The following is a 57,671-nucleotide window of genomic DNA, read 5'->3' as shown; positions in this document are numbered from 1 at the left end:
GGCGGCACCGTGGTGCTGTGCACCGGCCTGTCCGGCGCGGGGAAGTCCACGATCGCAGCGCGGCTGGTCGAGCTGCTCATCGAGGCCGGCCGCACGGTCACGCTGCTCGACGGCGACGAGGTGCGGCACTCGCTGTCCGCCGGCCTCGGCTTCTCGAAGGCCGACCGCGACACCAACGTCCGCCGGATCGGCTGGGTCGCCGCCCGCATCGCCAAGCACGGCGGGATCGCCGTCTGCGCGCCGATCGCCCCCTACGCCGAGGTGCGCGCCGACGTCCGGCGCGAGGTGGAGGCGCAGGCCGGTCCGGGCAGCTTCATCCTGGTGCACGTGGCGACGTCGCTGGCCGACTGCGAGGCCCGCGACCGCAAGGGCCTCTACGCCCGGGCGCGGGCCGGGGAGATCCCGGCCTTCACCGGGATCAGCGACCCCTACGAGACGCCGGCCGACGCCGAGGTCGCCGTGCAGACCGCGGGGCGGAGCATCGACGAGTGCGCCCGGCAGGTGCTCGAGGCGGTGCTCAGCCGGTCGTCGTGAGGTGGGCCTGGACGGCGGCGCGCCAGTCACGCGGTGAGTAGCCGGTCGCCTCCAGCTTCGCCAGGTCCAGCACGCTGTTGAGCGGCCGCGGCGCGAGGTCGGGCTTGTCGGCGGTGTACTCGGCGGTGCTCACCCGCCGCACGTCCTGGGGGTCGCGGCCGCGCGCGGCGAACACGACCTCCGCCACGTCGGCCCAGGACGCCGGCTCCCCGCCGCACGTGACGTTGTAGGTGCCCGTCAGTCCGGCGTCGACGAGATGGTCGACGGCGGCGGCGAGGTCGTCGGCGAGGGTGGGCCGGCCGACCTGGTCGGCGACCACCGAGGGGCCGACGCCGCGGTCGGCGAGGCCGGCCATGGTCCGCACGAAGTTGCGCCCCTCCCCCACCACCCAGGTGGTGCGCAGCAGCAGGTGGCGGTCGAGCGCGGTGACCAGCGCGTCGCCGTCGGCCTTGCTCTGCCCGTAGACGCTCAGCGGGTGCACCGGGGCGTCCTCCGGGATCGGCCCGGGATGGGTGCCGTCGAAGACGTACTCGGTGGAGAAGTGCACGAGGAGGAACCCGTGCGCGCGGGCGGCGTCTGCCAGGGCGCCGACGCCGTCGACGTTGACCGCCCGCACGGCGGCGTGGTTGGCCGGGTCCTGCGCGGCGTCGACGGCGGTCCAGGCGGCGGCGTTGACCACCAGGTCGACGCCGGCCCAGTCGTGCGCGGCGACGGCGGCCGGGTCGCCGCCGTCGAGGTCGGCCCGGGTCAGCGCCAGTGCGTCGGGGAACCGGCGGGTCAGCGCGCGGCCGACCTGCCCGCCGGCGCCGAGGACGACCGCCGTCACTGGCCGCGGGCGGCGTAGGCCGCCTCCACGCGCTCCTTCTGCGGGGCCCACCAGTCCTCGTTGTCGCGGTACCACTCGATGGTCGCGGCCAGGCCGTCGCGGAACTCGGTGTAGCGGGGCCGCCAGCCCAGCTCCTCGCGCACCTTGGTCGCGTCGATGGCGTAGCGCAGGTCGTGCCCGGCCCGGTCGGTGACCGAGTCGAAGGCGTCGGCCGGCCGGCCCATCAGCTCGAGGATCGTGGCGAGGACGGTGCGGTTGTCCACCTCGCCGTCGGCACCGATGAGGTAGGTCTGCCCCGCGCGGCCGCGCTCGAGGACCTCGTGCACCGCGGCGTTGTGGTCGTCGACGTGGATCCAGTCGCGCACGTTCTGGCCGGCGCCGTAGAGCCGCGGCCGCCGCCCGGCGAGCACGTTGGTGATCTGGCGCGGGATGAACTTCTCGACGTGCTGGTAGGGCCCGTAGTTGTTCGAGCAGTTGGAGATGGTCGCCTGCACGCCGTAGGAGCGCACCCACGCGCGCACCAGCAGGTCGGAGGCCGCCTTGGTCGAGGAGTACGGGCTCGACGGGTTGTACGGCGTCTCGGGCGTGAACTTGCGCGGGTCGTCGAGCTCGAGATCGCCGTAGACCTCGTCGGTGGAGACGTGGTGGAAGCGCACGCCGTGCCGGCGCACCGCCTCGAGCAGCGTGTAGGTGCCCACGACGTTGGTCTGCAGGAACGGCTCCGGGTCGGCCAGCGAGTTGTCGTTGTGGCTCTCGGCCGCGAAGTGGACGACGGCGTCGCTGGCGCCGACCAGCTCGTCGACCAGCGCGGCTTCGGTGATCGACCCGTGCACGAAGGTGATCGCGTCCTCCACGCCGGCCAGCGAGGCCTCGTTGCCCGCGTAGGTGAGGGCGTCGAGGACGGTCACCTCGTACTGCGGGAAGCGCTCGACGGTCTGGTGGACGAAGTTGGCGCCGATGAAACCGGCTCCACCGGTCACCAGCAGACGACGGATCTGGCTCACGGCCGCCAGGGTGTCAGAGGGGCGGCCCGATCCCGGTGTGCCGCTCACCCCGCGGGATGAGGTCGCCCGGCGTCAGTTGGCGCCGTCGCGGCGCAGGACCGCGCGCACCGTGCGCCACAGGATCGCGAGGTCCAGGCCGAACGACCAGTTCTCCACGTAACGGATGTCGAGCTCGACCGACTCGTCCCACGACAGGTCCGAGCGGCCGCTGACCTGCCACAGGCCGGTGATGCCCGGCTTGACCAGCAGCCGGCGGTGCTTGTCGGCGCCGTACTGCTCCACCTCGCGGATGACGTGCGGGCGGGGACCGACCAGCGACATGTCCCCCTTGAGCACGTTGACCAGCTGCGGCAGCTCGTCGAGGGAGAACGAGCGCAGCCAGGCCCCGACCCGGGTGACGCGTGGGTCGCAGCGCAGCTTGAACTGGACGTCGTTGCCCTCGTTCAGGGTCATCAGCGCCTCGATGCGCGAGTCGGCGTCGGCCACCATGCTGCGGAACTTTAGGAGGTCGAACTCCCGCCCGCGCTTGCCGATGCGGCGGTGGCGGTACAGGGCCGGCCCGCGGCTGGTGGCCTGGACGGCGAGGGCGATGCCAAGCAGCAGCGGGGGAGCCCAGGAGCAGCAGCACGCCGACGACGGCGCGGTCGACGAGGGACTTCGCCACGCGGCACCAGCCCCGAAGTCCGGCTCCTGGACCTGGATGAGCGGCACGGTCGACGTGGGCCGGACCAGGGACCCACTGCTCGCAGGTCGGCCCTTGACCGCTGCGAGTTGAGCCCTCCGGGGCGCGGACCGGTCCCGGAGCCCCGTCTTCCACCCTCCTGGGGAGACTGTGACCGCCGGTCGCCCCCTTCTCCACCCAGGACGTCACACAGTGTGGAACCTGCTCACCCCGCCGGGTGGGACGGAGGCGCGTTCCGGCAGGCCAGCGCCTAGCCTCGGGACAACGACCAGACAACGGGGGTCACTGTGAGCGACGACGAGGGACGTAGCGGGTCCACGCTCGTCGAAGACGAAGCCGTCAACACCGGGCGACCTCCCCGGCGACGGCGGGGACTGCGCCGCTTCCTCGTGGCGCTGGGCGTCCTGGTCCTGCTGGTGGTGGCGGTGGTCGGCGGCGGGCTGTGGTTCCTGACCGACCGCTACGGCGGCAACGTCGACCGGGTCGCCGGCGTCTTCACCGACCTCGACGAGGACGCCCGCCCAGCGCCGGCCACGCCCACCGAGGAGACGTCCGCCGAGCCGGTCACCTTCCTGCTGGTCGGCAGCGACAGCCGCGGCACCGTCAACGAGGGCATCGCCGCCGGAGGCCGCTCCGACGCGATCATGATCGCCCGCTTCTCCGGCGACCGACAGCACGCCCAGCTGGTGTCCATTCCCCGGGACTCGTGGGTCGACATCCCCGGGTACGGGACGAACAAGATCAACGCGGCGTACGCGTTCGCCGGGCCGACGCTGCTCATCCAGACCGTCGAGCAACTCACCCGCGTCCGCATCGACCACTACGTGGCCATCGACTTCGAGGGCATCGTGCAGGTCACCGACGACCTGGGCGGGGTCGACGTCGTCGTCGCCGAGACCACCAGCAACGGGCCGTACACGTTCCCGGCCGGGGTCAACCACCTCGACGGCGACCAGGCGCGCTGGTACCTCGGGCAGCGCTACGGCCTGGAGGGCGGCGACTTCGACCGGGTGCGCCGTCAGCAGCAGTTCATCGAGGCGGTCTTCGGCCAGCTGTTCAGCTCCGGGACGCTGTCCGACCCCGGCCGGCTCGACGCCGCGCTGCTCGCCGTCACCAGCGCGGTCGCCGTCGACGACACACTCGGAAACGGCGACCTGCTGTCGCTGGCCTACTCTCTGCGCGACCTGCGCCCGGAGGCCGTCGACTCCTTCACCGCCCCGGTGCTCGGCACCGGCACGGAGGGCGCGGCCAACGTCGTCTACCTCAACCGGGTCACCGGCGACCGCATGTGGGCCTACCTCCAGAACGACTCGCTGTCGCAGAACACCGCCGAGTTCGACACCGAGGCACTGCCCGACGTGCCCCGCTGACCCCGGGTCCCCGCCCGTCACGGACACCTCACGCGTTCGTGATCACCGGGCCCACGGGCGCACAGGATGCGGGCGTGGCTTTCCTCCTCGGGTCGACCTGGCTGGCACTGCACGTGTGGGTCGCCGAGCACGGGCACGTGCTGATGGCCGCGGCGGTGTGCGGCGCCGCGCCCGCGTGGTCGCTGGCGCGCCGCTCCGCCTCCGTCTGAGCCCTGCGGGCTGCCAGACTGGCGGCGTGACACGCCGCCGCGCATGGATGCGGCACCTGCACGTGCACCGGTTCCGGTGGCTGGCCGACGACCCGTTCAGCGGCTCGGGCCTCTACACCTGCCGCTGCGGCGTGGTGCGCCTCGGGCTCTGACGCTCAGCGACGACGGAGCAGCAGGAGCCCGGACAACGAGAGCATCCCGGCCGCCCAGCCGGTGAGCACGAAGATGTCGCCCTGGTGGAGCCCGTGGTCCTCGGCGACGCGCAGCAGCACCGGGCCCTCGTTGTAGTACTCACCGGTCACCAGCAGGAGCCCGAACACGGTCAGCATCACAGCGACGACGAGCGCGAACAGCCAGCGGAGGACGACGTCGGCGGTCACCCGCCCTGGCGCCGGAGCACCTGTCCGACGGTCTTCAGGACGATCTTCACGTCGAGCCACGGCGACCAGTTCTCGATGTAGTAGTTGTCGAAGCGGGTACGGTCCTCGATCGAGGTGTCGCCCCGCAGGCCGTGCGCCTCGCCCACCCGGTCAATCCTGCGGGCACGCGGTGCCGGGCGGTGTACCGGGGGTGTGCGTGGAGAACTGGTCGACGAAGTGCGGCCGCTCGGGACGGGGGGCCGACCAGGCTCATGTCGCCACGCACGATGTTCCAGAGCTGCGGCAGCTCGCCCAGGAGGTGGCCATCGTGCCCGGTGGAAGGTAGCCAAACAATCACACCGCGTCACTCGATGCGAGGAGAGGGCCTGGTCCGAGGCGACGTGACCTTCCCGGCCACACCTACCGTCAGCGCATGCGGCTCCTCTTCGTCTGCACCGGCAACATCTGCCGGTCCCCGATGGCCGAGAGACTGGCCGCCGCGTGGGCGCGACAGTCACTCGAGGGCAGTCCGGAGATGAATGGCCTGGAGGTCGTGAGCGCGGGCACCTCGGCTCGGCATGGACAGGCCATGGACGCGGCGAGTGCTCGGGCCCTGCACCGGGTCGGCGGTGACCCTGCGGGGTTCACCAGTCAGCAACTGACCAGCGGCCTGGCCGCGGACGCCGACCTGGTGCTGACCATGACCCGGGAACACCGCCGCGCGGTGCTGCGCACGACTCCCCGGGGGTTGCGGCGCACGTTCACGCTCCCCGAGGCGGCAGCCCTGCTCGGCCGGGTGGACCAGCGCGACCTGGTGACGATGCCGCTGGCGGCACGAACCCGCGAGCTCGCCGCTCGCCTCGACGCCGCCCGGGCATACCGCGCGGGCTCCGCCACCGACGACGTCCCCGACCCGATCGGTCGGCGTGCCGCGGTGCACGACCAGGTGGCACGCACCATCGCGACGGCCCTGCGCCCGCTGGCCGATGTCCTGTTCGCCAGCGTCCGGACCCATCCCGTCGTCCACATCCCGGCCTGAGGACCTCACACCGCCCCCGGTCATCGCGAGGCGGGCTGCTCCCCCGCCAGCGCGACGACGCGGGCCAGCAGGGGCAACAGCGCCTCCGCGACGGCTTCCCCGGCCTGCAGGTGCTCGGTGAGCGGCCCCCCGATGGGGTCGTAGACGTCGTCCTCCGGGCCGCCGTGTCGTCGCGACCGCAGTCGGTGCATTTCGAGAACGAGGGCGCGGGCGCGCTGGGCAAGCCCATCACCCCGGAAGTCGACGTCCTCGGGGATCTGCCCGACCAGGTCGGCAGCCTCCCGCAAGGTGAAGGTCCGGGACAACGCTCGCGGCGCCAGGGTGAGCACGTCCCGCCGGTGGGCCCGGGTCATCGTGAGCACCAGGTCCGCGTCACCGATGAGCTCCTGGCGCAGGAGTCGCGCCCGGAACCCCGTCGGGTCTCCGCCCAGGCTTAACAGGACCCGCGCGCTGTCGGGGTGCATGCTCGAACCGACAACGGCATGCGTGCCGGCGCTGCGTAGCCGGATCTCACTGGTACGCCCGCCGAACGCTTCGTCCAGGTACGCCCGGCCGAGACGCTCGGCAAGGGCCGAGCGGCAAATGTTGCCCGTGCACACCAGCAGGACGGTGAGCTCTGTCGCGGGCGACCGGCGGAGGGGCACCCTGCCATCCTGGTCGGTCAATAGGCCCCGGAGCCACGGAGGACGGCGCCCACCGTCTTCCAGAGGATCATGAAGTCGAACGTCAGCGACCAGTTCTCAACGTATCGGACGTCGATGCGCACGGAGTCGTCCCAGGACAGGTCCGAACGTCCACTGACCTGCCACAGTCCGGTCAGACCCGGCTTGACGAGGAACCGCCGGTGCATGTCCGAGCCGTAGCGCTCGACCTCGCTCTGCAGCGGCGGGCGGGGACCGACGAGCGACATCTCGCCCTTGAGCACGTTGAACAGCTGCGGCACCTCGTCAAGCGAGTACCGGCGCAGCACCCGACCGATGCGGGTGACCCGCGGGTCGTCCTTCTTCTTGAAGAGGACGCCGTTGCCGTCGCTGACGGCCCCGAGCGCGTCGACCATGCGGTCCGCGTCGACCACCATGCTGCGGAACTTGAGCATCCGGAAGGTCCGGCCGTCGCGTCCTATCCGCTCCTGCCGGAAGAACACGGGGCCGGGGCTGGTGAGCTTGACAGCAGCGGCGATGACGAGGAGTACCGGCGCCAGCAGGAGGACGCCGACGATTGCGGCCGTGACGTCGAAGACGTCCTTGGCGAGACGTCGGACACCACGCAGCTCGGGTCGCTCCACGTGCAGCAGCGGCAGGCCGCTGACCGGTCGGATGCGGACTCGCGGCCCCACGACGTCCGTCACCGCGGGGGCGAGCAGCAGCTCCGCGTCGGTGTCCTCGAGCGCCCAGCCCAGCCGGCGCAGCTCCGGGCCGTCCATCTCCGGGCAGGGCAGCACGGCGACGGTGTCGACCCCGTAGGACTTCACCACCTTGGGCACCTGAGTCAGGTCACCGAGCACCGGCAGACCGTTGAAGGCGTCCGCGCGCCAGGTCCGGCCGTCGGCCGGCAGACAGCACCCGATGACCCGGTAGCCGTGGCAGGCCTCGCGCTCGATCTGCTCGTCGAGCGCGGCGACGCCGCTGCGGTGCCCGACTAGGAGCGTCGTCTGTTGGAACCGTCCGGCCGCGCGCTGTCGGTGCAGCCAGTGCCGGTGGAGGAAGCGCTGCGCCAACGTCAGGACCGCGCTCGACGGGAGGGCGACGACGACCAGGCCTCGCGCGACCTGGAGGTCCAGCGCCCAGGAGACCGTGCCCACGGCCGCCAGCAACATGACAGCGGCGAAGGAGACCCGGCGGAACTCCTCGGCTCCGATCCAGAAGAAGCGCTCCTCGTAGGCGCGAGCGACCAGCATCGCGCCCACCCAGACGAGCGGCAGGAGGGCGGCCAACCACACGGATGCGGCGGTCGGGTCCTGCGCTCCGGGCCCGAAACGGACCAGGTAGCCGACCAGCCCGGCGACAGCGGCGCAGACGGCGTCACCGGCCACGGTCCAGCGGAGGTACCCCGCCTGCCACGCGCGTCGGGCCTGCGTCCCCTCGCCGCGCAGCCGCCCGGCGAAGCGCGTCCAGCCACCTCCGGGTGGCACCAGATGACGGATCACTCCGTCACGTACGTCGAGCATCGCCATCAGCTGGACCCCCGTGCAGCCTTCGCGCATGACGTGCCGTCGGCATTCCGGCCGGACTGGGTGTCCGATGCGCGCGAGGCGGAAGTTACCGGTTGCACCCAACCAAGACCATGGTCTAGCAGGAACGATCACACACTGAAGTCGATTTCCTCACCCTCCGCAATCAGCGGATCACGCAGGTGGGGTGTCTCCTCCGTAGCCGTATGCGTACCGGGCCCGAGCGGTCCCCGCCTTGGGCGGGACGATGTTGAGAACGACCCCGAGGGTCCGTGCGCCGACGCGCTGCAGAGTCACCGCGGCCTGGCGGAACTGCTCCTTGCGGGTGCTGCCGTAACGGACCGACAGGACCACGCCGTCGACCAGGACCGACAAGCCGACGGCGTCGGCGACGGGCAGGAGCGGAGGCGCGTCGACGAGGACGTAGTCGTAGGCGGCGCGCAGTTTGTCGAGCAAGCTGGCCATCCCCGCGGAGGCCAGCAGCTCCCCCGGGTTGGGCGGCGTCGGCCCGGCACCGATGACCGAGAGCGACCCGTCGCCGTACGACTGCACCACCTCGTCGAGATCGGCGGTGCCGGCGAGCACGTTGGTCAGCCCGACGCCGCCGACCATGCCGAGGTACCGGGTCACCTTCGGGCGGCGGAGGTCGGCCTCGAGCACGATCACGCTCCGCCCTACCTCGGTGAGGGCGAGGGCGAGGTTGACCACCGCGGTCGTCTTGCCCTCCGAGGGCACGGCACTCGTCACCATGATGACCCGCGGCGGCTCGTCCACGGAGAGGAACTGCAGGTTCGTGCGCAGGAGCCGGAAGTCCTCCGCGGCGCGCCCCGGCCCCGTCCGCTCGGCGATGTGAGCCCGCTCGAGAGCGTGGTCGCGCAGCACGGTACCGATGACCGGGACGCCGGCCAGCGCGGCTGCCTCCCCGGGGTCCTTGACCGACCGGTCCAGCTGTCGGCGCGCGACAGCAGCCAGGGCTCCCAGGAGGGCGCCGACGAGCACTCCCAGCGCCAGGTTCTGGTCGCGGTTGGGCGAGCTGGGCGACTGCGGGATCTCCGGGACGTCGGTCACCGTGATCCGGACCAGCGGGTCGCCTCCGGTCGACGGGGTCTCGAGCTCCCGGACCAGCGCCGGGAACTCGGCGCCGACCGCCTCGGCGATCGCCTGCGCCCGCTCGGGGGACTCGTCGGTGACGCCGACGTCGATGAGCACCGTCCCCGGCAGGGCGGTGGCGGTGATCTCGGAGGCCACCGCGCCGGGCGAGAGGTCCAGGCCGAGCCGGCCGACCACGCGACCGGCGAGCTCCTCGCCGGCGGCGAGCCGCGCGTAGGACGCCGCGCGCTGCTGGGAGAACTGGCCTCCCTGGAAGGCGTCGGCTGACGACGTCGCAGCGGTCGTGGACACGAACAACTGCGTCGAGGAGGTGTACAGGGGCGTCTGCAGCTGCGTGATGGCGAAGGCCGATCCGGTGGCGAGGAGGACCCCCAGCAGGGGCATCCACCAGTGCGCACGGATCGCGCTCAGCACGTGTCGCAGGTTCATGCCGTCCCGTCCGTCCGGCGGCTCGCCGTCCAGCCGGCCGCTGATCTCGGGGGGACAATAGGTGATTCCTGCCCCGTTGACGCCCCGATCGGACGGCGCTCCCCCCGGCGGGGGGCGCGTCGCCGGACGCTCCTCCGGATGCGGCTACCCCGTGCGGAGCGCTCCCGCCGAGATATCTGTGCTTCGTGGTCACGCCGGGGTGAGGATGGCGCCATGGAGCAACGGCACGGGGGACGGGACGACGGACGGGACGGCGCCGGCCACACGAAGGTGACGGTCGCGCACGACTACTTCACCCAGCGCGGCGGTGCCGAGCGCGTCGCCGTCCTGCTGGCCGAGACCCTCGGCGGAGGCGCCGTCACCACCTCGGCCTTCCTGCCGTCGGAGACGTTCCCAGAGGTCGGCCGGCTGTCCGTTCGTCAGCTGTTGCCGTGGCTTCCCCGCCCGCTCGCGGCCAGGCGCGCGGCGCTGGGGCCCCTCGCGGGGCTCGCGTTCCTGCTCCACACCGTCCACGACGGCGTCGTGGTGGCCAGCACCAGCGGCTGGGCGCACTGGATGCGCGGCCGCGCTCCCCGGGTCCTGTACTGCCACACCCCGGCCCGCTGGCTGTACGAGCCCGACGACTACTTCCGCGACGCGCCCAGGTGGCTCCGCCGGATCCTGCGTCTCCTGCTCAGTCCACTGGGAATCGTCGATCGCCAGCGCATGCGGTCGGCCGCGGTCGTCGTGGCCAACGGTCCGGTGACGGCCCGTCGCATCAGGCGCGCCTACGGGATGGACGCACCCGTTGTCATCCCACCCCCGGGGCTGGGCCCCGACGGCCCCCAGGAGCCGGTGGAGGGTGTGGGTACGGACTTCTGTCTGACCGTCGCGCGCCCGCGCGGGTACAAGAACCTGGACCTCGTGACGTCGGTTTTCAGCAGCCGCCGCCAGGAGCAGCTGGTCGTCGTCGGTGGCACCGCACGTCCGGTCACGGATCAGCACGTCCTCGAGGTCGGTCGCGTGTCCGATGCGCAGCTCCGCTGGCTGTATCAGCACGCTCGGGCCGTGGTGTGTGTCGCGCAGGAAGACCTGGGGCTCGTCCCCATCGAGGCCTTCCAGTTCGGGACGCCGGCAGTGGCCCTCCGGGCCGGCGGGTACCTGGCCACCTGCACACCCGGCCGGAACGCCGTCTTCGTGGAGAGCGAGGACGCGGCGGCGCTCGACCGCGCGCTCGACCAGCTGCGGGACCAGCCCCTCGACCTCGAGGACGTGAGGGAGAGCGGGGAGACCTTCAGCGTCGAGCACTTCTCCCGGGCGATGGGCGGGCTGGTCGCCGCAGCGGCTGCATCCGCCGACGCGGGACGACGGGCCGACGCCGACGGGCTGGTGACCCGTGCCTGAGCTCCTTGTCAACGGCGCCTTCGTGGGCCAGCGGGTCACGGGCCAGCAGCGCTACGCGACGGAGGTGTCGGCGGAACTCGTCCGGCGGCACTCCGGCCGGCTGCTGCGCCCGCCGCCGGCCGTCCGCTCGCGGGCGGCGCTGTCCCATCTCTGGGCCCACACCGCCCTGCCCGCCCGGAGCCTCCGCGGCGACCTCGTGTCCATGACCTCCCGCAGCCCGGTGGTCGCCCGACGGCACACCGTCGTCGTGCACGACCTGTTCGTCCTGCAGCACCCCGAGTGGTACTCCGCCCGCTACGTCCGGACGCACGCACCCGTCCTGACCGCCCAGTTGCGCACCGCCGGCGGGTTGGTCGCCGTCAGCGAACCCGTGGCGCGGGAGCTCCGCCGGCTGTACCCCCGCGCGCGGGTGACCGTCGCGCCCAACGCCCCCAGCGAGGTGTTCCGGCGCGCGTCGGGCGCTGCCCTGCCCGACGCGGTGCGGGCCGTGCTCGACGCCCCCGGTGTGGAGGGCTTCCTCTTCGCGGTGGGGAGCCTCGACCCGCGCAAGAACTTCGGCCGCCTCGTCGAGGCGTACCAGGCCCTGCCGGCTGCCGTGCGGGCGACGTTCCCGCTGGTAATCGCCGGCGGCGGGTCGGCCGTCTTCGCCGAGGCTGCGGTCGGGCCCACGCCGCAAGTCCACTGGATCGGCTACGTGGACGACCCCGGGCTGGCATCGCTGTACGCCACGGCGACCGCGGTCGTGGTCCCCAGTCTCGACGAGGGCTTCGGCCTCCCGGTCGTCGAGGCACTGACCGCAGGTGGGCGCCTGGCCGTCTCGGACATCCCCGCATTCCGCTGGGTGGCCGGTGACTCCGTGCGCTACTTCCGGCCCGATGAGGTCCAGGACATCACCCGGGCGCTGCAGGCGGCTCTATACGAGCCGGTGCGTCCGGCCGGATGCCCCGTCCCGCCCACGCGTTTCAGCTGGGAGGCGAGCGCGGACGTCATCGCGGCGTTCGCCCGGGAGGCGTGATGGCAAGACACCGCGCCGAGCCGCCCGCGAGGACGACCGCGGCGTCGGTCCCGCGCTCCGGCGCGACGACACGACAGCGCGCCGAGCCGCCCGCGACGATCACCACGGTGCCCGTCTCGCCCTCCGCGGAGGCCGGCGCCGTGGTCCCCGACGGGGCGGCGGCCCCGTCCGCCACGGCGAGGGCCGGCCTCTTCGGCGCGGTCTCCCTGCTCGGGGCGTCCGTGGCCCTCATCGTCCTGCTCCCCCTGCTCATCACGCTCCCACCGCTGCAGGCGACGCTGTGTGCCCTGCAGGCCGCCATCTCGGCGGCGGGCATCGCCCGCAGCGCGCACCCGGGCCTGCGGCCCATCGCCCTGGTGACCTTCGTCTTCACCTTCTCCTGGCTGGGGGTCGCCCCCACCTACCAGCTCGCCACCGGGCGGGCCGCCTGGCGGGACGACGCCGTCCTGGTCGGCCCATACACGACGACCGCCCTGCTGCTGCTCGTCCTCGCCACGGCCACCCTGTACGTGGGCTTCTTCCGTCCCGGTGCAGCCATCCGGGCCGCCACCGGACCTGCCCCCGCGGCGCCGCTCGATCCGCCTCGATGGATTTGTGTCGGCTACTTGCTCACCTGCCTGGCCCTCGCGCCGGGCGCGATCTCCGCGGGCGGCGGCCTGGCGGGGATGTTCAGCACCCGGGCCGAGCGGACGGCGACCCTCCTCGCGCAGGGCCTCTCACTCCAAGAGGTAGGAGGCCTCAAAATCGCCCTGGTCAGCACTCTGCCCGGGGCGCTGGCCACGGCGGGCTGCTACCTGGTTCTCATCCGGGTGCTCAACCAACGCCGGGGATCCGGGTGGGGCGAGGTCCACGCGGTCGACATCACCCTCCTGGTCCTCGGGTTGACGCTGGTCGTCGTCCTCGCCAACCCCTTCGTCAACACCCGCGCGCTGAGCGCCGCTGCACTCGGCTGTCTCATCCTGCTCGTCCTGCGCCCGCGCTCGGGCTGGGCGGGGGTTCGGATGGCCGCAGTCCTGCTCGTGGCGACCCTCGTGGTCTACCCGGCCGCGAACGCCTTCCGCGGTACGACCCAGACCGAGACCCAGGGACTAGAGTTCCTGGCCGGGGCGGACTTCGACGGGTTCCAGCAGGCCATCAACACCGTCGAGTTCGTCGACGCCCGGGGGCACTCCGGAGGCACCTACACGATCTCCGGTGCCCTCTACTTCGTCCCACGGTCCGTCTGGGCCGAGAAGGAGCGACCGGCGTCGATCGACGTGGCCACCTACCGCGGCTACGCCTTTACGAACCTGTCCCTCCCCTTCCACGCCGAGATGTACCTCGACTTCGGCCCGGTGGGGATGACGTTGGTGCTGTTCGTCCTGGCCAGCGCCGGACGGCGCAGCGATCTCGACTGGGCGGCGGGGCTGAGCTCCCGGGCTGCCCTGATGGCCCCCTACGCCTGTCTGGCGTGCCTGAGCATCATCCGCGGGCCGATCGGTTCGAACGGCCCCGTCTACCTCACCAACCTGGCCCTGATCGGGCTCGGGCTCTTCCTGGCCCCCGCAGCGCGGCCTCAGCCCCGAGAAGCGGCCGACGTCCCTTCCTGAACACGGGGCGAGCAACAGCCACCAACCGGTTCTCGACCGGTGCGAGCATGACGGCCGGCACGACAACGTACCGACGGAGGTGGACCCCGCATGCTGTTACAAGCACCTGGGCGACGTCGCGGCCGGCCGCGCCCCGTGTGGGTCGCGCGAGCCCGACACCAGGTCCTTCGTGGGACCCGTCCCGTGTTCTGGGTGCTCCTCCGGGTTCTGCCCGCCCACCGTCACGCGGTCGTGCACAGCTGGCCGACGCTCGAGGGCAACGTCGTCGAACTGTTGCCCGACCTGACGCGGCGCTATCCGCACAGGGTGTTCTGGATCGCCGGCGGGGACCCCGCGGTCGCCCAGCAGCACGTCACCCGGCACGCGCTGGCGGGGGTCGAGGTCGTACCCAAGAAGAGCTTGCGGGCGATCTGGCTGGCGGTCACGGCGGAGGTGACCTTCTTCACCCACGGGTTCTTCACCGCAGTCACCCCTCCGAGGAGCAGGCTGGTCGTCAACCTGTGGCACGGCGACGGCCCGAAGGGGACGACCCACGCGGGCGACATCCGCTCTACGGTCGTCGTGACCGGGGCGCGCATGTGGCACCGGTACAAGGCCGCGACGTTCGGTGTGCGCGAGCGAGATGTCGCCTGGACAGGCAACCCTCGCACCAACGCGCTGCTCCGGGGGATGAGTGACGAGCAGTGGCGGCGACTGGGGCTCGACCCGGCCGGCACGCTCGTGCTCTGGCTGCCCACCTACCGTGTCGGGCGCAACGCCGAGGGGCTGGTGTGGGAAGACGGCGCACCGCTCAGCGACCGCGCTGACCTGCGTGAGCTGTACGAAGTCGCGTCCCGGCCCGGGGTGTCCCTGGTCGTCAAGCCCCACCCCATGGATCGGGACGACTACTCGCGCCTCGGCATCCGCGTCCTCACCGGCGCCGACCTCCGGGACGCCGGCGTGGCGCTCTACGAACTGCTCGGCAGCAGCACGGCCATGATCAGCGACACCTCGAGCGCCTGGGTGGACTACCTGGTCCTCGACCGGCCGGTGGCCTTCTATCTCCCGGACGCCGACCTGCTGGCCGCGACCCGCGGCTTCAACGTGCCCGACCTGCTGGCGATCCTCCCTGGCCCCGTGCTCCGTGACGTCCGGGACATCCGGCGCTTCATCGAAGCAGTGACCCGCGACCCGGTGGACCCGGCGCTGAGGTACCCGGCCGAGCGGGAGCGGATCGGCGCGGCTCCCGTGGGGGACGCACCCAACCGGTTGCTCGACTGGCTCGACACGTACCAGCGGGACCGGGGAGGCCGCCCGCTCTTCTCCGCGGGCGAGAGGAGGTCCGCGTCGGTGGCCGAGGCATCGCTCGTCTGAGCGCCCGCACACCCGCCGGTTCGGCACAATCACCGACGATGAGCGCGGAGTCGAAGGCTCGCTCTCCCGGCGAGGACACCCCGGTCCAGGCCGGGTGGCGCCGGCGGGACCTGCTGACCCTCGGCGGCGGGGTAGGGGTCGCCGGTGTCCTGACCGCGGCCGTCACCGCCACGGGCCGGTCCACGGACTCCGGCGCGGCGGCCTGCGGGCAGGTGCTCCATGGTCCCGTCCACGTGGGGGACCACGGCGCCCGCGGGGACGGCGTCACCGACGACACCGCCGCGCTCCAGTCGGTCGTCGACGAGCACGCCGGCCGGGTCATCGTGTTCGGCAGCGGCACCTACCTCGTCTCGCAGCTGCTTCTCCCGACCGGCACCTACCTCGATCTAGGTTCCGCCGTCCTCCGGAGGACCGGCAACACCGAGGGGGCGGCGGGCGGGACGACTCTGCGCAACGCCGACCTCGATGGCGGCAACGCCGACATCACGGTCCTGGGCGGCACCATCGAGGGCGGCGCCGACGCCACCGGACGTCTGCTCGGCTTCGTGAACACCCAGCGGGTGGACGTCCGGGGAACGACACTGCGCAAGGGTGGATCCGCCTTCGTCGACTGGATGTTCGTCCTCCAGGCCTGCGAGGACGTGCACGTCAGCGACGTACGGATCACCGGGGGGACGGAGGTCGGCGAGGACGGCCTCCACATCAAGGCGTGCAGCCGGGTAACCGTGGCCAACTGCACCATCGAGAGCGGCGACGACGCACTCGCCATAGTCCAGCAGTACCGGCAGCAGAAGCCGGTCCGGGACATCGCCGTCACGAACTGTGTCCTCAGCTCACGGAGCGCCCACATGATCCGGATCTCCGTCTTCCCCGAGGAGGCCGAGCCGATCGAGGGGGTGGTGCTGTCGAACATCCTGGGCCGTACTCCGCCGGGCGGCTCGGTGGGAACCCCCGTGCTCGTCAACGACGACACCGGTCAGGGCCTGATCCGTCGGCTGAGCATCGACAACGTGGTCATCGACGCGCGGGACAGCGCCGGCGACGCCTGGCGTCTGGCGAACGTGCGCGGGATCGGGCTCCGGGGTGTCCGAGTGGTGGGGGCGGACACCAGGAGCTTCCGCTTCGAGGCCTGCACGGACGTCAGCCTGAGCGATTGCCATGCAGAGGCGCCCCGGCCAGGGAGCGGCAACGCCGCCTGGACCTTCGCCGCGTGCCGGGACGTTTCCCTCGTCAACTGCTCGGCGACACAGGCGCCGGTCCACGGCTTCGAGGTGAACGGTGCGTCGTCCGCCTTCCGGTTCATCAGCTGCCACAGCACCGACTCCGGCGCATACGGATTCCACCTGGAGGAGGTGGTAGGAGTCCTGCTCTCCGCCTGCGTCGCCACCGGGGGCGTCCAGGGGGTCAACTGCGACGTCGCCTCTCCGCCCAGCGGTGTCCGCGTGCTCGGTTGCCGGTTCACCGGTCAGACTGACCGGGCCGTCAAGACCCCGCCGGCATCGACCACCGTCCTCGCCATCACCGAGGAGTCCGTACCCCCGAGCGGGGACCGGCTGGCCGGGCCCATCGGGTTCTTCGGAGCGCAACCCGTACCGCGGCCGTCCGTCGTGGGCTCACGAGGCGGCAACGAGGCGCTCGCCGCCCTCATCAGAGCGCTCGCTGACCTCGGACTCGTCGAGGACGACACGGTCGGCTGAGATCACCCCTCAGGGGCGTTTCGACCGGCCGTGGAGCAGCTGCCGGGAAGCGGTCCTATAGGGTCGCCGCGGGTGGTCAGACCTGTCCGTCCGCAACGTCCAGGAGGTGTTGAGCGGGGTGAAGGCCGCCATCTCGTGCGCGTTCAACGAGAACGCCATCTGGGCGCTGTCGCGGTACGCGTCGTCCCACGGGATGCTCACCCAGCGCCTGGTGCCCCATTGGCATCTCGTCCCGGACGCAGCCACGCATCTCGTGCGGATCCTGCCTGGCTCCGCACGACTGGCGCGCTTCGCCGCACGCAAGCAGGGGAGGGTCGCGTCGTCCCGGCTCCCCGAGGACGAGACCATGAGCGTGCTGACCGAGGCCATCCGCATCGCGGGCGCCCGCACGAAGACGCCCGTCACGCCGATCCTCGGCCACCTGACGTGGAAGGTGGAGTTTGATCGACGTGCGAGCCGAGCGCTCGACACGCGTTCTGTCGACGTCCTCATCGGGATGCCCGGCTCCTCGAAGCGGACGTTCGGCAGACATCGCACACCCCTCAAGGTCTTCCACGCGACCGACACTCATCCCCGAGCGCGCAACGATGCTCTCTTCGAGGTGTACGGCTCTCGCGCGCGCAGCGAGGCGTACCCCGTGGCCTTGACAGAGCGGATCGAGGAGGAGCTGGACCTCGCCGACGTCGTCCTCGTCCCGTCACAGGTGGTCGCGGACGGCATGATCGGCCACGGGGTCGACCCTGCCAAGATCGAGCTCATCCCCTATGGCGTGGACCTGGACCGTTTCACGGTCGGCCTGCCGACGGCGCCCCGACGCACCGACGGGCGGCCGCGCCTCCTCTTCGTCGGGCAGATCTGCCTCCGGAAGGGCGTGCCGATCCTCATGGAGGCAGTAGACGACCTGGAGGTCGAGGTCACCTTGGCGGGGCAGGTGTTCGATCGGTCCGTCGTCAGGGGCCTGCCTGCCAACGTCACGCTCGCCGGTGTGCTGTCGCCCGTCGAACTCGCGGACGCGTACAACGCCCACGACGCCTTGGTGCTGCCGACGATCGACGACGCTTTCGCCCTCGTGCTGAGCGAGGCCGCCGCGTGCGGCCTGCAGGTCGTCACGACGACCGCTGCCGGAGCGGCGGAGATACTCCCGCGCAAGTCCCGCGTCGTGCCCTCCGGGGACGTGAGGGCCCTCCGGCAGGCGCTGTCCGATGTCACGGTACTCGACGATGCGGAGCGCACCGCCCGAGCTACTCGGTACCGGGCGGCATCGACGGCCCGCGCGGGATCCTGGGACACGTACGCCCAGACGGTCTTCACCGCCCTGGAACGGCGCCTCGGGGTGCGGACCGCCCGAGCTGAGACGGCCTAGGGTCCCGTCGGGACGGACCGCCCGGGTGATCCGGGGGTGCATCCGTCACAGGCCCGGAAGGGGCAGGAAGCGACCGCCGGGGCGGGCACGTCCCCTCCGTGACGCCACGGTGTACACCGGATGGTCAGACCTGGAGCGCGGTGTCGTTGACACGGCCCTGGGGCCGGCGGTGCAGCCCCATGACCAGTTGCGCCGCCACCACCGCCCACGGCACGGCTGCGGCCACCGCGAGCGCACCGACACTTCCGCCGACCACGGCCGCGACGGCCACGGAGGGAAGCCCGATGCATGAGGCGACGAGCAGCAGTCGGTAGGTCACGACGGCCAGACCTTGAGGTATCAGGAGGACGACCGACAGACAGCGGGAGAGGAAGGCGCCCCCGACGATTACCCCAGCGAGGACGGCGATCAGTGCATTGACCTCGACAGTCCCCGCGAAGAGGTACCCGAGCAGGAACGGAGTGGCGAGGGACAGGACCAGAAGGGCTCCGAAAGCGAAGGCGGATGCCAGCACGACGGCCCCCACGAGCCGTCCGCGCTTCACGACGCCTCCTTCACCGATCCACGCCATCAGACCCTGCGTGATCGTCCCCATGAGGTTCACCATGGACTGCCCCAGCCGGTCCACCGCGGCGTACAGTGGATACGCGGCAGGGACCAGCAGGGCGATGAGCGGTCCGCTCAAGTAGGAGTACCCCGCGTCCGCCCCTCGCGCGGTCACGGTGAGGAGGCGCCTCCGCCCGCCGGCCGGCCCGCGAGGCGACCCAGCCAAGTCCACGGCTCCCGCGCTGTTCCGCGCGTCCCGCCGGACGAAGGTGGACGCGATGAGAAGCGTGCACAGCATCCCGACGATCAGCGCGACCGGATATGTCCACAGGGGCAGGAGAGCAACGAGGCCGATCGCGACCAGGTTGACGACGAGACGCGGCACTCCCTCCGCGACCAGCGACCGGCTGGGCCGGCTCACGCCGATGAAGTACCAGGTGGGCGCCAGGGCGTTGAGCGCGAACGCCAAAGCGCTCAGGATGCAGACCAGCGGCATGGTGGGGCCGGCGAACAGACACATGACGACCAGGACCGGCACAGCGGCCGCCACCGCCACGGTGCGTTCCCGAAGGCTCGTGGCGTACATCTGGACCCGGTCGGCCGCGCCGGCGCGTGACGCCAGGTCAGGTCCCTCCATCGGCCACGCCAGGGCGCAGACCACTGACGCGGCTGCGCCGATCGATTGCCCCAGCAGCACGCTCGACCAACCGTCTTGACCGAACCGAGCGCTCAGGATCGGCAGGACGAGGAGGCTGGACACCAGCGACACGGCCGGGAGGACGCTGAAGGCCGCGATCCTCCCCAGAGGCCGGCGCAAGCGCCTCAAGGGGTCGGCCACCAGGGAGCGCACTACTCTGCCGCCGTCACGGGGGTGGTCCATGACCGCCAGGCGCGAGTCCGGTAACCGCACGCCTGTTCGCCGTCTCCGGGGGCTCCTCGCCACTGAACCTTCCCTTGTCACAGGGCCGTGGTCGGGGCGGTGTCCTCGCGGCGGGCGTCCACCACGAAGCCCGTCCACGTCGAGGTGGCGACGTGGACCGCGATCTCGGCGACGGTGCGCGACGCGAGCAGCGAGCTCTCCGGCTCTGCGCCGAAGGCGGTCAGCCGCATGGGGGTGGCCGTCCGCTCGGGGTTCACGCAGTTGACGCGGACCCCGTCGGCCGCCCACTCATCCGCCAGCGCCTGTGTCAGGTTGACCACGGCGGCCTTGGCCGACGAGTAGAGGCTGTAGCCGCTGCGCCCCCGGGTGTGGGAACTGGAGGTGAAGAACAGCAGGGAGCCGTGCGTCTTGGCCAGGTGCGGGTGAAAGGTCTGGGCGATGTACACGGGGGCGAGGTAGTTGATCTCCGTCGCCGACTGCACGACGTCATCGGTGGCCTCCACGAGGTGCCCTCGGGGCAGCACGCCCGCCGCGTTGACGACGTAGTCCACGCGGCCGGTCTCGGCCAGCGCGCGGTCGCAGGCTGCGGTCACGTCCTCTCGCCGCTCGACGTACGTACGGGTGCTCGACCGGCTGAAGGCCAGGACCGTCGCGCCGTGCTCGCGCGCGATCTCGACGACGTCCCGCCCGATGCCGTAGGAGCCGCCGAAGACGACGACCGTGCGCCCAGTGAGCGCTGCGTCGAGGTCTGCGAGCGGCCGGCGCGCCGGCACCTCCTGCCCCTGAAGCTGAAACAGCCGGTCAACGAGGTACACGTCGATGGGCTCGGTCACCTTCATGTTCCGGTCCTCACCGCGCACGACGACGATCGGCACGTGAGGCAGATAGCGGAGGACCACGGTGCAGTCATCCGTGGCCACGAAACCCGGGTCCTCGGCGGCGAGCTCGTAGGCGCGGCGGATGACCGACAGGCGGAAGCCCTGCGGGGTCTGGCCCCGCCGGAGCAGCGGCCGCGGCAGCACGTCCTCGATCCGGCTGCCCGTTTCCTCGTCCACCCGGATCACCGTGTCCGCCGACGGGATGGCGGTGTCGACGGCCTCCGCGTCGACGAGGGCGGCGACGCAGTCCTCGATGACGCGGTGGCTCACGAGCGGGCGGACGGCGTCGTGCATGAGGACGTTGCACTCCTCGTCCCCGATCACCTTGATCGCCCGGCGGGTCGTCGCGTTCCGGGTGTCCCCGCCCTCGAGCAACTGGGTGACCTTGGCGTACTCGCCGCCCCGGAGCAGGTCGCGCACGGGGTCGAGGTGACCGGGCGCCATCATCACGATGATCTCGTCGACCGCGGCGGAGCTGTTCAGCGCAGCGATGGTGTGCTCGATGATCGGCTTGCCGGCAACCTTGAGCAGTTGCTTGGGCGTCGAGAGCCCTACCCGGGCCCCGGTGCCCCCCGCCAGCACCACGGCCACCGTCCTCAGTCGCGCCACCGCGCCACCCTAGGCACCACGGAGCTCGACGTGGACCCCACGAGTGCCCGGACGCCCCGAGGAAGGGGGATGACCGGCACGATGCGAGGGCCTACGACGCCGGTCAGTACTGCTTTCCCCTCAGCGGGCCCTTGAGCAGGCTCTCCAGCTGATTGGTCGCCAGCCGCTTCGCTCGATTCGGCAGACTGTCGTAGACCCTATCGGCGTGCGTGCCGGACCGGCCGTACCAGGCAGGCTGGGCACCGAACCTGAGGAGCTCCGCGCCCTGCCCCATGGCGGTCAACACGCGCCGCATGAGCACCTTCTCGAGGAAGAACTCCGCACGGTCGTCGACGTGCACACCCGCACCGGTGAGATGCCCTCGCCAGAACCCCGCGGTCGCGCCGAAGAAACGGGTGTCCATCTGCCTCAGGTCCATCGCGGCCCGGGCGACGATGGAGTCCGGCGGGAGCCCGTCGGGCACGCACCGGGCGAAGTTCCTCACGAACAGCCGGCCGGTGACCTTATACCAGACCGCGTCGTCGTCGTCCGCGGAGCTGCCGCTGAAGAGGTCCAGCATCGCGGCCTCCGCTGCGCCCTTACCTCGCTCGACGTCGTCCGAGCTCGGGGCGGGCGCAGGGAGGAACCGGACGTGGCGCGGGACCTCCCCCACGGCGTCGTGAGCCAGCCGCTCCAGGTCCTCACCGCTGTTCTCGACGAGGACCAGAGTGGCCCCGTAGGCCGCGGCCGTCGGCACCCACCGGCGGAGGGACTCGACGTACTGGCGGCGGCGGACCTCCGGGTCCTGGATGTGCAGGTCCCACGTGACCTGCGGTGTCACCGTCGCGGTGAGCAGGATCCTCACCCCCCGAGCCCCATGCGGCGAACACTAGCTCGCCAGCGGCCCTGGCCGGGACCGCTCTCCGCCTGCACGACCTCAGCCGTAGACGTCCTCGAGGACGCGCCGGTAGGCGGTCGAGGAGTACCGGTCGTGCGCCCAGGCGTGCGCCCGGGCGGCGACGTCGGCGGCGGCATGCGGGTTCTGCAGGACCGCGACGACGGCGTCGGCGAGTGCGGTCGCCTCGTCCGTGACGGACAGGAACACATCTGGCCCGTCGATCCCCTCCGAGCCGACCGTGGTCGCGACGACCGGCACCCCCCACAACATGGCGACAACGGTCTTCAGCTTCACCCCGGCGCCCAGGCGGACAGGGACGACAGCCACCGTGGAGCGGCGGTAGAACGGCGCCAGGGACGCCACCCGACCGGTCAGCTCCACACCGGGCTGTGCCTCGGCTGCCTGCCGGATGCGCTGCGTCGGGTCGGCCCCAGCCACCGTCAAGCGCGCCGCCGGGACCCGCATGCGCACCGCCGGCCAGATCTCGTCCAACAGCCAGAGCGCTGCATCCTCGTTCTCCGCCCGCCACAGGGCTCCCACGAAGAGCACCTCCGGTCCCGACGGCGCCCTGTGCTCGAGGCTCCTCGGCACCTCGGCGTCGTCGAGCGGCGGTGCGGCAACGACCAGGCGCGGGCTGCGGCCGCGGGCCGCGAGCAGCGCCCGGTCCTTGTCGCTGAGCACCACGGCGGTGTCGAGGACACGGAGGACGCGCCGCTCGAGCGGCGCGCAGCACAGCAACCGCACGAGGGCGAGCGCTCGGTGCCGCAGGGGCGCGCCGCAGGCCATGAGCCGACGGCGATGGCCCTGCGTCACGACGTCGTGGAAAACCCCGGTCATCGGCGTCCCCGGCAGCAGCCGGCGGAGCCAGGGCGCGAGGACGATGGCGTCGAACCACTGCAGCTCGATCGCGTCGGCGCGGCGCAGGGTGGCGACCAGGTCCTCATCGGCCACCAGGGCACGGCGGAACGGGCCAGTGGCGAGGAAGGGCAGCGCGCGGGCGAACAGCGCGCGCCGGCGTCCGGCGCGCCCGCTCGGCGGGGCGCCCGCGACCACCCGCCGGGCGGTACCCGCGGCTGGCTGGTCCAGCGCCGCGGCGTTGGCCGGGGTCCACGGGCCCACGACGGTCAGCCGGTGCCGTGTCGAGAGCAGCTCCACGTGCCGCCCGTAGTATTGTCCGCCGGCGTGCGGGATGCCCACGTAGGGCACGTGCGTCGCGATGCTGACGATCTCCACGTCGTCCCTCCTCCCTGTGGTCAGGAGGCCGTCGCGGACAGCTGCGGCCAGTTCCTGCCGACCCCTTGCCACCAGGCGTCCAGGACCAGTTCCCCGAGGCTCGTCCATGGCGTCACGGGGAGTCCGGCCGCGGTCAACAACTCGTCGCGGACCATGCGCATCGACGCCTGGTGCCCCCAGGCGAGCAGCGCCAGCGGACCGACCTCGTCCCGTGGGATCGCGAGGCGACGGGCGTAACGCGCCACCTGCTCCAAAAGCCATGCGCTGTCCGGTGCGCGCCCCGTCGCGAGGTCGACGACGTGGGCCGCTTCCCGGTGGAGGTCCCCGCCGACCCGGTTACGCGCCAGCGAGGAGCAGAGCAGAGGCAGCAGGTCCAGGAGCGGCAGACCGTGCTCGCGCGCCGTCTCCCAGTCCAGCACCGCGGGCCGCCCCCCGCCGTCCACGAGCACGTTGTGCCCGCTGGCGAGGTCGCCGTGGGTGAGGACCGACGGGACGCCGGTCAGCCCGCGCAGCAGCGGACGCAAGCCCGTGGCAGGGCCACGGAGGGCCACCACCTCGTCGCCGTGGCCGATTCCTGCCCAGTCCACGGTTGCAGCGGTGCGGACGGCTACCTCGCCAAGCCAGTCCGCGAGTTGCCCGAGCACCTCGCGGGCCGGCACCCCCGACCCGGACAGCACCTGTCCCAGGGGCCTGCCACGGACGACCGTCTCGGCCGACCACCGGACCGGTCCCGCCTGCCCGGCACCGAGGGGTCGGGGGGTGACCGGACCTGGCGGCAGGAGTCCCAGGACACGCTGTTCACGAACAGCCCGGTCCTCGATGCACGGCGCACGGTCGACCTTCACGACGGCCACCGGCTCGCCGCTCTCCCCGTCCGGCACGAGGAGGACGGCTCGCCGCCGGTCGTCACGGACGTCGACGGCGAGACAGCTCGTGTCCGTCGGCAGACCCGAGGAGGCGAGCGCACCCGGGACCGAGGCCCCCTGCTGCACCGCGAGACTGACACCCCGGGGCCGTAGGGACCGGGCGAGGAACTCCCGGACTCCGGGGGCTCCCGGACTCCCGACGGCCCATGTCCTCCTGGCCAGGGCGAGACCCTGCCGGTCCGGCGCGCCGACCACGACCTGCCAGGTCAACCATCGGACCCGGTATGTCGTCACCGTGTATCCCGCCCTACGCAGCCGATGCAATCGGTCAGTTCCGGGTACCAGGACCACGGGCGGTCGACGTCCGAGTGCGAGCACCTCCGACGGCCGGCCGACGACGAAATCGGCGTCCTCACTCGGCACGAGCAGCAGGCGCCAGTGCCGGACAGCCCGGACCCACCTCGGTCGATCACCCAGCACCGCCACGGACCATGACGCCGGGGCGAGGAGAAATGCATCCGCTGGGGGCAGCCCGGCAGCGCGGCGTGCCGTTACGGCGTAGACCCGACGCCCGGCCCGAGCCAGCCGGGGCAGCGGGTGGCGACCGTGCGGCCGCTGGGGCCGACCGCTGACCACGGCCGTAGTCTCGCACTCCCGCAGCGCACCTCCAAGGAGGCATGCCGGCCAACTCGGTGGTTGAGCTCTCTCCTCGGTCTCTGCGAACCTGCTCGAGTGACCTCGTCCCATCCCCAGTCGAACGGGACCATCAGCGTCGTCATCTGCACACTGGATCGGCCCGGGTCCCTGGGACGGTGCTTGGACGCGGTCCTGGCGGGTAGCCGTCTCCCAGAGCAGATCGTTGTCATCGACCAGGGGGATGCCGAGACGACGGCCGCGGTGCTCCGGAGCCGCTCCTCGGCAGGGGTCCCCCTGGTCCACGTCCGACAGGGCCGCCGGGGCTTGTCGGCCGGCCAGAACGCCGGCGTGCGCCAGGCCCACGGCGACGTCGTCTGCGTGACCGACGACGATTGCGTGCCCGACCTACGCTGGGTCGAGGTGGCCGAGCGTGAGCACGCCCGAGGTCCTCGACCACTCCTGCTGGGAGGGCGGGTGCTTCCCCTCCCAGCCGAGGGCGAGCGCACCGTGCCCCTGTCGACACGCACGTCCACCGAACCGGCCACCCTGTCCCGCAGGGATCCCCCCTGGCGGGTCGGCTCCGGGCCCAACTTCAGCGTCAGCAGGGAGGCTTACCTAGCCGTCGGGGGCAACGACGAGCGACTCGGTACCGGTGCACCCGGACTCGCCGGCAATGACATCGACCTGTTCCACCGGATCAAGCGCTCCGGGGTGGAGACGCGCTACGAGCCCGACATGGTGGTCCTGCACGAACGAGCCACACCGGCGCAGTACCGGAGCCGGCGCTGGACCTACGGTTTCGGCATGGGCGCCAGCGTGGTCGCCTGGATACGGGACGGCGACGGGACAGCGGTGCGCATCCTCGCGTCCTGGGGACTCATGCGGCTACGCCGACTGGCCCGCGCGCGGCAGCGCGACACCGTGGTCAACGAGCTGCACCTGCTTCTGGGCACCCTGCGAGGGATGTGGCACGGACTGCGTATGGGACCCCGCCGCCCGGCCGGAGAAGGGCCCGAGGACGCCCGGACGGGGCGGACCACGACGAACGGCTGATCACCTGCGCGGCTTGGTCGCGACGTAGAGGCCCCGGCCGACCAGCCCCTGCTCGTCGAAGGTCGCCTCTTCGAGTCCCGCGTCACCCAGCGCCTTCAGGTGCTGCTCCTTGGTGAACAGTCCCAGACGGTGCTGCTCGACCAGGTGCTCGACCCGGTCCGGCGTGCCCACCAGGTACTGGATGTCGAGGACGGAGACGTCGCCGTCCCGCTTGCTCGTGTACATCCAGCAGATCTTCTGCTGGGCGGAGTCGTAGTGGTTGGCCGTGATGGTGTCCGTCCAGTACCGGCCGGGCTCGAACCACGGCTCCACCACGAGCAGTCCACCGGGCTCGAGATGCCGAGCCATGGTGGTGACAGTGCGGCTCATGTCCTCGACGGTCTGCACGTAGGCGATGGCGCTGAACAGGCACGTGACGACGTCGAAGCGCCGCGGCAGGTCGAAGTCCACCATGCTGGCCTCGTGGAAGGGCACACCGGGGCATCGCTGCCGGGCGATGTTCAGCAGTCCGCCGTCGAGGTCGAGCCCCTCGACCTCGTACCACTGACGAAGGCGCTGCAGGTGCTGTCCCGTCCCGCAGCCGACGTCCAGCAGCGAGGACGCCCCAGGCGCCCGTTCACGGATCTCACCGTGAAGTTTCCGGGCAGCGCCCTCGTAGTCGACGAAGTGGTAGAGGGCGTCGTAGAACGAGGCCGATCTGGTGAACACGCGGACTCCGATCTCAACTCGACGGTCGACGGGTGCCACCGGAGAAGCGCGGCACAGCGAGGTCCGGCGCACGGTAAGCTGGAAAGAAGCCCGTGCGGTCGTCCGGCTCGACGCCGGCAGCCCGGCAGAGCTCGACGTAGGTCCGAGGACGGTAGACCTGCCTGAGCGCTCCCAGCGGGAGACGGGACCCTCCGAAACGTGCCTTGAAGTCCGCGACACCGTCCCCTCGGCGCACCCCGCCCCCGAGGTTCAGATAGGGGATGTCCCGCTCGGCGAGCTGTAGGGCCCCGGCCCAGAGGAGCGCCGCCGACCAGCGTCGCCCTTCTGGCAACGAGATGCCGAAGAGGTACTCGCCGCAGTACGGGGTCCACGCGAGGACCGTCGCAGCCACGATCTGCCCGTCCCGGTCCTCCACGCCGTGAAACGTCACGTCCTCGGAGTCGAGCAGCGCCTCATAGGTGGCGCGGGTGAAGGCGTAGGTCGACGTGGCGCCTCGCTCCCGGAGGAACGCGTCCACGTTGTCGAGGAAGAACGTCCGGAGACGTTGTCCCCCGTCGCCGATCCGGCGAACTCCGCCCTTGTCGAAGGCGCGTACCTGTCGCCGCCGGTTGGTGGACAGCGCCGCGAACAGGTCGCGACTCCCCTGCCGGAGGTCGAGGACGTAGACGTCGTTGTGCTCGGCGTAGTCCCCGGACTCCCGCAGCACCGGCGACCCGAGGAGCGGATTCAGTCCCAGGTAACCGCACACCCACCCGCGTTCACGGGCCCACCGGGTCCAGTCCTCGAGCACCTGCGCATCCACCTGAGTGCCCACGAGGCCGCCGAAGCCGTACGGCGTCACGACGTCCTCCTCCCCTGGCATACCGCGTTCGGCGACGGCACACACAGCGTAGGAAGAGCCGTTCTCCCAGGTGTACAGGTAAGTGGGCCATCCGGTGGACAACTGCATGGCCTTGCAGCTCGCCCAGGTGTGCGCGAAAGCGTGAGGGGTGCGGGTGAGCGCCTCGGCCCACTCGTCCGGTTCGGAGAGCGGGACGAGACGCTGACGGGCGCTCACCCCACGGCTCCCTCGACGGCCCGGGCTCGCGGCATCACAGGGCTACCGGACCTCTGTCGGCGGACGACCCGGCCGTGACCACCGGGACCGGATCCTCGTTCGTGCCCACAAGACCAGTCGCTGGCGTTCTCCCTGCCCTCGGCGCAGGCGTGTCGGGTCGACCGGCCAGGTGGAGAAGCTCTCGGCCAAGCGCTCCCGTGCCGGCTGGCCCTGTCCGAGCCGCAGGTGCGCGCTCGCGAGTCGAGCCTGGGCGACGGCCAGACGGCGGCGGCGCTCGGCCTCGTGGGTCTCGGGGACGACGCCGGCGAGGCGCTCGAAGAAGGCCACTTCGTCGGTCCTGCGTGCGAGACTGGGGATGCCTGTGAACAGGCCGCGGCCGTGGATGCGGTACACCCCCATGACGAAGGGCAGGTAGTGGATCTCGCCTTCCTCAGCGGCGAGGAAGTACAGCGGCCAGTCGCCCCAGGGGAGGTCGAAGTACCAGTCGGGTAGCGGGTCGAGCACCTTCCGGCGGAACACTGGGGTGCAGGCTGCCACGGGATTGACCCCGAGGAGTTCCGCCCATCCGACCGACGTCGGCCGGTCCGGGGTGTTGCAGAGGGTGTCGGGACGTCGTCCGTCCTCGTAGTGGCGGACTGCGTTGTGGAAGACCATGGAGCACTCGGGGTGCTGGTTGAGGTGATCCGTCTGCAGGCGCAGCTTGTCCGGGGAGGTCCAGTAGTCATCGCCGTCAAAGGCAGCGATGTACTCGCCCCGGGACCGGGAGACCAGGTCGGCGAACAGCGCCTTGCCGCCCCGGCCAAGGTTGTGGTCCGGGTGATGCGTGCGGATCACCTCGGGGTGGCGACGCGCGTACTCGTCGACGACCTCGCGCGTGCGGTCGCTCGAGCAGTCGTCCCCGACCAGGATCTCGAACGGCACACCGGACTGGCCGAGCGCGCCCTCGATCGCCTGCCCGACGTAGGCCTCGTGCTCGTACGCGGTGATGACGACGCTGACTCGGACGGCTGGCCGCGAGGTGTCCAGCTGCTGCGTCATTCCGGGCTCGCCTGCCCATCCGACGGCATGGGCGCCACGGGCGTGGGGGCGGGCTGCCGTCTGGGCAACGCGCTAGCGAGTAAGGGCCCGAGCTCGACCGCGCGTTCGATGATCCCGGCGATCACGTCGATGTCCGTAGCGTCGACACCAGTGCCAGTGGGCAGGGTCAGCAGACGATGCGCCAAGCGGTCGGTGGCCGGCATGAGAAGCCGCTGCTCGTCCTGCTCGGTCACGTAGGGCTCCACACGGTGGCAACCAGGGTAGAAGTAGCGCCGCGCCAGCACATTCTCCGCCCACAGGACCTCCTGCAGGTCGTCTCGGGACAGGCCCGCCGTCTCGTCCACCTCCACCACCACGTACTGCCGCGTGGTGAGCTCCTCGTCGTCGTAGGGGACCACCTCGATGCCCTGCACACCCGCCAGGCCGGTCCGATAGGCAGCGTGATTCTGGTGGTTGACGGCGGTGAACCGGTCCCTCGACTCGAGCGATGTCAGACCCATCGCCGCGGCAACCTCGGCCATCTTGCCGTTCGTCCCCAACGCCCGGACCTGGTCGTAATCGGCGAAGCCGAAGTTGCGGATGAGCCGCGCACGCTCGGCGAGTGCGTCGTCGTCAGTGACGATCGCGCCTCCCTCGAAGGAGTTGACGAACTTCGTGGCGTGGAAGCTGAACGTCTCCGCAGCTCCGAAGCCGCCGATCATCCGGCCCCCACTGGAGCACGCCAGCGCGTGTGAGGCATCGAACAAGAGGCGCAGACCGTGACGGTCCGCGATGTCGGTGAGCTCGTCAACGGCACAGGGACGCCCCCAGAGATGGACGCCGAGGATGCCCGTTGTCCGGGGTGTGACAAGCCGCTCGACCTGGGCCGGGTCGATGTTGTGGGTGACGGGGTCGACGTCGCAGAACACCGGCGTGATCCCCAGCCGACGCAGGGCGTGCGCGGTCGCCACGAACGTGAAGGGCGTGGTGATGACCTCTCCGGCCAACCCCGCCGCGCTGATCGCGATCTCGAGCGCCAGGGTGCCGTTGCACGTGGCGATGGCGTGCCGGACTCCGGAGACCGCAGCGACCTCTCCCTCGAACTCCTCGACGAGGGGCCCTCCGTTGGTTAGCCAGTTCCGATCGAGGACCCCCTCGATTCGGGCCATGAGCTTGTCCCGGTCACCGATGTTCGGCCGGCCGACGTGGCGTGGCCGGTCGAACGCCGGGTCGTCGCCGAGGACGGCCAGTCCGCCCCTCGATCTCGACGAACGCCGTCTGCCCGGTGTACCACTCTCGTACTGCACCGTTGCCCTCATGTCTGTGCCACCCTCTCGTCAGGGGCCCGAGGCGTCGGGATCGGCCGCACGGTAGGCGGGGAACCAGCTCCCCGGTGCTCTGATGGACGCGGTCAGCGCCGCATAGGGCGCAGGGGCGAGGACTCGGCCGCAGAGGTAGGTCGGCCGTTGGCCATTGGCCCAGCCGGCCTTGAAGCGGGAGAGCCCGTCGTTCCTGATCTCCCCTCCGGCGACGCCACCGAAGTCGACCAACCGGACCCCGCACTCACCGAGGTGGTCGAGCGCCCTGTCGAACACCGCGTACGAAGCGCCCACCGACCGTCCGGCGTCCGACGAGGCGCCGAGGTGGTAGTACGCCCGCTCACCGTCCACCAGCCACAGCGCCATGGCGACGCTGTCGCCCCCGATGTCGGCGCGCACGGCCAGCATGCCGGGTAGTGACAGCTGCCGGCTGAAGGAATCCGGCGAGAAGGCCCGGATGCCTCTCAGGCCGTGCTTGGCGACGAGTGCTGCGTAGAGACCCGTCCAGTCCTTGAGATACCGCACGGGCTGGCGGACCACCTCGACCTCGACCGATCGGGCGGCCCGCCGCAGGTGTCGACGGTGGTGAGACGGCAACGGTGCCGGTTGCATGACATCGCGGACGAGGTGGTGCTTGAACAGCACGACCCGGTCCGGGAAGGCGGTCCTGAGCACGTCGGGGTCGACGGACGCGAGCGGGTCCGCGACCAGCACCACGCTGACCGCTAGGCCCGCCAGGTCGTCGAGGTCACGTCCCAGCTGTGTCCAATCACTGCAGGCGAACAGCGGGTAGGGGCCCATGAAGTCGCGGTGCCCTGTGTCACGGATGGGCCGCTCGAGCAGCCACCCGCCGCTCCGCGGGAGCCGGGTCGGCATCCCGAACTCGGCGAGCGAGGCGACGTAGCCCGGCTGCGTGTAGCCGCAACCGACGTCGGTCGCCTCAGTCAACGTGGAGCCCCACGGTGACGTTCTCGTCGACCAGCTGTTCGGTCTCCCAGGACAGCTGCGGCCGCACCGCTCCCTCCCAGGAGCCGAACCACCCATCTCGGCTGTGCGGGTCGTCGCGGACCTCGAACACCAGGATCTCGTCCTGCTTGTAGATCGCCCGAGATCCCTCGACCACCATGAGCTCCACCCGGTAGGTACCGTCGTTGAGCAGGTCGCCAGGGATGTGACAGGTGTCGCGGTACAGGCCGCGGGGAAACGGGCGTCCCTGCCAGACCTTCTCCAAGTACGGCAGTGCGTTGAACACCAGGACGCCCTGGGCGTTGTAGATGTGCACGCTCAGGTTGAGAAGCGCGTTGGGTCGGAGGTTCCAGTACTCGAACTCCAGGGCCACGGGCGTCCGCACGTCGATGGGATCGGACGGGGAGCCGTACTCGGGACGGACCGCCGCCCGCCGCACCCGCACCGCGTCGTTTCCCGGCGCCGACTCGAGCTCCGGCCACGAGCGCTCACTGAGCGCGGAGAACGAGGTCGACAGGTAACGGCCGACGACGTCCGGAGTGGGCCCGTCGGCGACCACGCGACCGCCGTCGAGCCACACGGCTCGTTTGCACAGCGACTCGACTGCCGTCATGTTGTGGCTGACGAAGAGCACCGTGCGGCCGCCATCCGCGGCGTCGCCCATCTTGCCCATGCACTTCTTCTGAAACTCAGCGTCACCCACGGCGAGCACCTCGTCCACGACTAGGATGTCCGTCTCGAGGAAGGCTGCGACGGCGAAGGCCAGCCGCGCCCGCATGCCGCTGGAGTACCGCTTGACCGGCGTGTCCACGAACCGCTCGACCCCGGCGAAGTCGACGATCTCGTCGAACTTCGCTTGGATCTCCTGCCGGCGCATCCCGAGGATCGCGCCGTTCAGGGTCACGTTCTCCCGCCCGGTGAGCTCGGGGTGGAACCCCGTGCCCACCTCCAGCAGCGCACCCACACGGCCAGCGACGACGGCCTCTCCCTCGGTCGGTTCTGTGATCCGCGTGAGGATCTTGAGGAGCGTGCTCTTCCCTGCACCGTTGCGCCCCACGATGGCGAGGGCTTCACCGTGCGGGACCTCGAAGCTCACGTCGCGGAGAGCCCAGAAGACGGAGTCGCCGACGGCCCGTCGGCGCCGGGACCGCACCAGCGGTCGCTTCACTGCCCTGCTGATCACGTCCCGGAGAGCGACGTAGGACTCCCGTTCACCGAGTTCGTAGCGCTTCCCCAAGCCGTTCACCCGCAGCGCGACGGAGCCTCCGCTAGACGGCATCGGCGAACGACCTCTCCATGCGGCGGAAATAGGCGAGACCCCCGACGAGCAGTGCCACGACAGCGGCGACGGATACGAGGAAAGCCGAGCCCGGCGACTCGGTGCCCCCCAGCAACGCCCAGCGGAAGCCGTCGACGACACCCACCATCGGGTTGACGCCGTAGAGGGGGCGCCAGGCTTCCGGGACCAGGGACGATGGATAGGCCACTGGAGAAGCGAACAGCCACAACTGGACGATGAACGGCAGCGTGTAGCGGACGTCGCGGTAGCGGACGTTGAGCGCGGACAGCCACAGGCCCACCGCCAGGGCGGTGATCGCCGCGAACACCACCAGGAGGGGCAGCGCCAGGATCGCCACGGTCGGCACCGTCCCATAGGCGAGCATGAGGCCGACCAGGACCACGAACGCGATGCTGACGTCCACGAGACCCGCCAGGACCGCCGCCAAGGGGACGATGAGCCGCGGGAAGTAGACCTTGGTGAGCATCGCCTCCTGCGCGACCAGGCTGTTGCTCGCTTGGGTCACCGCGTTGGCGAAGAACGTCCAGGGCACCAGGGCCGTGTAGGCGAACACCGGGTACGGCACCCCCTCGGAGGGGACCCCGGCCAGTCGACCGAAGAAGATGCTGAAGACGACCATCGTGAGGACCGGCTGTAGGACCGCCCACGCAGCCCCGAGCGCGGTCTGCTTGTACCGGACCTTAATGTCCCGCCACGTCAGGAAGTAGACGAGGTCCCGGTACGCCCACAACTCGGCCCAGCCGACCAGTGTGCGAGCCCCTCGGGGACGGATGACGGTGAGAGGCCGAACCAGCGGGGGGCTGCTCATTGAGGTCCAGCCGCGTGGCCGACCTCGAGGTGGAACGGGGTCGGGACATGGACGTGGAGGTGCACGCGCCCCCCGCTCCTGAACAGGAACGCGCACCAGCAGCGCGTTCACCAGGCTCGATTGTGCAGCATGAATCGTCCAGCACGAGCTCTTCTCCTCCCACGGAGTGCACAGCCACGCCACCGGCCACCCGGACCCGAGTCCCCTCACGCTCATCCACCGGCGCGACGGTGGAACGGGACCTCGCGACGTGGAGTGCCACGTCTAAGGTGCTCTCCTCGACGACCGCAGGACGCGAGGCAGAGCATGGGGGGTGCCGCAGGTGGCCGTGCTGAAGAGGCGTGCCGAGATCCACCTCTTCCTGCTCTGGTCGGAGGCCCGGCGCGCCGAAGCCGCCATCCTCGCCGACATCCGGCAGCACTTCCGGGTCCTCGAGGTCGTCGAGGTCGTGTGGACACCCGGCCCCACCTTCGCGCGCAACCTCTCTCGCATGTACATGGACCGTTTGCCGCCGGGATCCCACAAGGAGATGCACTGTGGGTCCGGTCCGATGCTCGCCGTGGTCGTCGAGGACATCAGGCCGCGCTACCGGGTGCGGGGACACCGCCGCCAGCTGAAGTGGGTGAACTCCAACGTCTTCGACGCCCGCCAGCGCTACCGGATGTGGACGGGGGACGGGCACCGGGTGCACGCGAGCGACTCCCGCACCGAGATCGAGCGGAACCTCATGATGATTTTCGGGGAAACTCCCGAGAATTTTCGGGAACGTGCCCCGGGAGCTGACGTGCGTAGTCGTCACGAGGCGGACCTGTTGGGAGCCGACGGCTGGCGCTCGACCGAAGAACTGGTCCGCGCCATCGAGATGCACGACGCCAGGGTGACTGCCGGCCCGAAGGACGACCGACAGCTGGTCGTCCTGGCTCGTGACGTCTGGTGGGCGCGGACCGTGGCCAACGGCCGAGAGGTCGACGAGGAAACCACGGACGTCCGCGTGGGCGACGACGTGGTCCGTCTCAGGGTCCTACCCGATCCGGAGGCGACGTCCCAGGACGGCGCTCGGGCACGGCTCGTACGCGCGGCACGTGGTCTCCTGAGCTCCGTGCGGCCCACCGGCTGACCAGCACGGTGACGACTAACACCCCCGTACCGCCGAAGGCGGCGAACAGCCAGGTAGGGAAGTCGTCGACCTCTCCCTCGAGGGGCTCGAGCACCTGGTGGTCCGTGAATTCGGTCCACCCCGCGGACACCGCGATCCGGAGGAACACGTAGCCGGCCACGGCGGCGACTACGACCGGCAGGATCCCCGTCGGCCGCCAAGCACACGGCAGCAGCCGCCAGGCGATGAGGGTGGCCAGCACGACGACGACCATGATCGCCACCGTGGTGATCGGTCGCGGGTAGAACCAGTCGACTCCGGTCGTGAGGGTCAGTCCGACGACAACCACCACCACCACCGCGGCCGAGACGGTGACACCGAGGAGCGGCCGCTTGTCCCCGTACACCCCTGCAGAGTAAGGGTCTGGAGGTCGGATGCGGCCCCTCTCGCGGGCCCCTGCTGGTGCTCCGATCAGCTCGGATGGCCGCCGGTCACGAGGAGCCCTCGGGCGCAGGTGGCCGTGCCGGCCCCGGGTCACGGGTACCCACCGCAGTCGGATCCGTGACCACCGTCGCGGAGTCCATTGACACGTGAGCAGGCCCACAATTGACTACACCCCTCGAACCGGGGGTGCCCATGCAGGCTCTCATCCTCGCGGCTGGCGTAGGTCGTCGCATGCAGCCGCTCACGCAGCACCTGCACAAGACGCTGCTCACGGTCGCCGGACAGACGGTCATCGACCGGATCCTCGACGGCCTCGCCGACCGCGGAGTCACGCCGGTCACGATCGTGACCGGCTACCGGGCGGACGAGCTCACCACCCACGTCGCCCGGCACCACCCGCACCTCGACGTCCGGTACGTTCACAACGCGGACTACGAGACCACCAACAACATCCACTCGATGGCGCTGGCCTTCGAGCACATGGAGCTCGACGAGGACGTCGTGCTCATCGAGTCCGATCTCGTCTACGAGCCGCGCGTCCTCGACCGGCTGCTCGCCTCTGGTCACCCGGACGTCGCCCTCGTCGACCGGTACCGGGCCGGCATGGACGGCACCGTCGTGAGCCTCTCCCCCTCCGGGAGGATCACCGCCGTCATCACGCCGGCCCTGCAGCCGGACAACTTCTCCTTCACGGACAAGTACAAGACCCTCAACATCTACCGGTTCAGCGCCGCCCTGTGCCGGGACAAGCTGTGCAAGCTCCTGACGTACTACACCAGCACCTTCGACCGGAACTGCTACTACGAGCTCGTGCTGGGCATGCTGATCTACGTCCAGCAGGTCGACGTGCATGCCGAGGTCCTGGACGGCGAGGTCTGGGCGGAGATCGACGACCCCAACGACCTGCGGATCGCCGAGTACACCTTCAACCCGGCCACCCGGTACGACACGCTGACCGCCGGCTGGGGCGGGTACTGGACCAGCGACGTCCTCGACTTCGCCTTCATCCGGAACGAGTACTTCCCACCGCCGGCCGTGCTGTCGGAGCTGCGGCTCAACCTCCCCGACCTCCTGCACAGCTATGGCTCACGGCAGTCGATCCTCGACCAGAAGCTGGCCTGGGCACTGCAGTGGCCGGCCGGGCTCGTGCACGCGGTGGCCGGCGCGTCCCAGTGCTACCCGTGGCTGCGGGCCTGGTACGCCGGCCGGCGGGTGCTCCTCCCGGCGCCGACCTTCGGCGAGTACCCCAGGGTGTTCCCGGGCGCGCGGACCTACCTCGACGCCCCGGGGATCGACTGGACGGAGGTGGAGCGCGAGGCCGAGGAAGCCGACGTCGTGGTCTTCGTGAACCCCAACAACCCGACAGGGACCCTGCTCGCGACCGAGCGCATCCGGCGGTTCGCCGAGGACCACCCCGCGACGACGGTCGTCGTGGATGAGAGCTTCCTCGACTTCTCCGACGAGCCCAGCATCGTCGGGCACCTCGCCGACGGCGCACTGCCCAACGTCCTCGTCGTCAAGAGCCTCAGCAAGGTCCTCGGCGTCCCGGGGATCCGGCTCGGCGTCCTGGCCACCAGCGACCCGACGACCGCCGCCCGCATTGCCGAGGAGACGCCGATCTGGGACCTCAGCTCGGTCGCCGAGAACTTCCTCGAGATCATCCTCAAGCACCGTCCCGCCCTGGAGCAGTCGTTCCGGCAGACCGCGGCCGACCGGGAGCAGCTCACCCGGCTGCTCAAGGACAGCCCGGGCGTCGACGCGGTCGTCCCGAGCGGCGGCGACTTCGTCCTCGTCCGCCTGACCGGCGACGCCGTCGCCGCTGACACGGCCGCGCGGCGGCTGGTCGAGCGCCGAGGGGTGCTGGTCAAGGACGTCTCCCACAAGATGGGGGACGGCCGGGGCTGGTGGCGGATCGCGGTCCGCACCCCCCGCGACCAGGACCGGTTGGCCATGGCCCTGCACGACCTCGGCGGGGCCTGGTGACCCGCGTCGCGGCCACGCGTTTGGAGCGGTCGCCTCACGAAGGCGCCAGGCGGCGGCACGCGCGCGCCGGTCACCAGGTGCCTCCCCTACACGACTTCCTCCACCTGCAGTACGCGGCGCCGAGCCCCTTCTGGAGCCGGCTGATCCCCGAGCGCCTGGGCGGCGCCATGGCGCACCTGGCCGGACGGCTGGGCGTGCGACCGTCGGTCCTGACCGTGCTGGGCGGGGTCTGCGGGGTAGTCGGCGCCATCCGCCTCGGGACCGCATCGGACCTGACCGACGCCCTGCTGGCCGGTGTCCTGTTGCTGGTCGCCTACACCTTCGACTGCTCGGACGGCCAGCTCGCCCGGGCCACCGGGCAAGCGAGCGCGCGCGGCGCCTGGCTCGACGTCACGGTGGACGCGGTCGTCACCTGCTTCATCGCGGCAGCAGTCGCAATCGCCCTCCTGTCCGAGGGCGGCGATCCGATGCTCGTGCTCCTCGTCGCCGGGGTCTTCGGAGCCAGCCGGACGGCGAGCCTGTTCACCTCCAGCCGCATCAGGTCCGACGACGGCGGGATGCGGCTGGCGGGCCTGTCGAGCCATCTGCGTACCGTCTACACAGCGCTGATCGACACTCCCTTCGTGTATGTCCTACTCGCCGCGACACGGCTCTCCGAGGGCCTGTTCACCCTGGTGGTGCTGGCTGTCGCAGCGCTGACCTTCGGACAGGTCGCGGTTTCGAGTCACCACCACTTCGCCTCGGTCCCACGGGCCGCTGAGTGACCGTCGTCGAATCGCGGGCCCGCCAGCGCCGGCCTCCTGCACGGGTACCGCTCGGTGAGGAAGGGCCGGCCGGTGCCTGAGCAGCTCGCAGCCCTCGTGTTGGACGGCAACCTGCGTGCCGCCGTCGTCGCCGTCCGCTGCCTCGCGCGCTCCGGACGCTCCGTGGGCGTGCTCGACTCGCGTCCCGGGCGGCCGTTCGTCGGAGCAGCGTCGCGGTACCCGGTCGTTAGGGGCGGACTGCCCGACCTGGAGGCCGACGAGGCGGAGCACGTGCGTGCGCTGCTCGACCTCCTCGACGCCCACCCGGCCGAGATGCTCCTCCCGGTGGGTGACGGCTCGGTCGCGGTGATGCGCCGGTATCGCGACACCCTCGCGTCGCGGACCGCGCTCGCGCTGGGGTCCGAGGAGGCGCTGGCCGTCGCGACCGACAAGCACGCCACGTTGGCCGCCGCGCGCAACGCCGGACTCGCGGTCCCGCTGAGCCGGACGGTGAGCACCGAGGCCGACCTTGAGGACGCCATCCGCTCGATCGCCCTCCCGGCCGTCGTCAAGCCGGCGACGTCGTGGCCGGCGTCGGGCGCGCACACCGGACGACTGACCTGCATTCCCGCCAGGGACGCGGGGGAGCTGCGCACGGCAGTGCGATCGGTGCTCGCCAAGGGGACCGCAGCGCTGGTCCAGCAGTGGGTGACCGGACGCCGTGAGGCGGTCCACGTGTTCCACGCGCGTGGCCGCCTGTGGGCGGCTGTCTGTGTGGTGACCCACCGCACAGCGTCGGTCGTGAGCGGCAACTCCACCGACCGGGTGACGGTGCCGCTACCACCGGACAGCGCCGCCGCTGCCACGCGCCTGGTGGAACACCTCGGGCTGGAGGGCTACGCGGAGGTCGAGTTCCGGCGTGACCACGACGGCCGGCCCCTGCTCATGGAGGTCAACCCCCGCCTGTCGGCGTCGGTCGAGGCGGCCACCCGGGCCGGGGTCCCGTTCCCCGTCCTCCAGCACCAGTGGGCGACCGGTGCCTCCCTGCAGGCGCACGAGGGCTACCGCACCGGCGTCCGGCTGCGCTGGCTCGGGGGAGAACTGCGCTGGGTACGGGACACCACACGGGCACGGGGGTGTCCGGGTGTACCCACCCCGCTCCGAGCGGTCGGGACCGTCGTGGCCGCGACCGTCCGCCCCGCCGCCTACGACTACCTGGACCTGCGGGACCCGTGGCCCGCCGTGCGAGCCGTCGGCAACCTGCTGACCCGGCGGAAGACGCCGGACACCACACCTGACCGAGACGAGGAGGTCGTGGGAACATGATCGATGGATCGGTGCCGGTGGCCGTGATAGGTGCCGGACCCTACGGCCTGTCCGTGGCGGCGCACCTGAGCGAACTGGGGGTGGAGCACCGCATCTTCGGCCGGCCGATGTCGCTGTGGACCGACAACATGCCCCGCGGCATGTACCTCAAGTCCGAGGGCCACGCCTCCAACCTCAGCGACCCGGCGGGGCGGTCGACGCTGCGCCGCTACGCCGCGGAGCACGGCCTGGAGTACCGCGACCTGGGGCACCCGGTCCCGCTAGACACGTTCGCCGGCTACGGACAGTGGTTCCAGCGTCGACACGTGCCGAACGTCGAGCAGGTGGAGGTCACCACCCTCACCCGGGACGGTGACGGCTTCCGGTTGCACCTGGGGGACGGCTCGACGCTGTCCGCGGGTCGTGTGGTCCTCGCGACGGGCATGTTGGCCTACGCCCATGTCCCGGATGTCCTGGCCGGCCTCCCAAGTCATCGGGTCACACACAGCAGCGCACACGCCGACCTCGACCACTTCACGGGTCGGGACGTCGTCGTGGTCGGCGCAGGTCAGAGCGCGTTGGAGACCGCCGCCTTGCTGCACGAGGCAGGCGCCCGACCCCAGGTGCTGGCACGGGCTGACCGGATCGGCTGGAACGTCAACCCGGCCGGCAAGTCGTGGCCCCGTCGGGTCCGCCATCCGGTGTCCACCATCGGTACCAGCTGGCAGCTGCTGTTCTGCGCCGAGCTGCCGGGCGCGTACCGGCGCCTACCGGAGCAGAAGCGGGTGCACCTGGTGCAGACGACACTCGGGCCGGCCGGAGGGTGGTGGCTCAGGCCGCGCATCGAGGGAGTGGTCCCGGTGACCGTGGCATCGCACATCACGGCCGCTCGAGCGTCGGGGGACCGTGCCGAGCTGACCGTCGAGGGGCCGGACGGGACGAGTGTGCTCGGCGCCGATCACGTCATCGTCGGCACGGGCTATCGCGTGGACCTCGGCCGGCTTCTGTTCCTGGACCCCCGGTTGCGCGCAGGCGTGTCCACGGTAGCCGGCTCCCCGATCCTCGACCGCGATCTGCAGTCGAGCGTGCCAGGCCTGCACGTGGTCGGGCTCCCGGCTGCCGTGAGCTTCGGACCCGTCCAGCGGTTCGTGGCCGGGACGGGCTTCGCTGCTCGACGGGTCTCCGGCGCGGTAGCACGGCGCGGGAAGCGGGTGCGACCTGTCCCCGCCGCGGTCGCCAGGGGCTGAGACCCGACACGGGTCGGGGTCGGGCGGCCCGACTCGTCACGCACGGACTGCCGATGGGCGGCGGCGCGGCCCAGCTCCAACAGCCCGGCCGAGGATGTTCCTCGGCCGGCGTGGACACTCGTGAGGCGGGCGATGCGTCCGGGGAATGATCAACTGCTCGTCGACGTCCATGCCGCGTGGGCTTCCGGCACCGTCGGGGTCAGCGGGTTTCGTGGGTGGGTGTGGCGAGCGCGAGGCTCGGCGAACGGTCGCGGAGGAGCCGGTTGCACAGCCGCTCCACCACCAGGTGCAACATGACGGCGGCGACCACCGCGGCGGCGCTGATGACGGCCACCTGAACCGCCCGGGCGTCGGGCAGGACCGGCGCGAGGTTGACGATGACCAGCTCGTGCACGAGGTAGAAGGCGAAGGACGCCTCACCGGCGAAGACCAGCACCCGGCTCGGCAGCCAGCCCGACCGGCCGTCGAGGTCGCGGCCGGTCATGTGCAGCACGACGAGCAGGAAGGGCACGGCCACGACTGCGTTGCTCACCACGGGTGGGAGCACCGAGGCCGCAGCCAGTCCCACCGTCAACGCGGCCGCGGCGGCCACGCCGGGCACGCGGGGCCGCCAGCCGTCCCGGACGGCGATGCCGGCCAGCAGTCCGAGGAGGAACTCGCTCACACGGACCAACGGCAGGTGGTCGGCCAGGCCCGGACGCGCCAGGTACGCGATCACGGCGAGGCCCAGGCCCAGGGCCACCAGGGACCATGACAAACCACCAGGCAACCGACGGACGACGAGCACGGCGAGCGGGAACACGGCGTAGAAGAACGCCTCGCAGCTCAGCGACCAGGAGACGCCGTTCATCCCGTAGGCGACGTCGTCGGCCCTCCACCATGCCCGGATCAGGAACGCGTTGGCGAGAGCCGCCTCCGCGTCCCGGTGCACGGGCACGACGGGCACCGCCATGGCGACGGCGAGCATGACGAAGTCGCTGGGGTAGACGCGGGCGAAGCGACGACGCCAGAAGGTCCGCGCCGGGAGGTCCGGCCGGGTGCCCCACGCCAGGACGAACCCCGACAGGACGAAGAAGAACGCCACCCCAAGAACCCGAGCTCCGTCCACCTCCCGGGGATCGACACGACCCCCTCGAACTCCAGGTGGTAGATGAAGACGGACAGCGCGGCGAAGGCCCGGAGGGCGGTGAGTCGGGGTAGCAGCCGGACGTCCGTCCCCGGCGTGTGGTGAGCAGGGCGGACGGCTTGCCGGGAGGAGCCCGGAAGCCGCAGCAACATGGCGGGGACCCTAAGGACGGGTCCCCGCCGAGCGCGACGACCTCACGCCCGTGGGACGGGGACGGCACCGCCGGGACACCTCGACCCGCGTGCCCGTGACCCTCCGTAAACGGATGAGCCGGTGGCTCGGTGACTGCTCGTGGTCGCCGTCGGCGGCGCTCGAGCGGCCGACGACAGGGAGCGGGGCGGCGGACAGCCAGGCAGTGCCCGTCCTACTCGATCGGGAACAAGGCGCTCATGACGACGTCCCGGCCCGACCGCGACGGGCGGTCGACGAGCCGCGTCCGCGCACTCCCGGGTCCTCGCACCGCGACCGCCACCACACCAGGCCCGCCACCGCGACGACGACCACCGACGCGCCGGCCACCCCCACCGGCGACCCGGCGCGCGCGGCCCATGCGGTCAGTCCTGGCACCGAGGCGCCCACCCCCACCTGCAGCACGGTGGTGGGCACCAGCCCCAGCGCGGTCCCCGCCGCGTAGGCCCCGAGCGGCACGGCCGACAGCCCCGCCGCGTGGCTCAGCACGCTGTACGGCATCACCGGCAGCACGCGGGCGACGAGGACGGCGACGAACCCGCGGCCGGCGACCGCCCGGTCGACCGCCGCCAGCCGCGGGCCGGCCAGCCGGACGGCGGTCTCGCGCCCCAGCGACCGGGACAGGCCGAAGGCGGCGAGCGCGCCGAGCATCCCGCCCGCCAGGGACACCGCGAGCCCCGTCCAGAACCCCAGGACGACGCCGAGCAGCACGCACAGCGCCGACCGCGGCACCGGCCCGACCAGCAGGGCGCCCTTGGCGAGGGCCAGCAGCACCAGCCCCGCCGCGCCGGCGCCCGCCACCCAGCGCCGCAGCGCGGCGACGTCGGGCAGCTCCACGGTCAGCGCGACGACGGTGCCGGCGGCGAGGACGGCGAGGAGCACGCCCGCCCTCAGCCATGTCGTCCGCACCGGCCCATGGTGCCGTGCGGAGGACGTCCTCCGGGGTCGGCACACTGGGGACACCGCCGTCGACGTCGCCTCCCTGCGGCACCGAGGAGCCCGATGCGCCTATCCGCCCGGGTCCCGAGCGGCCACCCCGTCGCGCTCGTCTGCCTGCTCCCGACTGCCTGCTCCGGGCCGGCAGAGGACCCGTCCCCGAGCACGCGGGCGAGCACCACCTCGGCAGCGACCACCACGACGAGCCCGTACGCGACGACATCGCCCCGGGCCGAGGCCCCGGTCGAGCAGCGGTGGACGCGGCCCTCGCCAGGATGGACTGCCGCGCGCAGGTGGCCCAGTTGTTCGTCGTCGGCGTGGAGCTCGACGACCTCTTCCCCGGCGACGACCTGCTCGCCGACGGCGTGGGAGGCGTCTTCCTCGGCGGCCGCTCGCGGGCACCGGCTGCCGATCTCGCCGCCGTCACCGTCCGCTGGGCCTCCGACGCACCGGGACCGCGCCCCTGGGTCGCCGCCGACCGGGAGGGCGGTCAGGTGCAGGCGCTGCAGGGTCCCGGCCTCGACCGGCTGCCGGCCGCCGACGAGCAGGGGCAGCTGCCGCCCGATCAGTCACTGCGCTCGCCGGCACCCTCGGCGCCCAGCTCGCCTCGGCCGGGGTCACCCTCGACCTCGTGCCGGTCGCGGACGCCGTCCCGGCCGGCAGCGAGGCGGCCACCGACCCGATCGGCGCCTTCGGCCGCCAGTACGGCAGCACCGCGGCCGACGTCGTCCCCCACGTGCACGCGGTGGCCGACGGGCTGGCCGCCCACGGCGTCACCCCCACGCTGCAGCACTTCCCGGGGCTGGGCCCGGTCGACGCCAACACCGACGAGGTCGCCGGCGTCACCGATCCGGTCACCACCGCTGTCAGCGAGCAGGTGGCCGCCTTCGGCGAGCTGGCCCGCTCCGACGCCGAGCCGTTCGTGATGGTCTCCTCGGCCACCTACCCGCGGCTGAACCCGGACGCGCCGGCCACCTTCTCCCGGCAGGTGATCACGACAGCGTCGTCGTCACCGACGACGTCCACCTGGAGATGGTCGACGCGGTCCTCGCCTGCCCCGAGGCCGACCCCGGGTTCTCCGCCACCGTCGACGCCGCCGTGCGCACCGCCCTGACCGCCGAGACCCGGGCCGGGCTCCTCCAGCCCTGCGCGCCGCAGCCCGTTGACGGCCCGCGGGCTCGCGGTGATCCTCTGCGGCCGGGCGGCTGCGTACGGTGCCGTCGCGACCAGGAGGCGATCCGTGGACTCCCCGACGGCGGCCACCCGCCCGGGCGCCGCGACCGCGGCCGCACTGCTGGCGTTCCTCCAGGGCGGCCTCTACCTGGGTGGCGTGGTCTGGCAGAGCGTGGACGTGGCCGTCTCAGGCTCCGGACTCGAGGACCTCGGTCCCGCGGCGGTCGCCGTCCTCGGCATCAGCGCCCTGGGCGCGGCGCAGGTGCTCGGCGGGCTGTTGCTGCTGCGCCACTTGCGCAGCGCCCCGCTGGTGCCGGCGTCCTGCGCCGACGCCGTCCTGTGCGGCGTCCTGCTGCTGGTGGTGTGCCTAGACGCGTCCGGCGGCGCCCTGTCGACCGCCGACGTCCTGGCGCTCGGGCTGGGCCTCGCCCTCCTGACCGGCCCGGTGCTGCGACTCGTGCTGCTCGCCCGCCCGGGGGTGGTCGCCTGGGCCGGAACCCGGCGCACCGCGGGCGGTGCCGGCGTCGTCCTGGCGGTCGTCGTCGGCGTCGGTGTGCTCGCCTCGGCATCGACCGTCCTGCTGGTGCTCGCCGCACAGCAGACCGCCGTCGGCGCGGCGGTCCCACCCGGGTGAGGCCCCACGCGTGGTGCGTTGACCGCCGCGCCAGGATCCTCGGTCCGACCGACTGACCGGTCTCACCGCCGAGGGCGGTCACGCCACGTCCCAGTCGGCGTCATCGAAGTCCTCGCCGGTGCGACGCCGGCGGTGTTCGCGCCGCTCCGCCATCCGGATCGCCCTGCCGATGGCGACGGCCGCACCGAACGCCACCGCCGGCCACCCGATCAGCAACCACATCCACCACGCCACGCGACCTCCTGCCGTTCCCCCGGCGCCCGTGGTGACGCCTCGGCACGGTCAGGCTACGGAGCGCTCCGCAGGACGGCAGCGTGGGGACGCGACGCTCAGGACGCCTTGCGCCCCTCCCGGGCGAGGCCTCCTCATCGTCCTCGCAGGCCGGCCGCTGGCCCCGCAGCTCACGCCGATCGGCCGCCTCGACCACCTTGCCCACGCTGACCGCCAGGGCGGTTCCGAGGACCGCCCACAGCACCAGCGCCCACACCCACCACGGCACGTGTCCCCCAGCCGAACGGACGGCCCCCGTGGTCTGCTGGAGTAGTACCCGGAGAGCGGACGGCGAGACATCGGCCGACGTGTGATCCGTGCCGGGTGGATTGCCCACAACGGATCGGCCGGGTACACATGGAGCGACCACGTCTCCAGCCACCGGGACGGGCTCACCCGCGACGTGGTGCGTGACCGGGAAGGGCACAGTGGGGGACGCAGGACAGACCCGGCCGCTGGGGAGCGCCCCGGCCCGCCGGCACGTCGACGAGATGGCCACGTCGCTGCGCGGTGAGCTGGCGATGCAGGCCGCCGGGATCGGCACGTTCGACTGGGACCTCGTCACCGGCGTGCTCGACTGGGACGAGCGCCTCGTGGCGCTCTTCGGCTACGACGACGCGACCTTCGAGCGGAGCATCGAGGGCTTCACCGCCCGGCTGCACCCCGACGACCGCGCCGAGGTCACTGCCGCGCTGCAGACCGCGATCGACCGGTGCGGCGACTTCAGCGCGCTCTACCGCATCTGCCTGCCCGGCGGCGCCATCCGCTGGGTGTCGGCCCAGGGTCGCGCGCTCAGCGGCGTCGACGGCGTGGCCACCCGGCTGCTCGGCGCCGCCTACGACGTCACCGAGCAGCGCGGCGACGCCCTCGGCGTGGCCGAGGTCCTCGAGGCGATGCCGGCCGGCTTCTACTCGCTGAGCCCCGGCTGGCGCTTCACGCACGTCAACGCCGAGGCCGAGCGGCTGCTGAGCCGTCGTCGCGAGGACCTGCTGGGCGAGGTCATCTGGGACGCCTTCCCCGCCGCCGTCAGCTCCCTGTTCGAGGAGAGCTACCGCCGCGCCGTCGAGACCGGCCAGCCGGTGTCCTTCGAGGCGCACTACCCCGCACCGCTGGACGGCTGGTACGAGCTGCGTGCCTGGCCGACGGCCGACGGCCTGTCGGTCTACTTCATCGAGGTCACCGACCGGGTCCGCGCCCAGGAGGAGCTGCGCCGCACCGCCGAGCGGACGCTCACCGTGGCGCGCATCAGCACCGAGCTGGCCGGGTCGATGGACGCCGACGTCGCCACCGGACAGGTGCCGCGGATGGTCGTCCCCGCGCTCGCCGACGCGTGCATCGTCAGCGTCCTCGACGAGCACGGCCACACCCGGGCCGTGAGCAGCTGGCACGCCGACGAGGACTCCCGCGACCTGCTGCAGCGCTACGCCCGGTCCCGCGCGGCCGCGCTGGCCGGCATCCCCGCGGTGGTCCGGACGCTCACCACCGGCGAGCCGCTGCACCTGACCGGTGAGCAGGCGGTGGCCACCACCCCGGCCGGGGAGCCGCAGGAGCTGCTGTCCCGTCTGGCACCCACTGCGGCGCTGGCCCTCCCCCTGCGCGGGCGCAGCCAGACCCTGGGCCTGGTGTCGCTCCTCTACACCGACGGCCGCGGGCCGACCGCGGACGAGGTCACCACCCTGCGCGACGTCGCCGAGCGCCTCGGCATGGCCCTCGACAACGCCCGCCTCTACGGCGCCCAGCGGCAGCTGGCCCTGCAGCTGCAGCACTCGATGCTCACCGCACCGCCGGAGCCCGACCACGCCGAGATCGTCGTCCGCTACTTCCCCGCCGCGGAGGCGGCCGCCGTCGGCGGCGACTGGTACGACGCGTTCCTGCAGGCCGACGGCGCCACCACGCTGGTCATCGGCGACGTCGCCGGCCACGACTCCGCCGCCGCCGCGACGATGGGCCAGCTCCGCAGCCTCGTCCGCGGCATCGCACTGAGCACCGGTGCCGGGCCCGCAGCGGTGCTGAGCGACCTCGACCGCGCGATGGAGCTGCTGCGCTTCCGCACCCTCGCCACCGCCGCGGTCGCCCGCTTCGAGCAGACGCGCAGCGAGATCGCGGGCGGCACCACCCGGATGCGCTGGTCCAACGCCGGGCACACGCCGCCGATCCTGCTCACGCCCGGCGGCGAGGTCCGGCTCCTCGCCACCGAGCGCGCCGACATGCTGCTCGGCGTCGACCCGGAGGCACCCCGGCGCGAGTCGGTCGTCGAGCTCGAGCGCGGCTCCACCGTGCTGCTCTACACCGACGGCCTGGTCGAGCGCCGCGACGCCGACCTCGACGCCGGGACCGCCCGGCTCGCCGCGGCGCTGGCCGACTTCGGCGACCGGCCACTGCAGGAGCTGTGCGACGTGCTCGTCCACCACATGGTCGACGGCCACCTCGACGACGACGTCGCGCTGGTCGCCGTCCGCCTGCACCCGCAGGACCGGCCCCGGCCGCCGGCCGCCGGACCGACGGACGTGCCCGCCTCGGTGCCGGCGGACCCCGCCGGCGCCTGAGCCGGGCGCCACCGGTCTCTAGGGTCGGACCGGTGATCGTCGTGACCGCCGCGGGCGGACCCACCGGGACCGCGGTCGTCCGAGCGCTGCGGGCGCGCGGCGAGCAGGTGCGCGCCGTCGTCGCCACCCCCGGGCCGCGGCCGGAGCTCGAGTCGCTGGGCGCCGAGGTGGTCGCCGCCGACCTCACCGGGGACCTGTCCCCCGCGCTGGCCGGCGCCCGCGCGCTGTACCTCGTCTGGCCGAACTTCGACCCGCGCGAGGAGACCGGCGCCCCCGCCGTGCTGCGGGCCGCCGCGCAGGCCGGTGCGACGCGGCTGGTCTACCACTCGGTACTGCGGCCACAGCTGCGGTCGATGCCGCACCACGCCGCCAAGGACCGCGTCGAGGAGGCGCTGGACGACGCCGTCGCCGGGACCGCCGCCCGCTGGCGGGTGCTGCAGCCGTGCGCCTACGCCGACAACCTCGACGCGCAGGTGGGCGCCGCCGCCGGCAGCGGCCGGCTGCCCAGCCCGTGGGGCCTGGAGCGGGCGCAGTCCCTCGTCGACGTGCGCGACGTCGCCGAGGCCGCGGCCGTGCTGCTCACCGAGGACGGCCTGGACAGCGGCACCTTCGAGGCGGCCGGACCGCAGGCGCTCACCGCGCCCGACCTCGCCCGGCTGGCCGGTGCCCACCTCGGCCGAGAGGTGACCGCCGTCGACGTCGACCCGCCGGCCGACGACGGCAGCTACGCCCGCCGGTGCCTGCGGGCGATGTTCGCGTCCTACCGCGCGCACGGGTTCACCGGCAGCCCCCGGGTGCTCACCGCCCTGCTCGGCCGCCCGCCGCGGACCTACGCCGAGCACCTCGCCGACCGGCCCAGGAGCCCTCGGCGCTGAAGGCCGCTCTCAGCGGGTGACGCTCGGCGCGTGCCCGTTCTGCCGCGCGGCCTCCCGGGCGGCCAGCCGCTCGCGCTGCGGGACGACGGTGTACTTCGGGTGCTTGGCGGAGACGAGCCCGGCCTCGAAGACGCCGAAGCGGGTGAGCAGCGACCCGGCCGCCAGCAGCGCCCCGGCCACCACCGCACCGGCCCGGTTCCGGCCGGCGGCGACGGTCAGCAGCGCGCCCGCCGCCGTGCAGCCCTTGGCGATGCGCAGCAGCGTCCCGGGCCGGCCCTCGTGGTACGGCTCGCTGACGATGCCGTGCCCGCTCTCCACCCGGTGCATCGCGGCCAGCTCGATGGCCGCCCCGGCCACCGCCGTCCGCCGCGAGGGCCCGGCCTCCGCCACCGGCGTGAAGACCATCGTCACGCCGCCGCCGGCCGCCATCGCCGAGCCACCGAAGACGTACGGCAGCTGGTCGTGCGCCGCGTGCCAGGACGGCACCGCGGTGTTGGCCAGCAGCACCGCGGTGTAGGTGGCCAGCGGTCCGCCGAACAGCGCCGAGACCACCCCGCCGAACCGCTTGAGCCGCGGGAACCAGCCCAGCAGCTCGACGGCCGCCGTCGCACCGGCCGCCGCGCCGAACGGCGCCAGGATGTAGGAGCCGACCGACAGCGGCGAGGTCGGCTTGAACACCCGCAGCATGTGCAGGAAGCGCTCGGGCCGGCCGAGGTCGTGGATGAGGAAGACCACCGAGGCGACCGCCCCGCCGCCGGCGGTGAACCGGGCGGTGCGGGTCAGCGACGGCCGGCCGGTGACGTCGGCGACCGCGGCGATGATCGACGACGACCCCGCCATCCCGCCGAGGAAGAGGTACAGCGGCACGTCGGGTGACTTCCACACCGGCGGCTTGATGATCGGGCGGCCGTAGTAGGACGTGAACTCGGCGTCCTCGACCATGGGGACCTCGCCCCCGCGGCCGCCGCGCCGTCCCCCCTTGCGACGCCGCTTCGCCCGCTGCTCCGCCGGCGGCCCGTCGGCCCGCCGCCACCCGGCGCCGGGTGTGGCCAGTCCCTCCGTCACCGGGGCCGCCGTCCCACGAAGGCGGAGACGACGACGCCGACCATCATCGCGGCGCCCGCCGCGGCGGCCCGCCACATCGAGGGCAGGTCACGGGTGGTCACCACCGGGTCCGGTGGCAGGCCGTAGACCTCCGGCTCGTCGAGCAGCAGGAAGAACGCCCCGGCGCCGCCGACGCCGTCGTCCTCGTCGCGGCCGTAGAGCCGTGCGGTCTCCACGCCCTGGCCCTGGAGGGTGGCCAGCCGCGCGTCGGCGCGGGCCTGCAGCTCCTCGAGGTTGCCGAACTGGATCGACTGCGTGGGGCAGGCGGTGGCGCAGGCCGGCTGCAGCCCGTCGGTGAGCCGGTCGTAGCACATCGTGCACTTGAAGACCCGGCCGTCGTCCTTGCGCTGGTCGATGACGCCGTACGGGCAGGCGGGCACGCAGTAGCCGCAGCCGTTGCAGATGTCGCCCTGCACCACGACGGTGCCGAACTCGGTGCGGAACAGCGCACCCGTCGGGCAGACGTCGAGGCACCCGGCGTGCGTGCAGTGCTTGCAGACGTCGGAGCTCATCAGCCAGCGGATCTGCTTGTCCGAGCCGGTCTGCCCCGTCTGCGGGTCGAACTCGCTGAGCGCCTCGGCGTTGAGGACGCCGGACTGCTGCGCCGTCGCCAGGCTGTCGTCGTTCTGGCCCTCGGCGACCGACGGGCCGGAGCCCTGGCGGTCGTCGCCGGGGCGCCCGAAGGTCGGCGTCGGCAGGTCGACGGTGCGGGTCTGCTCGATGAAGGCCACGTGCCGCCAGGAGTTGGCGCCGAGCTGGCCGGTGTTGTCGTAGGACATCCCGGACAGCCCGATGACGTCGCGCACGCCGTGCGAGTCGTCCATCGGCAGGGTGTTCCACTCCTTACACGCCACCTCGCAGGCCTTGCAGCCGATGCACACCGAGGTGTCGGTGAAGAAGCCCACCCGCGCCGGGTGGTCGGTGTCGTAGCCGGCCTCGCCCTGGACGTCGGGCAGCGGCCCGAACAGCCGGTTGTCCGGGTCGCGGCCCGTGAAGGCCGGGCTCGCCGAGCTGATCGAGGTCATGCCGGCCTCCTCCCTGCTCCGGTGGTCACAGCTGGGATCCCTCGCCGGCCTCGGCGGCGACCGGGTCGCGGCCGTTCACCCCGACCCGTCCGGACCCCACGCCGGCCCGCCGGCGGTAGGACTCGACGAAGTCGATCAGCGCCGGGCCGCGCGGGCGCCGTCCCGGCCGGATGTCGGCGGTGCTGACCTTGTCCTCCTGGATGTGGGTGTTCGGGTCGAGCACGATCCCGAGCAGGTCGTTCGCCGAGTCGCCGGTCGAGATGCCGCTGTAGGACCAGTGGTAGGGCATCCCGATCTGGTGCACGACCTGGCCGCTGCGCAGCCGGATCGGCCGCATCCGCTCGGTGACCAGCACCTTCGCCTCGATCGCGGTCCGCGTGCTGACCAGCGTGGCGTAGTCGCCGTTGGTCAGGCCGCGCAGCGCGGCGAGCTCCGGGCTCACCTCGACGAAGAACTCCGGCTGCAGCTCGGACAGGTAGGGCAGCGTGCGGCTCATCCCGCCGGCGGTGTGGTGCTCGGTGAGCCGGTAGGTGGTCACCTGGAACGGGAAGACCGGGCTGAGCGCGGGGTTCTCGCGGTTCCACGGCCCCTCGATGTGCTCGATCGTCGGGTTCGCCTGCTGCTTGTACAGGGCGTTCTCGACGACGGACTCCGCCGGCTCGTAGTGCGTCGGCAGCGGGCCGTCGACCACCCCCGCGGGCGCGTACAGCCAGGCCTTCCCGTCCCCCTGCATGATGAACGGGTCGCTGCCGCCGATGGCGTCCTGTGCCCGGGCGCCGTCCGGCGGCACGTAGTCCGGCCGCTTGGTCGCCTCGAAGTCCGGGTTGTCGGCGCCGGTCCAGCGACCGGCCTCCTCGTCCCAGTACACGTACTTCTTGCGCTCGCTCCACGGCTTGCCGTCGGGGTCGGCCGAGGCGCGGTTGTAGAGGATGCGCCGGTTGTACGGCCAGGCCCAGCCCCACTCGGAGGCGACCTGGCCCTGCTCGCGGCCGGGCTTGCGGCGGGCGGCCTGGTTGACCTCGTCGGCGTAGACGCCGGAGTAGATCCAGCAGCCGCACGTCGTCGAGCCGTCGTCCTTCAGCTCCATGTAGCCCGACACCGCGTGCCCGTCGGGACCGACGCCGTTGATCTCGCGCAGGACGGCGTCGGCGCTGGGCTCCTGGTCCGGCCCGTGGGTCGGGTAGTCCCAGGTCAGGTCCAGCAGGGGGCGGTCCCGCGGGTCGGTGGAGTCCGCCAGCCGCTCCCGCAGCATGCGGCCGAGGTGGTAGTAGAACCACAGGTCGCTCTTCGCGTCGCCCGGCGGCTCGACGGCCTTGTGGCGCCACTGCAGCAGCCGCTGGGTCTGGGTGAAGGTCCCCTCCTTCTCCGCGTGCGACGCCGCGGGCACGAAGAAGACCTCGGTGGCGATCGTCTCGGGCGCCAGCTCCCCGGTCTCGATCTCCGGCGACTCCTTCCAGAAGGTCGCCGACTCGATCATCTGCAGGTCGCGGACCACCAGCCAGTCCAGGTTGGCCAGGCCGAACCGGTTCATCCGGCCGTTGGGGTGCCCGACCGTCGGGTTCTCGCCGACGAGGAAGTAGCCGGCGATCTTGCCCTGGATCATGTCGGCGATCTGGCGGTAGGAGCTGTGGTCGCCGTCGATCTTCGGCATGTAGTCGAAGCAGAAGTCGTTCTCCGCGGTCGCGGCGTCGCCCCACCAGGCCTTGAGCAGGCTGACCGTGTAGGACCGCTTGTTGCCCCAGAACCCGGCCTTGCCGGCCGCGTCGGCGCAGTACTCGTCGAGCGTCGCGTGCTGCATCGCGTGCGGCATCGGCAGGTAGCCCGGCAGCAGGTTGTACAGCGTCGGGACGTCGGTCGAGCCCTGGATGCTGGCGTGCCCGCGCAGCGCCAGGATGCCGCCGCCGGGACGGCCGATGTTGCCCAGCAGCGTCTGCAGGATCGAGCAGGTGCGGATGTACTGCGCGCCGACGCTGTGCTGCGTCCAGCCCACCGAGTAGACCCACGCCGTCGTCCGGTCCCGCTTGCTGTTCTCGGTCACCCAGCGGGCGACCTGCAGGAACACCTCCGGCTCGATGCCGCAGACCTCGGCGACCATCTCCGGGGTGTAGCGGGCGAAGTGCCGCTTGAGGACCTGGAAGACGGTGCGGGGGTGCTGCAGCGTCTCGTCCCGCTTCGGCTTGGCGGGGATCGGCGGGCCGCCGCTGCCGGCCGCCTGGGCCTTGTCGGTCTTCTTGATCTCGGGGTCCTGCTCCTTGCGGTCCTGCTCCGCGGCCCCCGCCGGGTCGTCCGAGCCGGAGTGCGGCGCCTCCTCCGGCTCGTACTGCCAGCTGGCCTCGTCGTACTGGTTGTGCTCCGGGTCGAAGCCGGAGAACAGGCCACCGAGGTCCTCGGCGTCGACGAAGTCCTCACCCACCAGCGCCGCGGCGTTGGTGTAGGCGACCACGTACTCCTTGAAGTACAGCTCGTTGTCGAGCACGTACCGGATCAGGCCGCCGAGGAAGGCGATGTCGGTGCCCATGCGCAGCGGCACGTGCAGGTCGGCGATCGCGCTGGTGCGGGTGAACCGCGGGTCGATGTGGACCACCTTGGCGCCGCGCGCCTTCGCCTCCGCCACCCATTGGAAACCCACCGGGTGGCACTCGGCCATGTTCGAACCCTCGATGACGATGCAGTCGGAGTTCGCGAGGTCTTCCTGGGAGTTCGTGGCGCCACCACGACCGAACGAGGCACCCAGACCGGGCACCGTGGCGGAGTGCTATATGCGCGCCTGGTTCTCGATCTGGATCGCGCCCATGGCGCTGTAGAGCTTCTTCATGAGGTAGTTCTCCTCGTTGTCGAGGGTCGCCCCTCCGAGGCTCGCCAACCCCATCGTGCGGTTCACGCGCTTGCCGCCGTTCTCGTCCTGCCAGCCCTTGCGCCGGGCCTCCAGGACGCGGTCGGCGATCATCTCCATCGCCGTGTCGAGCTCGAGGTCCTCCCACTCCGTCCCGTACGGGCGGCGGTACTTGACCGTCGTGACGCGGGTCGGGCTGGTGACCAGCGACTTGCTGGCGCTGCCCTTGGGGCACAGCCGGCCGCGGCTGATCGGCGAGTCCGGGTCGCCCTCGATCTGGACGATCTGCTCGTCCTTGACGAAGATCCGCTGCCCGCAACCCACCGCGCAGTAGGGGCACACGCTCTGCACGACGCGGTCGGCGGTGGCCGTGCGGCTCACCACGTTCTCCGTCGCCCTGCTGCGTGCCGCCGCACCGCGTCCGAGCGGGTCGGGGCCGGTCAGCTGCCGGAACACCGGCCAGGCGTCGAGCCAGGTCTTCACCGTGTGGACTCTGCCACTCCTCGGCGCATCCGGCCTCCGGAACGTCCCGGGGTCGCATCGGTGCCGGAGGCGGTCCCCCCTAGGTCGCCGGGTCGGTCCGCCCGGCGGCGAGGTGCTCCTGCGCCAGTCGCTTCGGCGCCTTCGCCAGCCACGCCTCGGTGACCAGCTCGGCGAGCTCGGGGACGTCGACGGCGTCCAGCCGCACGAGCACGACGGCGTACCCGTCGAAGTGCGGCGTCGTGAGGTAGACGGCGGGGTCGTCGGCGATGAGCGCGTGCTTCACGCCCTCGTCGGCGACGGCGACACCGAGGACCGGGCCGTGGGGGGCGGCGTCTCCGAGGTGCGCGACGTCGGCACGGCGCAGCGGGCGCTCCCACACGAAGGCCTTGTCGCGCACCTTCCACGCCTGTCCGCCGTACGAGGTGCCCTCCACGGCCCCGGGCAGGGCGAGGGCCAGGCGCCGCACGTCCGCCCAGGTGGCCACGGACGCGACGCTAGCCCTCCCGGGATCAGACCGGGGTCACGCCAGGCGTCCGCTGGCCGCGGGGCGGCAGGGCCAGCCCGCAGGCGGCCAGCCGCTCGCGCAGCCGTGCCGCCTCCTGCCGCCGCTGCTCGGCGCGCCGGCGCAGGACGGCCACCTGCAGCGGGTCGGCCGTGCGCTGCGCGCGCAGCTCCAGCACCGCCGCCGTCTCCAGGTGCAGCGCCATGCGCCGCAGCTCGCCGGACAGCTCCGCCGTCCGCAGACCCGACCCCGGGTCCCCCTCCACTGAGGTCATGGGACGCATGGTGGAACGCATCCGTCCCCGCCGCACCCGGAGCGACGCGCCGGAGTGAACGCCCCCGGCGGGGAAAAGAGGTCCCGGACCCGTCGGTGCCCGGGTCGATACTGGCCGGGTGGATGGTCCCGGCCTGCACTGGATCGGCCACTCGACCGTCCGCGTCGAGCTGGCCGGCACCGTCGTGCTGACCGATCCGGTGCTCACCCGCGTCGTCGGCCCGCTGCGGCGGGTCGTCCCCCTCCCGCCCGCGGCCGCCTGGTCCGGGGTCGACCTGGTGCTGGTCAGCCACCTGCACGAGGACCACCTGCACCTGCCCAGCCTGCGGCTGCTGGACGACGACGCCCGCGTGGTCGTCCCCCGCGGCGCCGGCGCGTGGCTGCGCTCGCACGGCGTGCGGTGGGTCGACGAGCTGGCGCCCGGCGAGTCGCTGGTGCACCGCGACCTGCGGGTCACCGCCGTCCCCGCGGTCCACAGCGGCCACCGCTGGGGCCCGCGGCTGACCCACGGCCCCGTCGCCGCCGCCGTCGGGCACCTCGTGGAGGGCGCCGGCGCCACCGTCTACGCCTGCGGGGACACCGACCTGTTCGACGGGATGGCCCGCATCGGCGACCGCGGCATCGACGTCGCGCTGGTGCCGGTGTGGGGCTGGGGCCCGACGCTCGGCCCCGGCCACCTCGATCCCGGGCGGGCCGCCGAGGCGGTGGCGCGGCTGCGCCCGCGGGTCGCCGTCCCGGTGCACTGGGGGACGCTCACCCTCGCCGGCGGGACGGTCGTGCCCGGCCTGGCCCGGCGCTACCGGCGGCTGCTGACCGAACCGCCGCGCGTCTTCGCCGACGCGGTCGCCGCCCGCGGGCTGCCCACCACCGTCGTCGTCACCGAGCCCGGCGGCGCGGTCGAGCTCCCCACCGTGGCGGGTGCGCCGTGAGCACGACCCTGCTCGCCTCCGGCTGGACCGACGGGTCCTCGGTCGGCTACCCCGTGCTCTTCGGCGGGGTGCTGCTCGGCTCGATCGTGCCGGTGGTGCCCACCGGCGCGGTGGTGGGCGCGGCGGCCGCGTTCGCGATCACCGCGCACGAGCTCAACCTGGTCGCGGTCCTCGTGGTGGCCACCCTCGCCGCCTGGCTGGGCGACGTCGTCACCTTCGCCGTGTGCCGGTTCGGCGGGCCGGCCGCGGTGCGCTGGGTGGCCCGGGGCCAGCACGCCGACCGCATCGAGGAGGTCCGCGAGCAGTTCCGCCTGCACGGCTGGCAGATCGTCGTCGCCGGCCGGCTGCTGCCCGCCGGCCGCATCCCCGTGCTGCTGGCCGCCGGCGCGCTGGCCTATCCGTGGCGGCGGCTGCTGCCCGCCTCGCTGCTGGCCGCCGGCCTGTGGGCGGTCGCCTACGCGCTGCTCGGCGTGGCCAGTGGCGGCATCTTCGACAGCCCGCTCATCGCGACGCTGGTGGCCGCGCTGCTGGTCCTCGTCGTCGGCGCGGTGCTCAACCTGGCCGGATCGCGCCGCAGGCGGCAGCTCGAGCCGGAGGTACGGCCGTCCGAGCCCGAAGCGCAGCCAGCCGAGTCCGAGGCGCAGCCCGACGACGAGACCAGCCCGACCCCGTGCCGGCCGGCGTGACCCGGTCCGGTTCGTCGCGGTCGGCTGCGCGTGGCCGGGTGCTCGGTCGCGGCCGGGCGACGGCGCGGGTGCTGCTCACCTGGGTGCTGGCCACGCTGGCCCTCGTCGGTCTCGACCGGTGGCTGGACGGCTTCGCGATGTCCGCCTGGTGGCAGCCACCGCTGGCGGCTCTCCTGCTGGGCCTGCTCGCCGGCGTGGCCTGGCCGCTGGTCATGCGGGTGGCGCTGCCGCTGGCGCTGTTCACGCTGGGCGTGGGCAGCTTCCTGCTGCTCGGCGGGGGGGTGCTGGCGATCTCCTTCGCGATCCCGGGCGTGGTGGTGGCCGACCTCGGCACCGCGGTGCTGGTCGCCGTCGCCATGGCGGCGGTGACGGCGGTGGTGAGCAGTGCGCTGGCCATCGACGAGGACGAGGTGTTCTTCCGCCGCGCCCGCCGCCGCGCCGTCCGCGCCGCGAGTCCCGGCCCCTGTCCGCCGGGCGTGCTGTTCCTGCAGATCGACGGGCTGGGCGCCGACACGGTCCGGCGCGCCGTCCGCGACGGGTCCATGCCCACGCTGGCCGCGTGGCTGCGGTCCGGCAGCCACGCGCTCACCGTGTGGCACACGGACTGGAGCTCGCAGACCGGCGCCTCGGTCTGCGGCATCCTGCACGGCTCCAACCACGACATCCCGGGGTTCCGCTACTACGAGAAGGACCGCGACCACGTGGTCGCGGTGTCGCACCCGGCCGACGCCGCCGAGGTCGAGCGGCGGCACTCCGACGGCCGTGGGCTGCTGGCCGGCGGCGGTGCCAGCCGCGGCAACCTGTTCAGCGGCGACGCCCCGCACGTCAGCCTCACGATGAGCGCGCTGCCACTGGTGACGGCGCGGCGCGGCCTCCGGCGCCGCGAGCGGGTCGGCGCCGGCTACTACGCCTACTTCGCCAACCCGGTGAACGCGCTGCGCACGCTGGCGGTCTCGCTCGCCGACGTCTACCGCGAGCTGGTCGCCGCGGCCCGGCAGCGCCGCGCCGACGTACGCCCGCGGGTGAGCCGCGGCGGCATCTACCCGCTGGCCCGGCCGGGGACGACGGTCATCGCCCGCGACGTCGTCGTCGCGGCGATCCTCGAGGACATGCTCGCCGCCCGGCCGGTCGTCTACGCCGACTTCCTCGGCTACGACGAGGTGGCCCACCACAGCGGCGTCGAGCGCTTCGACACCCTGGAGGTGCTGCGCAGCATCGACCAGCAGGTCGGCCGGCTGGCCCGGGCCGCCGAACTGGCGCCGCGGCACTACCACCTGGTCCTGCTCTCCGACCACGGCCAGACCCAGGGCGAGGCCTTCGCGCAGCGCTTCGGGGAGACGATCGAGTCCTTCGTCGGCCGGCACTGCGGTGGCTCGCCGGCGCCCGGGCAGCGCGGCCCCGAGCCCCGCGACAGCCGGCGGCCGGCCGAGGGCTGGCAGGTCGCCTCCGCCCTCGCCGAGGCGGCGTCCGGCCCCGGCCCGATCGCCCGCAGGCTGCGCGAGCGGGTCGAGTCCGCCGGCGCCGACGAGCACACGCACCGCACGTCGTCGGGGCAGCCGGGGCGGGTCGCGCGGGTGGCGCCCGGCGTCGTGGTCGTCGTCTCCGGGCACACCGCCGGGATCTCCCTCCCCGACCTGCCCGGCCGGGTGCCGCTCGAGGAGATCGAGCGCCACTGGCCCGACCTGCTGCCCGCGCTGGTCGACCACGACGGGGTGGGGTTCGCGCTGGTGCACTCCGACGAGCACGGGCCGGTCGTGCTCGGCCGCGACGGCCTGCACCGGCTGGCCTCCGGCGAGGTGATCGGCGAGGACCCGCTGGCGTCCTACGGCGAGCACGCGCCGGCGCTGGTCGCGCGGGTGTCGTCGTTCCCGCACTGCCCCGACGTGATGGTCAACAGCCGGTACGACCCCGACACCGACGAGGCCTCGCCGTTCGAGCCGCACGTCGGGTCGCACGGCGGTCTCGGCGGCCCGCAGCAGCGCGGCTTCCTCGCGTACCCGCGGCTGCTCAGCCCGCCCGGGGAGATCGTCGGCGCCGAGCACCTGCACCGGGTGCTGCGCGGCTGGCTCACCGAGCTCGGGCACCCCGAGCCGGACGGGCGGGGCGCGCGGGTCGGGCCGGACAGCCCGGCCGCGCTGCGCGATCCCAGCCGTGTCTGACCGGCAGGCCACGGCTGCGTGAACAGCGGCCCGGCACCGTGGCGCCGGCGCCGGGCGGTCCACGAGAGTGGTCCGATGCGACCCGACGCCCGCGCCTGGTTCTCCGGCCGCACGACCCCCGCCCGCTCGCTCGCCGACCTCCACGTCGCCGCGCTGCTGCGCGCCAAGCGCCGTGGCGGGCACCGGGTGAGCGTGGTCCTGCCCGCGCGCGACGAGGAGGCCACC

53 protein-coding genes and 1 pseudogene (2 of these 54 running past the window's edge) are annotated in these 57,671 nt (G+C 72.4%); 25 read left to right on the top strand and 29 right to left on the bottom strand.

Annotated elements, in window-relative coordinates; translation table 11 throughout:
- Positions 1-534 carry the 3' portion of an adenylyl-sulfate kinase gene (cysC, locus tag BM414_RS01060; protein ID WP_093577601.1) on the top strand. It extends 501 nt beyond the left edge of the window, so only the last 534 of its 1,035 coding nucleotides appear in the window; the start codon falls outside the window, past its left edge; it ends in the stop codon at positions 532-534.
- Here the strand turns inward: cysC and BM414_RS01055 are convergent.
- The 3 genes from BM414_RS01055 to BM414_RS01045 all read right to left on the bottom strand — a co-directional run bounded on the left by BM414_RS01055 (position 518) and on the right by BM414_RS01045 (position 3,075).
- On the bottom strand, positions 518-1,360 hold the full coding sequence (locus BM414_RS01055) for an SDR family oxidoreductase (protein WP_175551365.1): 843 nt from the start codon (positions 1,358-1,360) through the stop codon (positions 518-520). The genes cysC and BM414_RS01055 overlap by 17 nt on opposite strands.
- On the bottom strand, positions 1,357-2,364 hold the full coding sequence (gene rfbB / locus BM414_RS01050; RefSeq protein WP_245784372.1) for a dTDP-glucose 4,6-dehydratase: 1,008 nt from the start codon (positions 2,362-2,364) through the stop codon (positions 1,357-1,359). Before rfbB ends, BM414_RS01055 begins: the two co-directional genes overlap by 4 nt.
- A gap of 72 nt (positions 2,365-2,436) precedes the next feature.
- A complete protein-coding gene (locus BM414_RS01045) occupies positions 2,437-3,075 on the bottom strand; it encodes a sugar transferase (RefSeq protein ID WP_245784371.1) in 639 nt (212 codons plus the stop codon).
- A 258-nt stretch (positions 3,076-3,333) separates the two neighbouring features.
- Between BM414_RS01045 and BM414_RS01040 the strand changes: the two genes are divergently transcribed.
- The 3 genes from BM414_RS01040 (at position 3,334) to BM414_RS31235 (ending at position 4,777) form a co-directional block, all read left to right on the top strand.
- Positions 3,334-4,416: an LCP family protein gene (locus BM414_RS01040; RefSeq protein ID WP_093577599.1), complete on the top strand. Its 1,083-nt coding sequence runs from the start codon at positions 3,334-3,336 to the stop codon at positions 4,414-4,416.
- Positions 4,417-4,490: 74 nt separating this feature from the next.
- Positions 4,491-4,625 carry a hypothetical protein gene (locus tag BM414_RS31240; RefSeq protein ID WP_281246701.1) on the top strand — a complete coding sequence of 45 codons (135 nt, stop codon included), beginning with the start codon at positions 4,491-4,493 and terminating at the stop codon, positions 4,623-4,625.
- 26 nt (positions 4,626-4,651) lie between these two features.
- Positions 4,652-4,777, top strand: a complete 126-nt coding sequence (locus BM414_RS31235) for a hypothetical protein (protein ID WP_281246700.1) — start codon at positions 4,652-4,654, stop codon at positions 4,775-4,777.
- Positions 4,778-4,780: 3 nt separating this feature from the next.
- Here the strand turns inward: BM414_RS31235 and BM414_RS01035 are convergent, their stop codons facing one another.
- Positions 4,781-5,005, bottom strand: coding sequence for a hypothetical protein (locus tag BM414_RS01035; protein WP_093577598.1), 225 nt, complete (start codon positions 5,003-5,005; stop codon positions 4,781-4,783).
- Positions 5,002-5,258 (bottom strand): annotated as a pseudogene (locus tag BM414_RS31695) (sugar transferase). The gene BM414_RS01035 and the pseudogene BM414_RS31695 overlap by 4 nt, the downstream one beginning before the upstream one ends.
- Before the next feature lie 159 nt (positions 5,259-5,417).
- Here BM414_RS31695 and BM414_RS01025 point away from each other — a divergent pair.
- Positions 5,418-6,023 (top strand): arsenate reductase/protein-tyrosine-phosphatase family protein, encoded by a 606-nt coding sequence (locus BM414_RS01025; RefSeq protein WP_093577597.1) that lies wholly within the window; start codon positions 5,418-5,420, stop codon positions 6,021-6,023.
- Positions 6,024-6,043: 20 nt separating this feature from the next.
- Here the strand turns inward: BM414_RS01025 and BM414_RS01020 are convergent, their stop codons facing one another.
- The 3 genes from BM414_RS01020 to BM414_RS01010 form a co-directional block, all read right to left on the bottom strand.
- Positions 6,044-6,667: an arsenate reductase/protein-tyrosine-phosphatase family protein gene (locus BM414_RS01020; protein WP_217644454.1), complete on the bottom strand. Its 624-nt coding sequence runs from the start codon at positions 6,665-6,667 to the stop codon at positions 6,044-6,046.
- A 17-nt stretch (positions 6,668-6,684) separates the two neighbouring features.
- Positions 6,685-8,154 carry a sugar transferase gene (locus tag BM414_RS01015; RefSeq protein WP_245784369.1) on the bottom strand — a complete coding sequence of 490 codons (1,470 nt, stop codon included), beginning with the start codon at positions 8,152-8,154 and terminating at the stop codon, positions 6,685-6,687.
- Between the two features lie 213 nt (positions 8,155-8,367).
- Positions 8,368-9,732: a tyrosine-protein kinase domain-containing protein gene (locus BM414_RS01010; RefSeq protein WP_093577595.1), complete on the bottom strand. Its 1,365-nt coding sequence runs from the start codon at positions 9,730-9,732 to the stop codon at positions 8,368-8,370.
- Positions 9,733-9,945: 213 nt separating this feature from the next.
- Between BM414_RS01010 and BM414_RS01005 the strand changes: the two genes are divergently transcribed.
- The 6 genes from BM414_RS01005 to BM414_RS00975 all read left to right on the top strand — a co-directional run bounded on the left by BM414_RS01005 (position 9,946) and on the right by BM414_RS00975 (position 18,132).
- Positions 9,946-11,115 (top strand): glycosyltransferase, encoded by a 1,170-nt coding sequence (locus BM414_RS01005; protein WP_175551364.1) that lies wholly within the window; start codon positions 9,946-9,948, stop codon positions 11,113-11,115.
- On the top strand, positions 11,108-12,130 hold the full coding sequence (locus BM414_RS01000; protein WP_093577593.1) for a glycosyltransferase family 4 protein: 1,023 nt from the start codon (positions 11,108-11,110) through the stop codon (positions 12,128-12,130). Before BM414_RS01005 ends, BM414_RS01000 begins: the two co-directional genes overlap by 8 nt.
- The gene (locus BM414_RS00990; protein ID WP_139245676.1) at positions 12,130-13,719 is read left to right on the top strand and encodes a hypothetical protein; all 1,590 of its coding nucleotides are present in this window, start codon (positions 12,130-12,132) and stop codon (positions 13,717-13,719) included. Before BM414_RS01000 ends, BM414_RS00990 begins: the two co-directional genes overlap by 1 nt.
- Before the next feature lie 231 nt (positions 13,720-13,950).
- Positions 13,951-15,072 (top strand): CDP-glycerol glycerophosphotransferase family protein, encoded by a 1,122-nt coding sequence (locus BM414_RS00985; protein ID WP_175551363.1) that lies wholly within the window; start codon positions 13,951-13,953, stop codon positions 15,070-15,072.
- Positions 15,073-15,110: 38 nt separating this feature from the next.
- Entirely contained in the window at positions 15,111-16,769 is a 1,659-nt protein-coding gene (locus BM414_RS00980) for a glycosyl hydrolase family 28-related protein (protein WP_093577589.1), read from the top strand.
- A 118-nt stretch (positions 16,770-16,887) separates the two neighbouring features.
- Complete coding sequence (locus BM414_RS00975; protein ID WP_139245675.1) at positions 16,888-18,132, top strand: glycosyltransferase; 1,245 nt, start codon at positions 16,888-16,890, stop codon at positions 18,130-18,132.
- Positions 18,133-18,256: 124 nt separating this feature from the next.
- On the opposite strand, the gene BM414_RS00970 is transcribed toward BM414_RS00975, so the two are convergent.
- The 5 genes from BM414_RS00970 to BM414_RS28180 all read right to left on the bottom strand — a co-directional run bounded on the left by BM414_RS00970 (position 18,257) and on the right by BM414_RS28180 (position 23,814).
- On the bottom strand, positions 18,257-19,447 hold the full coding sequence (locus tag BM414_RS00970; RefSeq protein WP_139245674.1) for a hypothetical protein: 1,191 nt from the start codon (positions 19,445-19,447) through the stop codon (positions 18,257-18,259).
- Between the two features lie 188 nt (positions 19,448-19,635).
- Entirely contained in the window at positions 19,636-21,045 is a 1,410-nt protein-coding gene (locus tag BM414_RS00965; protein ID WP_093577586.1) for a bifunctional cytidylyltransferase/SDR family oxidoreductase, read from the bottom strand.
- 103 nt (positions 21,046-21,148) lie between these two features.
- Positions 21,149-21,889: a hypothetical protein gene (locus tag BM414_RS00960; RefSeq protein WP_093577585.1), complete on the bottom strand. Its 741-nt coding sequence runs from the start codon at positions 21,887-21,889 to the stop codon at positions 21,149-21,151.
- Between the two features lie 72 nt (positions 21,890-21,961).
- Positions 21,962-23,155 carry a glycosyltransferase gene (locus BM414_RS00955; protein WP_093577584.1) on the bottom strand — a complete coding sequence of 398 codons (1,194 nt, stop codon included), beginning with the start codon at positions 23,153-23,155 and terminating at the stop codon, positions 21,962-21,964.
- 20 nt (positions 23,156-23,175) lie between these two features.
- Positions 23,176-23,814, bottom strand: coding sequence for a phosphotransferase (locus BM414_RS28180; protein ID WP_139245673.1), 639 nt, complete (start codon positions 23,812-23,814; stop codon positions 23,176-23,178).
- 804 nt (positions 23,815-24,618) lie between these two features.
- On the opposite strand from BM414_RS28180, the gene BM414_RS00945 reads away from it, so the two are divergent.
- Positions 24,619-25,710, top strand: a complete 1,092-nt coding sequence (locus tag BM414_RS00945) for a glycosyltransferase (protein ID WP_175551362.1) — start codon at positions 24,619-24,621, stop codon at positions 25,708-25,710.
- Here BM414_RS00945 and BM414_RS00940 read toward each other — a convergent pair whose 3' ends face one another.
- Genes BM414_RS00940 through BM414_RS00910 form a run of 7 tightly spaced genes read right to left on the bottom strand, consistent with a single transcriptional unit; the run spans position 25,711 to position 32,807 of the window.
- Complete coding sequence (locus BM414_RS00940; protein WP_175551361.1) at positions 25,711-26,418, bottom strand: class I SAM-dependent DNA methyltransferase; 708 nt, start codon at positions 26,416-26,418, stop codon at positions 25,711-25,713. It lies immediately after the preceding gene.
- A gap of 13 nt (positions 26,419-26,431) precedes the next feature.
- Positions 26,432-27,475 (bottom strand): GNAT family N-acetyltransferase, encoded by a 1,044-nt coding sequence (locus BM414_RS00935; protein WP_093577580.1) that lies wholly within the window; start codon positions 27,473-27,475, stop codon positions 26,432-26,434.
- Positions 27,476-27,517: 42 nt separating this feature from the next.
- Positions 27,518-28,513, bottom strand: a complete 996-nt coding sequence (locus BM414_RS00930; RefSeq protein WP_093577579.1) for a glycosyltransferase — start codon at positions 28,511-28,513, stop codon at positions 27,518-27,520.
- Complete coding sequence (locus BM414_RS00925; protein ID WP_217644452.1) at positions 28,510-29,799, bottom strand: DegT/DnrJ/EryC1/StrS family aminotransferase; 1,290 nt, start codon at positions 29,797-29,799, stop codon at positions 28,510-28,512. Before BM414_RS00925 ends, BM414_RS00930 begins: the two co-directional genes overlap by 4 nt.
- A 30-nt stretch (positions 29,800-29,829) precedes the next feature.
- The gene (locus BM414_RS00920; protein WP_175551360.1) at positions 29,830-30,759 is read right to left on the bottom strand and encodes a GNAT family N-acetyltransferase; all 930 of its coding nucleotides are present in this window, start codon (positions 30,757-30,759) and stop codon (positions 29,830-29,832) included.
- Positions 30,752-32,056: an ABC transporter ATP-binding protein gene (locus tag BM414_RS00915; protein WP_093577576.1), complete on the bottom strand. Its 1,305-nt coding sequence runs from the start codon at positions 32,054-32,056 to the stop codon at positions 30,752-30,754. The genes BM414_RS00920 and BM414_RS00915 overlap by 8 nt, the downstream gene beginning before the upstream one ends.
- Positions 32,046-32,807, bottom strand: a complete 762-nt coding sequence (locus tag BM414_RS00910) for an ABC transporter permease (protein WP_217644451.1) — start codon at positions 32,805-32,807, stop codon at positions 32,046-32,048. Before BM414_RS00910 ends, BM414_RS00915 begins: the two co-directional genes overlap by 11 nt.
- Before the next feature lie 400 nt (positions 32,808-33,207).
- On the opposite strand from BM414_RS00910, the gene BM414_RS00905 reads away from it, so the two are divergent.
- From BM414_RS00905 to BM414_RS00885, 5 genes are all read left to right on the top strand, one after another.
- On the top strand, positions 33,208-34,002 hold the full coding sequence (locus BM414_RS00905) for a hypothetical protein (protein ID WP_139245672.1): 795 nt from the start codon (positions 33,208-33,210) through the stop codon (positions 34,000-34,002).
- 615 nt (positions 34,003-34,617) lie between these two features.
- Positions 34,618-36,408, top strand: a complete 1,791-nt coding sequence (locus tag BM414_RS00900) for an aminotransferase class I/II-fold pyridoxal phosphate-dependent enzyme (protein WP_093577573.1) — start codon at positions 34,618-34,620, stop codon at positions 36,406-36,408.
- The gene (locus BM414_RS00895) at positions 36,405-37,172 is read left to right on the top strand and encodes a CDP-alcohol phosphatidyltransferase family protein (RefSeq protein WP_093577572.1); all 768 of its coding nucleotides are present in this window, start codon (positions 36,405-36,407) and stop codon (positions 37,170-37,172) included. Before BM414_RS00900 ends, BM414_RS00895 begins: the two co-directional genes overlap by 4 nt.
- Positions 37,173-37,244: 72 nt before the next feature.
- Positions 37,245-38,477, top strand: coding sequence for a carboxylate--amine ligase (locus BM414_RS00890; RefSeq protein WP_093577571.1), 1,233 nt, complete (start codon positions 37,245-37,247; stop codon positions 38,475-38,477).
- Positions 38,474-39,703, top strand: a complete 1,230-nt coding sequence (locus BM414_RS00885; RefSeq protein ID WP_093577570.1) for an FAD-dependent oxidoreductase — start codon at positions 38,474-38,476, stop codon at positions 39,701-39,703. The genes BM414_RS00890 and BM414_RS00885 overlap by 4 nt, the downstream gene beginning before the upstream one ends.
- A 199-nt stretch (positions 39,704-39,902) precedes the next feature.
- On the opposite strand, the gene BM414_RS00880 is transcribed toward BM414_RS00885, so the two are convergent.
- Positions 39,903-40,787 carry an acyltransferase family protein gene (locus BM414_RS00880; protein ID WP_175551358.1) on the bottom strand — a complete coding sequence of 295 codons (885 nt, stop codon included), beginning with the start codon at positions 40,785-40,787 and terminating at the stop codon, positions 39,903-39,905.
- Between the two features lie 429 nt (positions 40,788-41,216).
- On the bottom strand, positions 41,217-41,927 hold the full coding sequence (locus tag BM414_RS00875) for a TVP38/TMEM64 family protein (RefSeq protein WP_245784368.1): 711 nt from the start codon (positions 41,925-41,927) through the stop codon (positions 41,217-41,219).
- Between BM414_RS00875 and BM414_RS00870 the strand changes: the two genes are divergently transcribed.
- Both BM414_RS00870 and BM414_RS00865 read left to right on the top strand, forming a co-directional pair.
- Entirely contained in the window at positions 41,872-43,068 is a 1,197-nt protein-coding gene (locus BM414_RS00870) for a glycoside hydrolase family 3 N-terminal domain-containing protein (protein ID WP_139245671.1), read from the top strand. The genes BM414_RS00875 and BM414_RS00870 overlap by 56 nt on opposite strands.
- Before the next feature lie 126 nt (positions 43,069-43,194).
- Positions 43,195-43,761 carry a hypothetical protein gene (locus BM414_RS00865; protein WP_093577567.1) on the top strand — a complete coding sequence of 189 codons (567 nt, stop codon included), beginning with the start codon at positions 43,195-43,197 and terminating at the stop codon, positions 43,759-43,761.
- 78 nt (positions 43,762-43,839) lie between these two features.
- Here the strand turns inward: BM414_RS00865 and BM414_RS28980 are convergent, their stop codons facing one another.
- Positions 43,840-43,995, bottom strand: a complete 156-nt coding sequence (locus BM414_RS28980; RefSeq protein ID WP_175551356.1) for a hypothetical protein — start codon at positions 43,993-43,995, stop codon at positions 43,840-43,842.
- A gap of 446 nt (positions 43,996-44,441) precedes the next feature.
- Between BM414_RS28980 and BM414_RS00860 the strand changes: the two genes are divergently transcribed.
- Together BM414_RS00860 and BM414_RS00855 are read left to right on the top strand one after the other, a co-directional pair.
- Positions 44,442-46,577 (top strand): SpoIIE family protein phosphatase, encoded by a 2,136-nt coding sequence (locus tag BM414_RS00860; RefSeq protein ID WP_245784367.1) that lies wholly within the window; start codon positions 44,442-44,444, stop codon positions 46,575-46,577.
- Positions 46,578-46,609: 32 nt separating this feature from the next.
- On the top strand, positions 46,610-47,452 hold the full coding sequence (locus BM414_RS00855) for an SDR family oxidoreductase (protein ID WP_093577566.1): 843 nt from the start codon (positions 46,610-46,612) through the stop codon (positions 47,450-47,452).
- Positions 47,453-47,461: 9 nt separating this feature from the next.
- Here the strand turns inward: BM414_RS00855 and nrfD are convergent, their stop codons facing one another.
- The 6 genes from nrfD to BM414_RS00825 form a co-directional block, all read right to left on the bottom strand.
- Complete coding sequence (gene nrfD, locus BM414_RS00850) at positions 47,462-48,517, bottom strand: NrfD/PsrC family molybdoenzyme membrane anchor subunit (protein ID WP_093577565.1); 1,056 nt, start codon at positions 48,515-48,517, stop codon at positions 47,462-47,464.
- Positions 48,514-49,581, bottom strand: a complete 1,068-nt coding sequence (locus BM414_RS00845; protein ID WP_093577564.1) for a 4Fe-4S dicluster domain-containing protein — start codon at positions 49,579-49,581, stop codon at positions 48,514-48,516. The genes nrfD and BM414_RS00845 overlap by 4 nt, the downstream gene beginning before the upstream one ends.
- A 25-nt stretch (positions 49,582-49,606) precedes the next feature.
- Positions 49,607-52,324: a formate dehydrogenase gene (fdh, locus tag BM414_RS00840; protein ID WP_093577563.1), complete on the bottom strand. Its 2,718-nt coding sequence runs from the start codon at positions 52,322-52,324 to the stop codon at positions 49,607-49,609.
- Positions 52,325-52,336: 12 nt separating this feature from the next.
- Entirely contained in the window at positions 52,337-52,897 is a 561-nt protein-coding gene (locus BM414_RS31990; protein ID WP_093577562.1) for a dehydrogenase, read from the bottom strand.
- A gap of 79 nt (positions 52,898-52,976) precedes the next feature.
- Complete coding sequence (locus BM414_RS00830) at positions 52,977-53,381, bottom strand: MmcQ/YjbR family DNA-binding protein (protein ID WP_093577561.1); 405 nt, start codon at positions 53,379-53,381, stop codon at positions 52,977-52,979.
- A gap of 25 nt (positions 53,382-53,406) precedes the next feature.
- Complete coding sequence (locus tag BM414_RS00825) at positions 53,407-53,673, bottom strand: hypothetical protein (RefSeq protein WP_139245670.1); 267 nt, start codon at positions 53,671-53,673, stop codon at positions 53,407-53,409.
- A gap of 118 nt (positions 53,674-53,791) precedes the next feature.
- Between BM414_RS00825 and BM414_RS00820 the strand changes: the two genes are divergently transcribed.
- From BM414_RS00820 to BM414_RS00805, 4 genes are all read left to right on the top strand, one after another.
- The gene (locus BM414_RS00820; RefSeq protein ID WP_093577559.1) at positions 53,792-54,601 is read left to right on the top strand and encodes an MBL fold metallo-hydrolase; all 810 of its coding nucleotides are present in this window, start codon (positions 53,792-53,794) and stop codon (positions 54,599-54,601) included.
- Positions 54,598-55,287 carry a DedA family protein gene (locus tag BM414_RS00815; protein WP_093577558.1) on the top strand — a complete coding sequence of 230 codons (690 nt, stop codon included), beginning with the start codon at positions 54,598-54,600 and terminating at the stop codon, positions 55,285-55,287. Before BM414_RS00820 ends, BM414_RS00815 begins: the two co-directional genes overlap by 4 nt.
- A 38-nt stretch (positions 55,288-55,325) precedes the next feature.
- Positions 55,326-57,446, top strand: a complete 2,121-nt coding sequence (locus BM414_RS00810; RefSeq protein ID WP_245784366.1) for a phage holin family protein — start codon at positions 55,326-55,328, stop codon at positions 57,444-57,446.
- 75 nt (positions 57,447-57,521) lie between these two features.
- Positions 57,522-57,671: the beginning of a glucosyl-3-phosphoglycerate synthase gene (locus BM414_RS00805; RefSeq protein ID WP_093577557.1), read on the top strand. It continues 819 nt past the right edge of the window; only the first 150 of its 969 coding nucleotides appear in the window; its start codon is at positions 57,522-57,524; its stop codon lies off the right edge, out of view.

This window comes from Geodermatophilus amargosae (genome assembly GCF_900116515.1).
GTDB classification, from domain to species: domain Bacteria; phylum Actinomycetota; class Actinomycetes; order Mycobacteriales; family Geodermatophilaceae; genus Geodermatophilus; species Geodermatophilus amargosae.
Note: the sequence above shows the minus strand (reverse complement) of the source record. Positions and strands in the feature narration are given on the sequence as shown.

Bases quoted from the DNA above. Each gene is read 5' to 3' on its own strand.
- BM414_RS00915 (WP_093577576.1), bottom strand. From the start codon at position 32,056: ATGCCGTCTAGCGGAGGCTCCGTCGCGCTGCGGGTGAACGGCTTGGGG.
- BM414_RS01025 (WP_093577597.1), top strand. From the start codon at position 5,418: ATGCGGCTCCTCTTCGTCTGCACCGGCAACATCTGCCGGTCCCCGATG.
- BM414_RS00825 (WP_139245670.1), bottom strand. From the start codon at position 53,673: ATGACCTCAGTGGAGGGGGACCCGGGGTCGGGTCTGCGGACGGCGGAG.
- BM414_RS01010 (WP_093577595.1), bottom strand. From the start codon at position 9,732: ATGAACCTGCGACACGTGCTGAGCGCGATCCGTGCGCACTGGTGGATG.
- BM414_RS00990 (WP_139245676.1), top strand. From the start codon at position 12,130: ATGGCAAGACACCGCGCCGAGCCGCCCGCGAGGACGACCGCGGCGTCG.
- BM414_RS00930 (WP_093577579.1), bottom strand. From the start codon at position 28,513: ATGACGCAGCAGCTGGACACCTCGCGGCCAGCCGTCCGAGTCAGCGTC.
- BM414_RS00900 (WP_093577573.1), top strand. From the start codon at position 34,618: ATGCAGGCTCTCATCCTCGCGGCTGGCGTAGGTCGTCGCATGCAGCCG.
- BM414_RS00980 (WP_093577589.1), top strand. From the start codon at position 15,111: ATGAGCGCGGAGTCGAAGGCTCGCTCTCCCGGCGAGGACACCCCGGTC.
- BM414_RS00845 (WP_093577564.1), bottom strand. From the start codon at position 49,581: ATGACCTCGATCAGCTCGGCGAGCCCGGCCTTCACGGGCCGCGACCCG.
- BM414_RS01005 (WP_175551364.1), top strand. From the start codon at position 9,946: ATGGAGCAACGGCACGGGGGACGGGACGACGGACGGGACGGCGCCGGC.
- BM414_RS00885 (WP_093577570.1), top strand. From the start codon at position 38,474: ATGATCGATGGATCGGTGCCGGTGGCCGTGATAGGTGCCGGACCCTAC.